Origin of the sequence: Allorhizobium paknamense, assembly GCF_030815125.1 — a bacterium.
GTDB classification, from domain to species: domain Bacteria; phylum Pseudomonadota; class Alphaproteobacteria; order Rhizobiales; family Rhizobiaceae; genus Allorhizobium; species Allorhizobium paknamense.
This window is the reverse complement of the sequence record NZ_JAUSWH010000004.1, coordinates 1-57,137: the sequence shown is the minus strand read 5'-3', so window position 1 is coordinate 57,137 and position 57,137 is coordinate 1. Positions and strand designations below refer to the sequence as shown.

At 60.7% G+C, this 57,137-nt stretch carries 51 protein-coding genes, 2 tRNA genes and 1 riboswitch (1 of these 54 running past the window's edge); of the genes, 15 read left to right on the top strand and 38 right to left on the bottom strand.

The window, feature by feature from the left end; genetic code table 11:
- From QO005_RS07935 to dapD, 3 genes are all read right to left on the bottom strand, one after another.
- On the bottom strand, nt 1–424 hold the 5' portion of the coding sequence (locus QO005_RS07935) for a hypothetical protein (RefSeq protein ID WP_307157466.1). Its footprint begins 170 nt before the window's first position; the window shows 424 of its 594 coding nt (coding positions 1–424); it begins with the start codon at nt 422–424; its stop codon lies off the left edge, out of view.
- Complete coding sequence (dapE, locus tag QO005_RS07930; RefSeq protein ID WP_307157465.1) at nt 411–1,610, bottom strand: succinyl-diaminopimelate desuccinylase; 1,200 nt, start codon at nt 1,608–1,610, stop codon at nt 411–413. Before dapE ends, QO005_RS07935 begins: the two co-directional genes overlap by 14 nt.
- 108 nt (nt 1,611–1,718) lie before the next feature.
- Entirely contained in the window at nt 1,719–2,567 is an 849-nt protein-coding gene (gene dapD, locus QO005_RS07925) for a 2,3,4,5-tetrahydropyridine-2,6-dicarboxylate N-succinyltransferase (protein ID WP_307157464.1), read from the bottom strand.
- A 177-nt stretch (nt 2,568–2,744) separates the two neighbouring features.
- On the opposite strand from dapD, the gene QO005_RS07920 reads away from it, so the two are divergent.
- The 3 genes from QO005_RS07920 (at nt 2,745) to treZ (ending at nt 7,894) form a co-directional block, all read left to right on the top strand.
- Nucleotides 2,745–3,623 (top strand): LOG family protein, encoded by an 879-nt coding sequence (locus tag QO005_RS07920; protein ID WP_307157463.1) that lies wholly within the window; start codon nt 2,745–2,747, stop codon nt 3,621–3,623.
- A gap of 186 nt (nt 3,624–3,809) precedes the next feature.
- Nucleotides 3,810–5,747, top strand: coding sequence for a HAMP domain-containing methyl-accepting chemotaxis protein (locus QO005_RS07915; RefSeq protein ID WP_307157462.1), 1,938 nt, complete (start codon nt 3,810–3,812; stop codon nt 5,745–5,747).
- A 359-nt stretch (nt 5,748–6,106) separates the two neighbouring features.
- Complete coding sequence (gene treZ, locus QO005_RS07910) at nt 6,107–7,894, top strand: malto-oligosyltrehalose trehalohydrolase (protein ID WP_307157461.1); 1,788 nt, start codon at nt 6,107–6,109, stop codon at nt 7,892–7,894.
- Here treZ and apaG read toward each other — a convergent pair.
- From apaG to QO005_RS07890, 4 genes are all read right to left on the bottom strand, one after another.
- Entirely contained in the window at nt 7,886–8,278 is a 393-nt protein-coding gene (gene apaG, locus QO005_RS07905) for a Co2+/Mg2+ efflux facilitator ApaG/CorD (protein ID WP_307157460.1), read from the bottom strand. The two genes, treZ and apaG, sit on opposite strands and share 9 nt — an antisense overlap.
- Before the next feature lie 445 nt (nt 8,279–8,723).
- On the bottom strand, nt 8,724–9,281 hold the full coding sequence (locus tag QO005_RS07900; protein WP_307157459.1) for a fasciclin domain-containing protein: 558 nt from the start codon (nt 9,279–9,281) through the stop codon (nt 8,724–8,726).
- A 131-nt stretch (nt 9,282–9,412) separates the two neighbouring features.
- Complete coding sequence (locus QO005_RS07895; protein ID WP_307157458.1) at nt 9,413–10,138, bottom strand: anti-sigma factor; 726 nt, start codon at nt 10,136–10,138, stop codon at nt 9,413–9,415.
- Complete coding sequence (locus QO005_RS07890) at nt 10,135–10,671, bottom strand: sigma-70 family RNA polymerase sigma factor (RefSeq protein ID WP_307157457.1); 537 nt, start codon at nt 10,669–10,671, stop codon at nt 10,135–10,137. Before QO005_RS07890 ends, QO005_RS07895 begins: the two co-directional genes overlap by 4 nt.
- Nucleotides 10,672–10,791: 120 nt before the next feature.
- Here QO005_RS07890 and argB point away from each other — a divergent pair, with 120 nt between their 5' ends.
- Complete coding sequence (gene argB / locus QO005_RS07885; protein ID WP_307157456.1) at nt 10,792–11,679, top strand: acetylglutamate kinase; 888 nt, start codon at nt 10,792–10,794, stop codon at nt 11,677–11,679.
- 59 nt (nt 11,680–11,738) lie between these two features.
- Here the strand turns inward: argB and QO005_RS07880 are convergent, their stop codons facing one another.
- The 3 genes from QO005_RS07880 to QO005_RS07870 form a co-directional block, all read right to left on the bottom strand.
- Nucleotides 11,739–12,173, bottom strand: coding sequence for a hypothetical protein (locus QO005_RS07880; RefSeq protein WP_307157455.1), 435 nt, complete (start codon nt 12,171–12,173; stop codon nt 11,739–11,741).
- Nucleotides 12,170–13,069, bottom strand: a complete 900-nt coding sequence (locus QO005_RS07875) for a ribokinase (protein WP_307157454.1) — start codon at nt 13,067–13,069, stop codon at nt 12,170–12,172. Before QO005_RS07875 ends, QO005_RS07880 begins: the two co-directional genes overlap by 4 nt.
- Before the next feature lie 132 nt (nt 13,070–13,201).
- Nucleotides 13,202–14,425 (bottom strand): DNA recombination protein RmuC, encoded by a 1,224-nt coding sequence (locus QO005_RS07870; protein ID WP_307157453.1) that lies wholly within the window; start codon nt 14,423–14,425, stop codon nt 13,202–13,204.
- Between the two features lie 124 nt (nt 14,426–14,549).
- Between QO005_RS07870 and lnt the strand changes: the two genes are divergently transcribed.
- The 4 genes from lnt (at nt 14,550) to trmB (ending at nt 19,141) form a co-directional block, all read left to right on the top strand.
- Nucleotides 14,550–16,142, top strand: coding sequence for an apolipoprotein N-acyltransferase (gene lnt / locus QO005_RS07865; protein ID WP_307157736.1), 1,593 nt, complete (start codon nt 14,550–14,552; stop codon nt 16,140–16,142).
- Between the two features lie 147 nt (nt 16,143–16,289).
- Nucleotides 16,290–16,712 (top strand): helix-turn-helix domain-containing protein, encoded by a 423-nt coding sequence (locus QO005_RS07860; protein ID WP_307157452.1) that lies wholly within the window; start codon nt 16,290–16,292, stop codon nt 16,710–16,712.
- Nucleotides 16,713–17,056: 344 nt separating this feature from the next.
- A complete protein-coding gene (metK, locus tag QO005_RS07855) occupies nt 17,057–18,295 on the top strand; it encodes a methionine adenosyltransferase (RefSeq protein WP_307157451.1) in 1,239 nt (412 codons plus the stop codon).
- A 144-nt stretch (nt 18,296–18,439) separates the two neighbouring features.
- Nucleotides 18,440–19,141 carry a tRNA (guanine(46)-N(7))-methyltransferase TrmB gene (gene trmB / locus QO005_RS07850; protein ID WP_307157450.1) on the top strand — a complete coding sequence of 234 codons (702 nt, stop codon included), beginning with the start codon at nt 18,440–18,442 and terminating at the stop codon, nt 19,139–19,141.
- A 141-nt stretch (nt 19,142–19,282) separates the two neighbouring features.
- Here trmB and scpC read toward each other — a convergent pair whose 3' ends face one another.
- From scpC to QO005_RS07775, 15 genes are all read right to left on the bottom strand, one after another.
- On the bottom strand, nt 19,283–20,773 hold the full coding sequence (gene scpC / locus QO005_RS07845) for a succinyl-CoA:acetate CoA-transferase ScpC (protein WP_307157449.1): 1,491 nt from the start codon (nt 20,771–20,773) through the stop codon (nt 19,283–19,285).
- Nucleotides 20,774–21,051: 278 nt separating this feature from the next.
- Nucleotides 21,052–21,447: a hypothetical protein gene (locus QO005_RS07840; protein ID WP_307157448.1), complete on the bottom strand. Its 396-nt coding sequence runs from the start codon at nt 21,445–21,447 to the stop codon at nt 21,052–21,054.
- Between the two features lie 359 nt (nt 21,448–21,806).
- Complete coding sequence (locus tag QO005_RS07835; protein WP_307157447.1) at nt 21,807–22,751, bottom strand: acetamidase/formamidase family protein; 945 nt, start codon at nt 22,749–22,751, stop codon at nt 21,807–21,809.
- Between the two features lie 74 nt (nt 22,752–22,825).
- Nucleotides 22,826–23,803: an ABC transporter ATP-binding protein gene (locus QO005_RS07830; protein WP_370878021.1), complete on the bottom strand. Its 978-nt coding sequence runs from the start codon at nt 23,801–23,803 to the stop codon at nt 22,826–22,828.
- Nucleotides 23,800–24,825: an ABC transporter ATP-binding protein gene (locus QO005_RS07825; RefSeq protein ID WP_307157446.1), complete on the bottom strand. Its 1,026-nt coding sequence runs from the start codon at nt 24,823–24,825 to the stop codon at nt 23,800–23,802. The genes QO005_RS07830 and QO005_RS07825 overlap by 4 nt, the downstream gene beginning before the upstream one ends.
- A gap of 3 nt (nt 24,826–24,828) precedes the next feature.
- Nucleotides 24,829–25,800, bottom strand: a complete 972-nt coding sequence (locus QO005_RS07820) for an ABC transporter permease (protein ID WP_307157445.1) — start codon at nt 25,798–25,800, stop codon at nt 24,829–24,831.
- A gap of 12 nt (nt 25,801–25,812) precedes the next feature.
- Nucleotides 25,813–26,850, bottom strand: a complete 1,038-nt coding sequence (locus QO005_RS07815) for an ABC transporter permease (RefSeq protein WP_307157444.1) — start codon at nt 26,848–26,850, stop codon at nt 25,813–25,815.
- Between the two features lie 83 nt (nt 26,851–26,933).
- Nucleotides 26,934–28,643 carry an ABC transporter substrate-binding protein gene (locus tag QO005_RS07810; RefSeq protein ID WP_307157443.1) on the bottom strand — a complete coding sequence of 570 codons (1,710 nt, stop codon included), beginning with the start codon at nt 28,641–28,643 and terminating at the stop codon, nt 26,934–26,936.
- Nucleotides 28,644–28,756: 113 nt separating this feature from the next.
- Nucleotides 28,757–29,695 carry a proline iminopeptidase-family hydrolase gene (locus tag QO005_RS07805; protein WP_370878020.1) on the bottom strand — a complete coding sequence of 313 codons (939 nt, stop codon included), beginning with the start codon at nt 29,693–29,695 and terminating at the stop codon, nt 28,757–28,759.
- Between the two features lie 40 nt (nt 29,696–29,735).
- Nucleotides 29,736–30,335 carry an ANTAR domain-containing response regulator gene (locus QO005_RS07800; protein WP_307157441.1) on the bottom strand — a complete coding sequence of 200 codons (600 nt, stop codon included), beginning with the start codon at nt 30,333–30,335 and terminating at the stop codon, nt 29,736–29,738.
- A complete protein-coding gene (locus QO005_RS07795; protein WP_307157440.1) occupies nt 30,332–31,486 on the bottom strand; it encodes a transporter substrate-binding protein in 1,155 nt (384 codons plus the stop codon). Before QO005_RS07795 ends, QO005_RS07800 begins: the two co-directional genes overlap by 4 nt.
- Before the next feature lie 233 nt (nt 31,487–31,719).
- On the bottom strand, nt 31,720–32,595 hold the full coding sequence (locus tag QO005_RS07790; RefSeq protein WP_307157439.1) for a DUF5677 domain-containing protein: 876 nt from the start codon (nt 32,593–32,595) through the stop codon (nt 31,720–31,722).
- A gap of 162 nt (nt 32,596–32,757) precedes the next feature.
- Nucleotides 32,758–32,834 (bottom strand) — tRNA-Arg (locus QO005_RS07785).
- 120 nt (nt 32,835–32,954) lie between these two features.
- Nucleotides 32,955–34,472 (bottom strand): ATP-binding protein, encoded by a 1,518-nt coding sequence (locus tag QO005_RS07780; protein WP_370878019.1) that lies wholly within the window; start codon nt 34,470–34,472, stop codon nt 32,955–32,957.
- 266 nt (nt 34,473–34,738) lie between these two features.
- Nucleotides 34,739–36,655 carry a methyl-accepting chemotaxis protein gene (locus tag QO005_RS07775; protein ID WP_307157438.1) on the bottom strand — a complete coding sequence of 639 codons (1,917 nt, stop codon included), beginning with the start codon at nt 36,653–36,655 and terminating at the stop codon, nt 34,739–34,741.
- A 286-nt stretch (nt 36,656–36,941) separates the two neighbouring features.
- Here QO005_RS07775 and rpmH point away from each other — a divergent pair, with 286 nt between their 5' ends.
- The 4 genes from rpmH (at nt 36,942) to yihA (ending at nt 40,034) form a co-directional block, all read left to right on the top strand.
- Complete coding sequence (gene rpmH, locus QO005_RS07770) at nt 36,942–37,076, top strand: 50S ribosomal protein L34 (protein ID WP_302074998.1); 135 nt, start codon at nt 36,942–36,944, stop codon at nt 37,074–37,076.
- A gap of 33 nt (nt 37,077–37,109) precedes the next feature.
- Complete coding sequence (gene rnpA, locus QO005_RS07765) at nt 37,110–37,499, top strand: ribonuclease P protein component (RefSeq protein ID WP_307157437.1); 390 nt, start codon at nt 37,110–37,112, stop codon at nt 37,497–37,499.
- Nucleotides 37,499–39,295, top strand: a complete 1,797-nt coding sequence (gene yidC, locus QO005_RS07760) for a membrane protein insertase YidC (RefSeq protein ID WP_370878033.1) — start codon at nt 37,499–37,501, stop codon at nt 39,293–39,295. Before rnpA ends, yidC begins: the two co-directional genes overlap by 1 nt.
- Before the next feature lie 70 nt (nt 39,296–39,365).
- A complete protein-coding gene (yihA, locus tag QO005_RS07755) occupies nt 39,366–40,034 on the top strand; it encodes a ribosome biogenesis GTP-binding protein YihA/YsxC (RefSeq protein ID WP_307157435.1) in 669 nt (222 codons plus the stop codon).
- Nucleotides 40,035–40,045: 11 nt separating this feature from the next.
- Here the strand turns inward: yihA and QO005_RS07750 are convergent, their stop codons facing one another.
- Genes QO005_RS07750 through QO005_RS07740 form a run of 3 tightly spaced genes read right to left on the bottom strand, consistent with a single transcriptional unit; the run spans nt 40,046 to nt 43,082 of the window.
- The gene (locus tag QO005_RS07750; RefSeq protein ID WP_370878018.1) at nt 40,046–40,921 is read right to left on the bottom strand and encodes a transporter substrate-binding domain-containing protein; all 876 of its coding nucleotides are present in this window, start codon (nt 40,919–40,921) and stop codon (nt 40,046–40,048) included.
- 19 nt (nt 40,922–40,940) lie between these two features.
- Entirely contained in the window at nt 40,941–41,858 is a 918-nt protein-coding gene (argF, locus tag QO005_RS07745) for an ornithine carbamoyltransferase (RefSeq protein ID WP_307157433.1), read from the bottom strand.
- A 15-nt stretch (nt 41,859–41,873) separates the two neighbouring features.
- Complete coding sequence (locus QO005_RS07740) at nt 41,874–43,082, bottom strand: aspartate aminotransferase family protein (RefSeq protein ID WP_307157432.1); 1,209 nt, start codon at nt 43,080–43,082, stop codon at nt 41,874–41,876.
- A 386-nt stretch (nt 43,083–43,468) separates the two neighbouring features.
- Between QO005_RS07740 and QO005_RS07735 the strand changes: the two genes are divergently transcribed.
- Nucleotides 43,469–44,023, top strand: a complete 555-nt coding sequence (locus QO005_RS07735) for a GcrA family cell cycle regulator (protein ID WP_307157431.1) — start codon at nt 43,469–43,471, stop codon at nt 44,021–44,023.
- A gap of 228 nt (nt 44,024–44,251) precedes the next feature.
- On the opposite strand, the gene phoB is transcribed toward QO005_RS07735, so the two are convergent.
- The 7 genes from phoB to phoR all read right to left on the bottom strand — a co-directional run bounded on the left by phoB (nt 44,252) and on the right by phoR (nt 52,124).
- Nucleotides 44,252–44,935 (bottom strand): phosphate regulon transcriptional regulator PhoB, encoded by a 684-nt coding sequence (phoB, locus tag QO005_RS07730; protein ID WP_307157430.1) that lies wholly within the window; start codon nt 44,933–44,935, stop codon nt 44,252–44,254.
- Between the two features lie 158 nt (nt 44,936–45,093).
- Complete coding sequence (phoU, locus tag QO005_RS07720; RefSeq protein ID WP_307157429.1) at nt 45,094–45,801, bottom strand: phosphate signaling complex protein PhoU; 708 nt, start codon at nt 45,799–45,801, stop codon at nt 45,094–45,096.
- 35 nt (nt 45,802–45,836) lie between these two features.
- Nucleotides 45,837–46,652 (bottom strand): phosphate ABC transporter ATP-binding protein PstB, encoded by an 816-nt coding sequence (pstB, locus tag QO005_RS07715; protein WP_307157428.1) that lies wholly within the window; start codon nt 46,650–46,652, stop codon nt 45,837–45,839.
- Nucleotides 46,653–46,668: 16 nt separating this feature from the next.
- The gene (gene pstA, locus QO005_RS07710; protein ID WP_307157427.1) at nt 46,669–47,994 is read right to left on the bottom strand and encodes a phosphate ABC transporter permease PstA; all 1,326 of its coding nucleotides are present in this window, start codon (nt 47,992–47,994) and stop codon (nt 46,669–46,671) included.
- Complete coding sequence (gene pstC / locus QO005_RS07705; protein WP_307157426.1) at nt 47,991–49,478, bottom strand: phosphate ABC transporter permease subunit PstC; 1,488 nt, start codon at nt 49,476–49,478, stop codon at nt 47,991–47,993. The genes pstA and pstC overlap by 4 nt, the downstream gene beginning before the upstream one ends.
- Nucleotides 49,479–49,647: 169 nt before the next feature.
- The gene (locus QO005_RS07700) at nt 49,648–50,676 is read right to left on the bottom strand and encodes a substrate-binding domain-containing protein (RefSeq protein WP_307157425.1); all 1,029 of its coding nucleotides are present in this window, start codon (nt 50,674–50,676) and stop codon (nt 49,648–49,650) included.
- Nucleotides 50,677–50,870: 194 nt separating this feature from the next.
- Nucleotides 50,871–52,124, bottom strand: a complete 1,254-nt coding sequence (gene phoR / locus QO005_RS07695; protein WP_307157424.1) for a phosphate regulon sensor histidine kinase PhoR — start codon at nt 52,122–52,124, stop codon at nt 50,871–50,873.
- Nucleotides 52,125–52,454: 330 nt separating this feature from the next.
- Here phoR and ppk2 point away from each other — a divergent pair, with 330 nt between their 5' ends.
- Nucleotides 52,455–53,333: a polyphosphate kinase 2 gene (gene ppk2 / locus QO005_RS07690; RefSeq protein WP_307157423.1), complete on the top strand. Its 879-nt coding sequence runs from the start codon at nt 52,455–52,457 to the stop codon at nt 53,331–53,333.
- Nucleotides 53,334–53,340: 7 nt separating this feature from the next.
- Here ppk2 and QO005_RS07685 read toward each other — a convergent pair.
- Nucleotides 53,341–53,414: transfer RNA gene (locus QO005_RS07685), tRNA-Gly, on the bottom strand.
- 67 nt (nt 53,415–53,481) lie between these two features.
- Nucleotides 53,482–54,570, bottom strand: a complete 1,089-nt coding sequence (locus tag QO005_RS07680; protein ID WP_307157422.1) for a 2'-deoxycytidine 5'-triphosphate deaminase — start codon at nt 54,568–54,570, stop codon at nt 53,482–53,484.
- An 80-nt stretch (nt 54,571–54,650) separates the two neighbouring features.
- Nucleotides 54,651–54,729, top strand: a riboswitch (SAM riboswitch).
- A gap of 47 nt (nt 54,730–54,776) precedes the next feature.
- On the opposite strand from QO005_RS07680, the gene QO005_RS07675 reads away from it, so the two are divergent.
- A complete protein-coding gene (locus tag QO005_RS07675) occupies nt 54,777–55,958 on the top strand; it encodes an O-succinylhomoserine sulfhydrylase (protein ID WP_307157421.1) in 1,182 nt (393 codons plus the stop codon).
- Nucleotides 55,959–56,019: 61 nt separating this feature from the next.
- Here the strand turns inward: QO005_RS07675 and QO005_RS07670 are convergent, their stop codons facing one another.
- Entirely contained in the window at nt 56,020–56,826 is an 807-nt protein-coding gene (locus QO005_RS07670; RefSeq protein ID WP_307157420.1) for an EF-hand domain-containing protein, read from the bottom strand.
- Nucleotides 56,827–57,137: the final 311 nt, after the last annotated feature.

Sequence of the window (57,137 nt, the reverse complement as noted above, 5' to 3'; positions counted from 1 at the left end):
GCACGATGACTGACCCCAGAGCGGGCAGAAGCGCGGTCAGCGCAATCAGCACCGCATAACCATAGGCAATCGGCAGGGACAGCCAGTTGCTGGTGACGACGATGGCGTTGAAATGCCGGGCGATGCCCAGCGGAATGCTCAGCGCCGCGACGATCAGCAGCGGCACCACCCAATTGGCCACTTCCAGCATGATCATCCGTAGGAAAAACACGCCGCCCAGAAGCTCGGCGGGCACTTCGCCCACCAGCGCCCGCCGCCACCACATCCAGGAAACCAGCATGGCCGGCAGCGACCACAGCGCCGACCAGAAGGAGCGGCTGACACCGCGCGGACTGAGATCGAGATAGCGAAATCCCTGACTTTCCCCCCTCAGCAGCAGCCACAGCCCCGTGAGATAGATGCGGACTTCCTCAAAGCCCGGCATGGCGGAACCAGTCCTCGATGAATGCCTGATAGATCTCCGTCAGCTTTTCCAGATCGGCCACCGCCACACACTCGTCCACCATATGCATGGTCTGACCGACAAGGCCGAATTCCACCACCGGGCAGTAATCTTTGATATAGCGGGCGTCCGACGTGCCGCCCGTGGTCGAAAGCTCCGGCGTTCTGCCGGTAATGCGGGTGATGGCGCCGGAGAGACTTTCGATCAGTGCTGCGCTTCTCGTCAGGAAAACATGGCTTGGGCGGTCGGACCATTGAATATCGTAGCGGATCGGCTGACGGCCGGGGCGCAGCGTTTCATCCGCCGCCGCCTTTTCCAGCCGCCGCAGGATTTCCGCCCGCAGCGTCTCTACCGTCCAGCTGTCATTGAAGCGGATGTTGAATTTCGCCGTCGCTTTGGCCGGAATGACGTTGGTGGCGGCATTGCCGACATCGATGGTGGTAACCTCGAGATTGGAAGGCTGGAAATTCTCCGTGCCGCCATCGAAGGCCGGATGCATCAGCGCTTCCGTGAGCTTGATGATGCCGCGCACCGGATTGTCGGCCAGATGCGGATAGGCCGCATGCCCCTGCACGCCATGCACCGTCAACAGGCCGGAGAGTGAACCGCGGCGGCCAATCTTGATCATATCGCCCAGCCGGTCCGGATTGGTCGGCTCTCCCACCAGGCATGCATCCCAGCGCTCGCCCTTTTCCGCCGCCCATTGCAGCAGCTTGATGGTGCCGTTGATCGCAGGGCCTTCCTCGTCGCCGGTGATGAGGAAGGACAGCGAGCCGGGAAGCGCGCCATTCTTCTCGATGACCCGGGCGACGGCGGCAACGAAGCAGGCAATGCCGCCCTTCATGTCGACAGCACCGCGGCCATAGAGCATGTTCCCGGCAATGGCGGCGGCAAAGGGCGGATGGCTCCAGGCCGCCTCATCGCCCACCGGCACCACGTCGGTGTGACCGGCAAACATCAGGTGCGGGCCGCTTGCGCCATGCCGGGCATAGAGGTTTTCGATATCCGGCGTGCCCTCTTCCTCAGCCATGACACGGGAAACCGTGAAGCCCAGCGGCTCCAGCATGGCAGCCAGAGCCGAAAGCGCCCCGCCTTCGGCAGGGGTTACGGAGGGGCAACGGATCAGCGTTTGCAGATTGGCGACGGGATCGGTGGCGAAAGCGGACATGGCATTCTTTATCGAAAAAGGGGAGGAGAGGGGGCGTCATCCTGTTCCGTCATACGGAAACGGGCTTCCCCGTTGCCGTATAGCGATGGACGACGCCCGTGTACTGGATCAATCGCGCAGCAACTCGTTGATACCGGTCTTGGAGCGGGTCTTTTCATCGACGCGCTTGACGATGACGGCGCAGTAGAGGCTGGGGCCGGGCTCGCCATTCGGTAGCGGCTTGCCCGGCATGGTGCCGGCAACGACGACGGAATAGGGCGGAACTTCGCCATACATGACCTCGCCGGTGGCGCGATCGACGATCTTGGTGGATTTACCGATATAGACGCCCATGCCCAGCACCGAGCCCTCGCGGATGATGCAGCCTTCCACCACTTCCGAGCGCGCGCCGATGAAGCAATTGTCCTCGATGATGGTGGGGCCTGCCTGCATCGGCTCCAGCACGCCGCCGATGCCGACGCCGCCCGACAGGTGCACATGCTTGCCGATCTGGGCGCAGGAACCGACGGTTGCCCAGGTGTCGACCATGGTGCCTTCCCCGACATAGGCGCCGAGATTGACGAAGGAGGGCATGAGAATGACGTTCGGCGCGATATAGGCGGAGTGGCGCACCACCGCATTGGGCACGGCGCGGAAGCCTGCGGCGCGGAACTGGTTCTCGCCCCAGCCCTCGAATTTGGAAGGCACCTTGTCCCACCAGGTGGACGTGCCCGGGCCGCCCTTGATCACTTCCATGTCATTGAGACGGAAAGACAGGAGAACGGCTTTTTTCAGCCATTGATGCACTGTCCACTGACCATCCTCGCCCTTCGTGGCAACGCGCGCCTTGCCCTGGTCCAGAAGGGCCAGCGCCTCGTTGACGGCATCGCGCACCTCGCCACGGGTGGCGGTGTTGATGCTGTCGCGATTGTCGAAGGCGGTTTCGATCACGGTCTGGAGAGAGGCGGTATCGCTCATGAGATTTCCTTAAACTTCCTTGGCTAACGTGAATATCCGTTGCCTTGGTTTGCATGGGGTCGCTGTGGCTCTGATCTACTGCATTCTTCTGAAAACCGGAACCGGCTTCGGGATGAAATATGTGATGACCGCAGCATTCTGCGGCCCAAAATGACAAAGTGATGAAAGGCCAGGGCAATGGCGAGACTGCGCAATGGAAAACGCCGCAAGAGTGACGGGGCCTGGGACCCGCTGAAGGACAGCCATACGGACCGGCAGAGCGCGGCCGTGGTGCCGAAGACCCCTCAGACAGAATCGCCTTCCTACCGTCTGGCCTATGCGGATGAGGATTTTCTTTGCCGCGAGGAATTGCGCCCCGTGCGCCTGCAACTGGAATTGCTGAAGCCGGAAATGATCCTGGCGGAAAAGGGCATCAAATCCACGGTTGTCATGTTCGGCGGCGCGCGCATTCCCGCGCCCGGCCAGGCGGCCTGGGCCGCCCGCAACGAGGTCCAGCGGCGCAATCTCGAGGCGGCGTCGGTCTTCTATGACGAGGCGCGCCGTTTTGCACAATTATGCAGCCGTCAGGCCGCCCGCTTCGATTATCATGAATATGTGGTTGTGACCGGCGGTGGTCCCGGCGTGATGGAGGCGGGCAATCGCGGGGCCGCCGATGTCGGCGCGCCGACCATCGCACTCAATATCGTGCTGCCGCACGAGCAGGCGCCGAACCCTTACGTCACGCCCGAGCTTTCTTTCAATTTCCACTATTTCGCCATCCGCAAAATGCATTTCCTGATGCGGGCCAAGGCGATCGTCATCTTCCCTGGCGGCTTCGGCACGCTGGACGAGTTTTTCGAAGCCGTCACGCTGATCCAGACCAAGCGCATGGCCCCCATTCCGCTGATCCTGTTCGGGAAGGAATTCTGGCATCGCATCATCGATTTCGATTCGCTGGCCGAATTCGGGACGATCGCGCCGGAAGACGTCAATCTTCTGAACTTCGTGGAAACGGCGGAAGAGGCCTGGACCATCATTGCCCGCTACTACGAGCATGAGATGGAAGCTGCCGTTTAAACCTGTAATTGTATTTTGAATGGAGTATTGGTGGCCGTGCCGTCGGCCACCGATCCCTCAAATTCTGCGGGAGTCCCGTATTGCAACGTCTTTGTCCCGAAAACGCATGCTTTCATTCTTAATTTATTTTTTGATGATTCAATCTCGGGTGTAGTTTCTTCAACATGGCTCTTCCGAGGCTTTTCCATGAATTTGAGAATTTCCGCCCGTTTGATGGTCATGGCCGGGGCCGCCATTGCGCTGGTTGTTGCGCTCGGCATCTTCGGCTACAGCCAGATTTCCGTGGTCTTTTCCGCAGCCTCGGATACGAGGCAGGTCTGGATGCCGCGCCAGTCGAAGCTGGACGGTGTCCAGTTTACCTTGCTGCGCTACCACACCACCACCATCCGCAAGACGATTGCCGTCGATCCCGCCGAAATCAAAGGCCTGGATGACGAATTCGTGGAGATGGATGCGGCTATCCCGAAATCCTATGCCGATTTGCGCGCCACCTTCAAAACCGACCGTGAAAAGCAGCTTTGGTCGAATTTCGAGGCGAAATGGGCCCTTTACCTGCAGGCCCGCCAGAAAATCATGGACGCCGTTGCCGCCAATGATCGTGCGAGCGCCGTGGCTGCCATCGCGCCCGCCCGTCAGCCGCTGGTCGATTGCTTTGTCGCCCTTGGCGAGGTGATCAAGCTGAGCGACGAGGGGGCTGCGCAATCGGCTGCCGCCGCCCAATCCGCCTTCGACCGCTCTTCCGCCTTTACGCTTGGCTTTATCATCGCCGGCGTGGTGCTGATGGCGGCTTTCGCAGTCTGGATCATTTCCAGCGTCTCCAAGCCTGTCACCCGCATGACCCGGGTTATGCTGAACATCGTCGACGGCAAGCTGGACGTGACGGTGCCGGATGCACATCGCAAGGATGAAATCGGTGAAATGGCAGGCGCCGTCGAAGTCATGCGCCAGTCGGCCGTGGCCAAGGTGAAGCTGGAGCAGGAAGCCGAGGTTAACCGGCAGAATGCCGAGCGTGAGCGCATCGAAGTGCAACGCCGCGCCGAAGAGGATGCCGAGCGCCGCCTGAACGAAGCCACCGGCTCGCTGGCCGCCGCCTTGAAGCGTCTTGCCGCCTGCGACCTGCTTTGCGAGATCGACCAGAACTTTGCGCCGCAATTCGAAGCGTTGCGCCATGACTTCAACACCTCCGTCAGCCAGTTGCGCTCCGTGCTGCTGGCCATGGGGCAGGTGGGTCAGGGCGTTGCCAATGGCAGCGGCGAAATTTCCCAGGCTTCCGACAATCTCGCCAAGCGCACCGAGCAGCAGGCGGCGTCTCTTGAAGAAACGGCTGCGGCGCTCGAGGAAATCACCTCCAACGTGCAGGCGACTTCCAAGCGCACCGGCGAGGCCCGCAGCCTTGTGCAGAATGCCCGCCAGCATGCCGAACACTCTGCCGTGGTCGTTAACAATGCCGTCTCCGCCATGGAACGCATTGAACATGCCTCGCGCCAGATCAGCCAGATCATCGGGGTGATCGACGAGATCGCCTTCCAGACGAACCTGCTGGCGCTGAACGCCGGTGTCGAAGCCGCGCGTGCCGGTGAAGCCGGCAAGGGCTTTGCGGTAGTTGCCCAGGAAGTGCGTGAACTCGCACAGCGCTCCGCCGGGGCCGCCAAGGAAATCAAGGCGCTGATCGGCAATTCCGAAGCCGCTGTCAGCGAAGGCGTCAAGCTCGTCAACGATACCGGCGAAGGTCTTTCCACCATCGCCAAGGTGGTCGAGGACATGAACCACCATATGGATGCGATTGCCTCGGCCGCCCAGGAGCAGGCGTCCGGCCTTGCGGAGGTGAATACCGCCGTCAACCATATGGACCACGCCACCCAGCAGAATGCCGCGATGGTGGAAGAAATGAACGCAGCCGGTGCCGGCCTTGCCCAGGAAAGCCGCCGTCTGGCGGAGTTGCTGGCCCAGTTCCGCACTGGAGCCGAAGCATCGCGACTTTCAAGCCAGACCGCCCAGGCCGCATCGGCACCCGCTGCCCGTCCGGCCCCGGCGTCCCGCCCCGCCGCTCCGGTCCGCCGTGCCAGTGCCCCCGTCAGCCACGGCAATGCCGCGGTTGCACAGGATCACTGGGAAGAGTTCTGATCTCTTTCCTTTCCGAAGAACGGTCCTGAACAAGAAAATCGGGCTGGAGTGTTACCGTGTTTCATAGAACCACGGTAACACTCCAGCTCTTTGTTTTTAAGCATTTCCAGACCGAAAACCGGTTCCCACTTTTTCTAAACCACGTTGCGGCTTATCAGCCTCATGCAACGTGCTTTACGTTCTTGGTTTAACGCATGTCGTTATCGCAAAACCGCTGCACACTTTTGCGCGACATGCTCTAGAAACACTGTAAAGCCCGGTTTTTTCTTAAGCAGGGGAACATTCGCCGCCGCGCGCTGTTCACGCTGGCACGGCAGCCCGCCATGCCTTTGTGATTGCTGCCGGTTCAAGAGGTTCCCATGACATCGCCTGCCTTCGGTCCTTCGCTCCATGACACGGGTGTGGATTTCCGCCTTTGGGCTCCCTTGAAGGAGGAGGTGCTGCTTCAGATCGAAGACCGCCAACCCCTGCCGATGCAGAGGGGAGATGACGGGTGGCATCGCTTGCGTGTTGAAGGGGTTGGAGCGGGCACGCGCTACCGCTTTCATATTGGCGATCTGGCCGTGCCGGACCCGGGCTCCCGCTTCCAGCCGGAGGATGTGCATGGACCAAGCGAGGTGATCGACACCCGCTTCAACTGGAAGACTGTCGATTGGCAGGGCAGGCCCTGGGAAGAGACGGTGATCTACGAGCTCCATCTCGGCACGTTCACCCCGGAAGGCACTTATCGCGGCGCCATGGGGCGGCTGGATCATCTGGCGTCGCTTGGCGTCACCGCCATTCAACTCATGCCTCTCAGCGATTTCAGAGGCCCGTGGAACTGGGGCTATGACGGGGTGCTGCCCTATGCTCCGGACAGCAGCTATGGCCGCCCGGAGGAACTGGCGGAACTGATCGATGCTGCCCATGCGCGCGGCATCCAGGTCTTTATCGATGTGGTCTATAATCATCTCGGTCCGGACGGAAATTACCTGCCTGTCTATGCGCCGATCTTCACCGAGAAGCACAAGAGCACCTGGGGTGAAGGCATCAATTATGATGGCGAGGGGTCGCAGGCCGTGCGGGAATGGGCCATTGGCAATGCGCTCTATTGGATCACGGATTTTCGGGCCGATGGCCTGCGCTTCGATGCCGTCCATGCCATCGAGGATGACAGCAAGGAGCATTTGCTGACGGAAATGGCGCGGCGCCTCCGGGCAGCCGCCCCGGACCGGCATGTGCACCTGATTGTCGAGAACGAGGAAAACAACCCCGCGCTTCTGGAGCGGGAGGCCGATGGCCAGCCTTCGCTTTACACGGCGCAATGGAATGACGACATTCATCATGTGCTGCATGTGGCTTCGACCGGAGAGGATTTCGGCTATTACGCCGACTTCGCCGAGGGGCTGCCGCAGATCGGCCGGGCGCTGGCGGAAGGCTTCGTCTATCAAGGTGAGGTCATGCCCTATCGCGGCTCCGAGCGCGGGGGTGCCAGCGCGCATCTGCCGCCGACGGCCTTCATTTCCTTCATCCAAAACCATGACCAGGTGGGAAATCGTGCCTGGGGTGACCGGATTTTCGAGGTGGCTTCACCGCAGGCAACGGCGGCACTGGCTGCGGTCTATCTGCTGGCGCCGCAGATTCCCATGATCTTCATGGGCGAGGAATGGCAGGCCTCAACCCCCTTTCCCTTCTTCTGCCAGTTTGACGACGAACTGAACGAAAAGGTGCGGCAAGGCCGCCGCAAGGAACTGGCGCGCCTGCCGGGTTTCGACGAGGAAAGCGCCAAATCCACGCCAGATCCGGTGGCTGATACAACCTTTTATTCCGCCAAGCTGAATTGGGAAGAGAGAAATCTGCCTGAGCAGGCAGCGGCTCTGGCGCTTTATCAGACGTTGATCGGCCTCCGGCACACGGAAATCGTCCCCCGGCTGAAGGGCATAGGCGGGCGTGCCGCACAGTTTTCCGTAGAAGGCGGTCTGCTTCGTGTCGAGTGGTGGCTGGGTGATGGCAGCCTGCTTTCGCTCTTTGCGAATCTTTCGGCAGAGGATGTGATGGTGAAGGAGCGTCCGCAAGGTGACCCGCTCTGGAGCAATGAGGGCGTCACGGAAGGCCGGATGGGCGCTTGGGCGGTTCAGTGGACCTTGACGCCCGTTGCGTCAGTTTAGCACGCGGCGCAGGTCGGGCGTGTCCAGCGAAAAGGCTGGAATGGCCACGTCGAACATCTCTCCGGCATCGGTTTCCATCTGGTAATGGCCGAACATCATGCCGGAGGGCGTATCCAGCGGGCAGCCCGAGGAATATTCATAGGTTTCGCCTGGCACCAGCCTTGGCTGTTCGCCGATCACGCCGGGGCCGCTGACCTCGTCCACCTGTCCGTTCTGGTCGGTGATATGCCAATAACGATGCATCAGCCGTACCGGCACATCGGAATGATTGGTGATCACAACGCGGTAACCCCAGACATAGCGGCTATCCTCCGGATCCGACTGGTCCGGCAGGTAATAGGGTTCAACGCTGACCTCGATGTCCCGGGTTAAGGCGCGGTACATATGCGGGGCTCTCTTCATGCTTTCATAAGCATACATCGGCAAGACCGATCACTGTCAAAATTTACGGTTTTTTTACGCTCACCGCAGCGCCGCGGCAATGATTATTCTAGGATGGAAAAGGGGTTAATTATTGGTGAAAAAACCGGACTTGACGTGAAATTCCGTTCGGCGCGAAGAGCCGCGATGACAAACGGAGCATGAAGCGAGATTGCTCGCAGGCATTACAGCGCCGTGCGCCATATATGGCGCACAAAGATTCGCTGGTGCGCTTTAAATCACCTGCATAATTTTACCCTTAAATCCATTTGGATTTAAGGGTAAAATTATGCAGGTGATCGAAAATTGCATCAAGGCGAAGATGGGATTGCGCTCTTCGCCTTGATGAGCCCGGGCCGTCAAGCGTGACGATGGTCCAGACGGCCACGTGCGCCGGGTCTGATCTGCCTTACATCTTCGGCAGCAGGACCTTGTCGATGACGTGGATCACGCCGTTGGACTGCTTGACATCGGCAATGGTGACATGGGCCACGCCGCCGTTTTCATCCGTCAGGGTGATCTTGCCACCCTTTTCCTTTGCCTTCAGAATGCAGCCGCCCACGGTCTTCACGTCGTGCTCGCCGCCGTCATCCTTGATCATCTTGGCAATGGCGCTCGACATGGCATCGGCAGCCACGACATGGCAGGTGAGAACCTTGGTCAGCTTTTCCTTGTTTTCCGGCTTCAGCAGCGTTTCCACCGTGCCCTTGGGCAGCTTCTCAAAGGCTTCGTTGGTGGGGGCAAACACGGTGAAGGGGCCCTTGCCTTCCAGCGTACCCACCAGGCCGGCTGCCTTCACGGCCGCCACCAGCGTGGTGTGATCCTTGGAGTTGGCGGCATTTTCCACGATGTTCTTGTTTTCATACATGGCGGCTCCGCCCACCATGGGGTTCTTGGCGAGAGCCGTTCCGCTCAGGGCGGCAACGAGGGAGGCGATGGCGATCAGGCGAAAACCGGTCTTCTTCATGGATGACTTCCTCTTCCTGTTTCGTTGGTCCTGTTCCGCGTGGGTGGAGCACTGGCCACCACCACCGCGCCGGAACTGACCTTAAGGACGAGCGCTTTCCAGAAAGAGTTTCACCTCGATCGAAAAAAAATTTACAAGCCGTGCAGGGTTCCCGATGCAATCACCGGCCCGGTGGCGCTGCCGGTGGGCGAGCCGCCAAAGGGTTCGACGCTGACGGCAAAGACCACCCCTTCCTTGACCTGCCGCCGCAGGCTGTCGGGCACGATCACCTCACCCTCGCCGCTTTGCGGCAGGACGCCCAGCGACCGGGCAGGCTTGCTGCCATCGATCACCCAAAGCTCCAGCGACTTCTTCTGCGGAGCGGTCGCAGCAACCGGCGTCACCTTCAGCTTGCCGCTGATACGGTCGAAACGCGCCACCAGCGAAATAGCGGCATCCTCCGCCTGCAAATCGGCCACCATCGGCGGTGCGGAGAACCGGCTTTCCCAAAGCCCGAATTCCACCCCGGCAAAACTTGCAATCCCGATCAGGCTGACAAGGGCAATGCCGCGCCAGAAGGCCAAAGAATTCCAAAGATCGGCAAACCGGAAGGCAAGGCCGGAACGGGGCGCACGAGGGGAAAGCTTTGCCTCTACCTTGGCAAACGCCTCGGGCGGCGGCAGTTCCACGCCGTAATCCTCGTTGAAGTCGGAGAGATTTTCCTCCCATCGGTGCACGATCGCGGCAAATTGCCGATCCTTGCGCAACCTGTCCTCGACCTGCCGGCGCTCCTCCGCGCCCAGCACGCCCAGCACATATTCGCCCGCCAGAACTTCGTCCCGCGAGCGATCTCCCTTGCTCTGATCCGGTGTCGTCATCTGTTCATGCACTCTCTCAACTTCAGCAGGCTGCGCCTTAGCCATGTCCGCATCGTATTCAACGGCACGCCGTAACGAACCGCCAATTCCTGATAGCTGAGCCCCTCCACATAGGCCTGCTTCACAGCCGCCGCATGCTGAGCTTCCAACGCTTCCATGCAACTGTCAATCCGCTTTCCCTCACTGCTCCAATGGGCAGCGGTTTCCGGGTCAGCCGCAGGGTCGGCCAAGGCTTCCGCCTCATCCAGCTCGGTTGCCGCCTGCTTCCGCTGGCGCAACCTGTCGATGCAATGATAGCGCGCCACAGCCGATATCCAAGCCCAGGCCGTGTGTCCTGACCCTGCAAAAGTGGCTGCGCGTTGCCAAATCCGCACATAGACTTCCTGCAGCGCATCCTCTGCCTCGCCCCTGTCCTTCATCAGACGAAGGCAAAGGCCAAAAAGTTTCGGGCTCGTCTGCCGGTAAAGCTCGCTGAAGGCGCTGCGCTCCCTCAAGGCGACGCGACCCAGCAAGGCGGCGATATCTTCGCTCATAACATCCTCTTCCCGTGATTGATCCGGCGAAGAGCAATTCGGCTGCGGGGGCCAAGTGGATTATTCCCACACGGCGAATCTTGCGATACAAGGCCCCGAAACAATCCGAAGGAAGAGCCCATGAGCGCCTCAGAAAGCGAAATGCAGGCCCGTTTGCTGGCCCAGGCGCTGCCCTTTATGCAGCGTTATGAAAACAAGACCATCGTGGTGAAATATGGCGGCCACGCCATGGGCAACCCTGAACTCGGCAAGATCTTCGCCGAGGATATCGCGCTTCTGAAGCAGTCCGGCGTCAACCCGATCGTCGTGCATGGCGGCGGGCCGCAGATCGGTGCGATGCTCGCCAAGATGGGCATCGAATCGAAATTCGAGGGTGGCCTGCGCGTGACCGACCAGAAGACGGTGGAGATCGTCGAAATGGTGCTGGCCGGCTCGATCAACAAGGAAATCGTCGCGCTTATCAATCAGACCGGCGAATGGGCCATCGGGCTTTGCGGCAAGGACGGCAACATGGTCTTTGCCGAGAAGGCCAAGAAAACGGTGGTCGACCCCGATTCCAACATCGAGCGGGTGCTGGACCTCGGTTTTGTCGGCGAAGTGGTGGAAGTGGACCGCACGCTGCTCGATCTTCTGGCCAAATCGGAAATGATCCCCGTCATCGCCCCGGTTGCGCCCGGCCGCGACGGCCATACCTATAACATCAATGCCGATACCTTTGCCGGCGCCATTGCTGGCGCACTGCGTGCCGACCGTCTGCTCTTCCTCACCGACGTGCCGGGCGTTTTGAACAAGCAGGGCGAGCTGATCAAGGAATTGTCGGTGGCGGAAGCCCGGGCGCTGATCAAGGACGGCACCATTTCCGGCGGCATGATCCCGAAGGTGGAAACCTGCATCGACGCCATCAATGCCGGTGTGCAGGGCGTGGTCATCCTGAACGGCAAGACGCCGCATTCCGTGCTGCTTGAAATCTTCACCGAGCATGGTGCAGGAACGCTTCTGGTTCCGTGATGCCGCGATCCTGCGGAGACATTCCGTGATGCGGGCCGAAGCTTATCGCTTCGGCCTTTTTATCTCTCGTTGAACAGCTTGAAAAACGCCCCGCCCGTCATGCCCGCCAGAAGAGCGGCGGCGAAGGAAAAAGGGGTATCCATGGCGGTGAAACTCTCTTGCGCCACGAGGGTGAACAGCCCGAAGGCGCAAAGCCCGCTGAGACCGCCTGCCACGAGGAAATGCCTGCGAGAAACCCATTGCCGCCTGAGCAGGATCACGATCGAGCCGAGTGCGAAAGGCAGCACGAAGGGCAAGGCAAACGGATAGACGAAAATTGCCATCAGCCAGGGATCGATGAGCAGGCGTGGGACGGTCTCCATCTCCCAGTTCTTCTGCATGGCCTCGACAAGATGGCCGATCAGCATGAAGAGATAGAGCGCGAAAAGATAGGCCGGGAGAAAGGCAAGGCTGGCGCGGCCAGCCTTGCGCAAACCGCTCCTGCTTTCGCTCACAGCCGCGTCTCGACGTCGCCCGCCAGCGGAATGGAAGGTTGGGCACCGGCCTTGAGGCAGGCCAGCGAACCGGCAACGGCAGCGCGGCGCAAGGCCTCACCGAAATCGAGCCCCTTGTCGAGGCTGGCGGCCAGATAGCCGCAGAAGGTGTCGCCCGCGCCGACCGTATCCACCGGCTCGATGGTCAGGCCTGCCGCGCGCAGCAACGCGCCATCCCGGATGGCCATGACGCCATCTGCGCCCAGTGTCACGATCAGCGTCTGCCCGGTTTCGCCGTGAATGCGCTTGAGGGCGGCTTCGCGTTCCGCCGGGCCAAGGCCGGTTTCTCCGGCGAGCCGTTCGAATTCCGTCTCATTGGCAATAACGATATCGGCCAGCCTGCCAAGCCTTGCCGCCTCTTCGGTGAGCGGGGCGATGTTGAGCAGGGTGCGAATGCCCGCGGCCTTGGCCTCATGCAGCGCGGTTTCAACGGCAGCCGCGGGAATTTCGAGCTGGAGGACCAGGCTGTCGCCGCGCGACATCGCCTTGACCGTGGCTGTGGCGTCGGCGCTGGTGACCAGGCCATTGGCCCCGGGCACGACGGCAATCATGTTTTCTCCGTCCTGCTCCACCAGGATCAGGGCCGTGCCGGTGGGCTGATCCACCGTCTTGACCGCCGAAAGATCGGTTCCGGCCTGATCGAGCAGCGCAAGGGCGGCGGGGGCAAAATCATCCTTGCCTACAGCGCCTGCCATCTTCACCTCAGCCCCGGCGCGCCGGGCCGCCAGCGCCTGATTGGCGCCCTTGCCGCCGGCGGCGGTGGCAAAGCCGGTACCGGCAACGGTCTCCCCGGGCTTCGGCAGGCGAGCCGTGGTGGCGATGAGGTCCATGTTGATGGAGCCGAAGACGGTGATCATGACGTTTCCCCGGAGCATTGGCAGGCCGAAGGCAGACAGGGCTTTTCCGTCCGGACCCGCATCAAGATTTCAAATCGGAAGGACCATAAGGCGCATTGCAGCGAAAAGTCCGCCGCTCTTGTGGCTGAAGCCTCAGTCTTCGTCAACGACCCTCAGCTTGAGAAGACCGGTGCGGCTTTCTGCTGCGGTTGTCTCGCGGCTGGGCAGTTCCGGCTGGCTGTCGAAATCCATGGCTTCGATCTTGCCGCCGCGCTTGGATATCTTTTCGGCAGAGGTGAGGATCATGTCCACATCCTTTTGGGCGGCGAGGAAATGGCTTTGCAGCTTGCGGGTGCGGTCGTCCAGCCGTCCCAGATCCTCCATCAGGTGAATGACTTCCTTCTGGATACGGTGCGCCTGTTCGCGCATGCGCTGATCCTTCAGCACCGCCTGGATGACCTGAATGGAGAGCATGAGCAGCGAGGGAGAGACGATGACGACCCGAAGCCGGTGCGCCCGCTGCACCACGCCCTCGAAATTTTCATGGATTTCGGCAAAGATCGATTCCGATGGCACGAAGAGGAAAGCAGTTTCCTGGGTTTCGCTCGCCAGCAGATATTTCTCGGAAATGTCCTTGAGATGCACTTCGAGGTCGCGGCGGAACTGCTGCGAGGCCGTCTTCTTGTGCTCGGGGCTTTCGGCATCGCGGATGGCATTCCAGGCTTCCAGCGGAAATTTCGCGTCGATCACCAGCGGCGGCTGGCCGTTCGGCATGCGGATGACGCAGTCGGGGCGCGAGCCGTTGGACAGTGTTTCCTGAAAGGCATAGGCCCCCATCGGCAATCCGTCCGCCACGATGGTTTCCATGCGCGCCTGGCCGAAAGCGCCGCGCGTCTGCTTGTTAGACAGGATCGCCTGCAGGCCGACCACATCCTTGGCCAGCGACTGGATGTTGTTCTGCGCGGCATCGATCACGGCCAGCCGTTCCTGCAAATGCCGCAGGTTTTCGTGGGTGGACTTGGTCTGCTCCGTCAGCGTCGTGCCGATGCGGTGCGTCAGGCCATCGAGCCGCTCATTGATGACGCGGCTGAACTCCGTCTGTTTGGCGCCCAGCATGTCGGTCATTGCGGCCAGGCGGCCTTGCATTTCCGCCTGGGCCCTGAGAAGGGCCGCCATCCGCTCTTCTTCCAGGGCTTGACGCGCCGCTTGCGCTTCCGCGAAAGCCTCACTCTCGCCGTCCTTGCGGCGAAAGACCAGCGCGATCAGCAGGATGAGCGCAACCAGCACCGACAGCAGCAGAAACAGTGCGCCGAAGCTGAGATGGAAATCGCCAAGGACGAAGGCGGTCGAGGTCAGCAGGGAATCGATTTTGTTCATGATATGATCTTATCTGCTGCCGGTGAAAGCGCAATGTGGATTTCGCGCAATCGGCGGTGTTGGGGACAAAGAGCGGCTTTTTTGAAAGACTGCGCGCGAATTGATTCGAAGGATGGAGTTGAGGATGGAGCGGCTGGCGGGCAGGATCATGCTTCTCGGTGGATGGGGGCGGGCCGTGCTGGCGCTGCTGGCGGGCGCGTTCGGTGCGCTGGCCATGCCGCCGGTCAGTTTTTTCGCGGCCCTGTTTTTCTCCTTCACCTTGCTGGTCTGGCTGATGGATGGGGTGGGCAGCAATCCTGAGCGCATGGGGTCGCGGGGCTTGCGATCCGCGTTTCTGATCGGCTGGCTGTTCGGGCTGGGCTATTTCGTTGCCGGTCTCTGGTGGGTGGGGGCAGCGCTTTTGCTGGAGGCTGACGAGTTTGCCTGGGCGCTGCCGCTGGCGGTTCTTGGCCTGCCCGCCGTTCTGGCGATCTTCTACGGGGTGGCCACAGCCTTCGCCCGGCTGTTCTGGTCCGACGGGCTGGGTCGTATCGCCGCGCTGGCAGCAGCCTTCGGGCTGGCGGAGTGGCTTCGCAGTTTCGTGGCCACTGGCTTTCCCTGGAACGCCATCGGCTATGGGGCGATGCCCGTGCCGGTGATGATGCAGTCGGTCCGGGTGTTCGGCCTCTTCGGGATGTCGGCGCTCTCGGTCTTCGTCTTTGCGGTGCCGGCCCTGTTTGCCACCCGCCGGGGCCTGCGGCCGGGCATTGCGCTCGCGCTTCTGCTGCTGGCGGGCCATTTTGGCTACGGTGCCTATCAACTGCATCTCTCCGAGGCCACCGGCGACGGCCAGGAGGTGACGGTGCGGCTGGTGCAGCCGGCTATCGACCAGTCGGTGAAGCTGCAGAATTCGGACCGCGTCGCAGTCTTCGAAAAACATCTGCGGCTGACGGCGCTACCGCCGGAAGCAGGCGGCCGCCAGCCGGATATCATCGTCTGGCCGGAAACCACCATTCCCTTCATTCTGACCGAAAACCCCGATGCCCTGCAACGCATTGCCGCCGTGCTGAAAGAGGGGCAGGTTCTGGTCACCGGAACCGTGCGTTCCGAAGAACAGGCGGCAGGCGAGGCGCCACTCTATTATAATTCCATCTATGTCATCGATCACAGCGGCCAGATCCTGTCCGCGACCGACAAGGTGCACCTGACGCCCTTCGGAGAATATGTGCCCTGGGAAAATCTACTGAAGCGCTTTGGCATCGAAAACCTGGTCGCACTTCCGGGCGGCTTCACGGCGGGTGCGCGCCGCAATCTCCTGACCTTGCCCAACGGCTTGAAGCTCTATCCGCTGATCTGCTACGAGGTGATTTTTCCGCAGGTTGAGGATGAGGCGCTTTCGCAATCCGACCTCATCGTCAATGTCACCAATGATGCCTGGTTCGGCAATACGCCCGGTCCCTATCAGCATTTTCTCCAGGCCCGCATGAAGGCGGTTGAAAGCGGACGCTTTCTCATTCGCGACGCGAATAATGGCATTTCTGCCACAATTGATCCGCAGGGACGGGTAGTTTCGGGTCTTGGATTAAACGCGGAGGGTGCAAAAGACATATCCTTAAGGTTGCGTAAACCCATTGAAAATGGCCTCCCAAGCCCTAATTACAATTTCTGGATGGTAACTGCTTTGTTATTATCAGGGGCTGTAATTTCTCGTTTAGGTTTTGTTTCGAAGGGCAATTGACCAAAAACCCCTAAAAATGCATAGTGGTTGTATCCGCAGTGACATTGCGGGATGGGACTTTTATCAACCATCTTACAACGTCACGTTATATAAAGTTGCAAGCACTGCGGGTTATGATGTAATTACAACCATCGTCAGGATTACGCCATGTTAGAGAACAAGAAGAAGCCGAACCCGATCGACATCCATGTCGGTAGCCGCATTCGTCTTCGCCGTACCATGCTGGGCATGAGCCAGGAAAAACTGGGCGAAAGCCTGGGCATTACTTTTCAGCAAATTCAAAAATATGAAAAAGGCACGAACCGCGTGGGTGCGAGCCGGCTTCAAAATATTTCCAGCATCTTGAATGTTCCGGTTTCCTTCTTCTTCGAAGATGCGCCGGGTGAACATGCCGCAAATGGCGCAGGTGGTTTCTCTGAAGCTGCAAGCTCCAATTATGTCGTTGATTTTCTCTCGTCTTCCGAAGGTCTGCAGCTTAACCGCTCCTTCGTGAAAATCACCGATCCAAAGGTTCGCCGCCGGGTTGTCGATCTGGTCAAGGCTTTGGCCGCCGAGGCCGACGCCGAGTAAGGCAACCGATATGGACGAAAAAAAGCGGCGTGCGGGCCGCTTTTTTTGTGCCTTTTTTCAGAGTGTTTGCAGGAAAAGTGGGAACCGGTTTTCCGTCCGCAAACACGGAAATAGCGAGTGTTTGCAGGAAAAGTGGGAACCGGTTTTCCGTCCGCAAACACGTAAGTAGGGGGTGTTTGCAGGAAAAGTGGGAACCAGTTTTCCGTCTGAAAACATGTAGAAACTCTAATCGACGGCGTTAGGGAATTGCTCACATAAAGATATATTTATGTCGTTCTGTCCCTTGTTTTTGAACCGGAGAGGCTCTAACACAGAGTCGTTTGGTTCATTGAGGGGAATCCCGCATGCGCACCGCCTATCTGTTTACGAGTGAATCCGTTTCCGAAGGTCATCCCGACAAGGTCTGTGACCGAATTTCCGACGAAATCGTCGATCTGGTCTATCGGGAGGCCGCCAAGACCGGTGTCGATCCCTGGACTGTGCGCATTGCCTGCGAAACCCTTGCCACCACCAATCGCGTCGTGATCGCCGGCGAGGTGCGCTTGCCGCCGAGCCTGATGAAGACGGACAAGAACGGCAACGAGGTGATCAATCCCGCCAAGTTCAAGTCTGCCGCCCGCAAGGCCATTCGCGATATCGGCTACGAGCAGGATGGTTTCCACTGGAAGACCGTGCGCATCGACGTGTTGCTGCATTCCCAGTCCGCCCATATCGCCCAGGGCGTGGACAAGGCTGCCGACCAGAACAACAGCGAAGGTGCCGGCGACCAGGGCATCATGTTCGGCTATGCCTGCCGTGAAACGCCGGACCTGATGCCGGCGCCGATCTATTATTCCCACAAGATCCTGCAATTGCTCTCCGCGGCCCGCAAGAAGGGCGAGGGGGAAGTGGCCAAGCTCGGCCCCGACGCCAAGAGCCAGGTGACCGTGCGCTATGTCGATGGCAAGCCGGCGGAAGTGACCTCCATCGTGCTCTCCACCCAGCATCTCGATGAAAGCTGGGATTCGGCAAAGGTCCGCGCGGTTGTCGAGCCCTTCATTCTGGAAGCGCTGGGCGATCTCAAGGTCGCTGCCGATTGCAAGTGGTATATCAACCCCACCGGCAAGTTCGTCATCGGTGGGCCGGACGGCGATGCGGGCCTTACGGGCCGCAAGATCATCGTCGATACCTATGGCGGTGCAGCTCCCCATGGCGGCGGTGCGTTCTCGGGCAAGGATACCACCAAGGTGGACCGGTCTGCGGCCTATGCCGCCCGCTACCTTGCCAAGAATGTCGTGGCAGCCGATCTTGCCGACCGTTGCACCATCCAGATCTCCTATGCCATCGGCATTGCCCAGCCGCTGTCGATCTATGTCGACCTGCACGGCACCGGCAAGGTTTCGGAAGATCAGGTGGAGGCTGCGATCCGCAAGGTGATGGATCTGTCGCCGTCGGGGATTCGCCGTCATCTCGACCTTAACAAGCCGATCTATGCCAAGACCTCCGCCTACGGCCACTTCGGCCGCAAGTCCGGCCGTGACGGTTCCTTCTCCTGGGAGAAGCTCGACCTCGTGAAGCCGCTCAAGCAGGCGATTGACGGGTAAGATTGCCGGTCATTGAAGCTGGCTGCGGATATTGCTTTTTTGATGATCTCAAGCCAATGAGGCGAATGAGATATCAGGAACGCTGTCAGGGCGTGGATGTGGTGTACATCTTCGCCTTGAATTGATAGTGGAAAGCATGAGTGCATGAGCGAAGACGCACGCCGCAGCCGGGCGACCGAGGCCTTTTTCGGTCGCCGCAAGGGAAAACCCCTGCGTGAGCAGCAGGTGGGCCGCATGGCCGATCTGTTGCCGCTGCGCAAGGTCGATCTCGATCAACCGGCACCGGCGAGGCTCGAGACGCTTTTTCCCGTGCCGGTGGAGCGGCTGAGGCTGGAAATCGGCTTTGGCGGCGGCGAACATCTCGCCCATCGCGCCCGCACCTCTCCTGAAACCGGCTTTATCGGCGTCGAGCCCTTCGTCAATTCCATGGCCAAACTGCTGGCGGTGATCGAGACCGAAGGCCTGCCGAATATCCGCGTCTATGATGACGATGCCACGCAATTGCTGGACTGGCTGCCCGATGCCTGCCTGGACCAGATCGATCTTCTCTATCCCGATCCCTGGCCGAAAAAGCGGCACTGGAAGCGCCGCTTCGTGTCTGAGGTGAACCTTCAGCGCTTTCATCGCGTGCTGAAGCCCGGAGCCCTGTTCTGCTTTGCGTCCGACATCGACACCTATGTCAACTGGACGCTGATCCATTGCCGCGATCACGGCGGCTTTGCCTGGGAAGCGCGCTCCAGCGCCGATTGGCTCACCCCCTATGAAGGCTGGCCGAGCACGCGATACGAGGCCAAGGCGCGCCGCGAGGGACGGTCTTCCGCCTATCTGACCTTTAGGAAGATATAAGACCGGCGATCCGGCTTATAGGAACGGTCATTGAAAATGACCGTTCCTATTCCCTTTTCGAATATCTCAAGCCCCTGATGCATTTGAGATATTCGAAATTCCTTCAAGGCGAGGATGCGTATGCATCTTCGAGCCTTGGTATCACGTCCGCATCGTCCCTTTTTCCCGCAGCGCCTGGTGCCAGGAGAGGGCTTCCTCGATCAGATGCGGCGTCTGGCCGCCGCGCGTCAGCGCACGGTCGAAATAATCCTGCAACTGGTCCCGATAATCCGGGTGGGCGCAGTTGTGAATGATAAGGGCGGCGCGTTCCCGGGGGGCGAGGCCGCGCAGGTCCGCCAATCCCTGTTCCGTGACGATGATGTCCGTATCGTGCTCGGTATGATCCACATGGCTGACCATCGGCACGATGGAGGAGATGGCGCCGTTTTTCGCCAGTGACTTGGTGACGAAGATCGACAGGTAGCCATTGCGGGCAAAATCGCCGGAGCCGCCTATGCCGTTCATCATGTGGGTGCCGCCGACATGGGTGGAATTGACATTGCCGTAAATATCCACCTCCAGCGCCGTGTTGATGCAGATGATCCCCAGCCTGCGGATGACCTCCGGGTGATTGCTGATTTCCTGCGGGCGCAGCAAAAGATGGTGCTTGTACTCGGCAAGCCTTGGCAGGACCTTCTGGTACATCTCAGCGGAAAGCGTGATGGAGGAGGCCGAGGCAAAGGTCAGTTTACCGGCATCCATCAGTTCGAAGGTCGAATCCTGCAGGACCTCGGAATACATTTTCAGGTCGTGGAAGGGTGAGTCGAGAAAGCCATGCAGCACGGCATTGGCAATGGTGCCGATGCCGGCCTGAAGCGGCAGCAGATCATAGCCCATGCGCCCGGCCTGCACTTCCTTGAGAAGCAACGCTTTCAAGTGGTCGGCAATGGCATTGGTCTCGTCATCCGGCGGCTGGATGGCGGCGGAACTGTCGTGCTTTTCCGAGACGACGATGGCGGCGATCTTTTCCGGCGGCACCGGAATATAAGGCAGGCCCACCCGGCTTTCGGGCGTCACCACCGGGATCGGCATGCGGGCCGGACGCCGCGAGGGAATATAGACGTCGTGCAGGCCTTCCAGCGTCACCGGCTGCGACAGATTGAGCTCGACGATGATCTTGTCGGCCAGAATGGCGAAGCTGGCGGAATTGCCGATGGACGTGGTCGGCACGATGCCGCCATGTTCGGTGATCGCCACGGCTTCCACCACGGCAATGTCCACCGGCGGGATCTGGCGGGTGCGCAATTGCTCCACCGTTTCGGAGAGATGCTGGTCGATGAACATCACCTCTCCGGCATTGATGGCCTTGCGCAGGCCCGGATCCGACTGGAACGGCATGCGCCGCGCCAGCACATGCGCCTCGGCCAGCGTCTTGTCGAGATCGTTGCCCAGCGACGCGCCGGTCAGCAGGGTGATCTTCAGCGGATGCTGGCGTGCGCGCTCGGCCAGCGCCAACGGCACGGCCTTGGCCTCGCCAGCCCGGGTAAAGCCGCTCATGCCGACCGTCATGCCATCCTGGATCAGGCTTGCAGCCTCATCCGCCGTGCAGAGCTTTTCGAGAAGCGGTTGAAAACGGATCCGGTCGCGCAGCATTGTCTCTTACATCTCCATCGGCGGCAGCTGAGCGGGAGCCCGCGCAGCAAGCCTCAAACCTCCGCCATCCCCCTCCAACATCAGAAGGAGGCAGATGGTCGCTCAGGCACCATGAAATGACAGCGCGATCATACCCTTGATATTTCGCAAAACGACCAGCATGGCTGATATGCGCCACACGCATATCGGCATCATCATCAAAGCTGTCCGGTCAGAGCGTTTCTACGCATTTCCGGAGGGAAAACCGGTTTCCACTTTTCTCGGGACAATGCTCTAGGTCAGGGCTTTGCAGAGCCGGAGGCGGAAGAAGGAGAGGCCGCAGGCTCCCCACTCGTCTTTGCCGCCGAGGCGGCGGGCTCTGCGGGAGCGGGGTCCGGCACTGCAGAGGCGGCGATTTCCTCATAGGCTTCCTTGGCCCGTTGCAGGTCGGATTCGCTTTCACTGCGGTCCCCATTCAACAGGGCGAGCAGCACAAGGGCAGGGGGATGAACGACGTTGAGGACCATCTTGTCCTCGACATTGTTGCTGCGTTCAGCGTCACGCGCCAGCCGGTAGGTTTCCCGCTCCAGAAAGCTCAGGCCTTCCATTTCGGTCTCATCCACGGTGGCGCGCGGAGGGGATGCGGGCTGAACCGCCGCGGATGTCTGAACTGAGCCAATAATCGGATCCGGCATCTGCATACCCTTTGCGCGGATCAGACGCCCTCCGTCCTTACGCCGCACATGATGAGATTCTCAACATGGCTTCCGAAAGGTCACGGTTTGCCGCTGCCCCGCGGTTGCCCCACACACTGCTGCCGTCCCACATCCCCCACATTCCAGGATCGGGACAGACAGCCACATCCCCAATGTGCGAAGTGTAGGAAAGAAATCTTCACTTTTTGCTAACAGAACACCATAAATTGCGCTGGCTGTGTCGGGGTGAGAAGCGTGCGTCCCGATTCGCAACGCAGCGTTGGCCTGGCAAGATGCGTGTGGAGGGCTTAGGCATGTCCGGGTGGAAAACCGGTTTCCGCTTTTCTCTGGACAAGGCTTTATTGCAGCACGATACGCGGGAAATAGAAGCTCACCACCCAGTTGGGCAGGTCTACGATTTCGCTGATGCGCAGGTCGCCGCAGACCGAGCAGAGCATATAGGCATCCACCGCCGTCATGCCGTGTTCGTCGGCAAGCAGGTCCACCATCCGCATCACCGCCTCGCGCGCGCCCGTCATCAGGTCCGGGCCGATGCCGGTCGTTACCTCGTAACCTGCACCGTCCAGATGGCGGGTCACCGGTTCCGTCACGGTGACGCGCGGGCTCTGCAGCGGGCGGTTCTTGATGAGGTCGAGCGTCAGTTCCACGTCCATCCGGCTTTCGATGGCGGTGCCGCAAACCTCGCCATCACCCTGGGCGGCATGGGTATCGCCGATGGAAAATAACGCGCCCTCGACCTCGACGGGGAGATAAAGGGTGACGCCCGCCGAAAGGTCGCGAATGTCCATATTCCCGCCCACCCGGCGCGGCGGCACCACGGAATGCAGGCCGGGCTCGGCAGGGGCAAGGCCGATGGTGCCGGCAAAGGGCTTCAGCGGCACCCGTCCGCCAGGGCCGTAAAGTGCTGGTGCAAGCGAGGCCGGATCATAGTGCCACAGATGCAGGGCCGGCTCCTTGAACTGGTCGGCCAGCAAGCCGAAGCCCGGGATATTGGCGGTCCAGCCGAGGCCGGAGGGATGGAATTTCCGAAGCGTCACCTTCACCACGTCGCCGGGTTCCGCGCCTTCGATGAAGACAGGGCCGGAGACCGGATTGATACGGGAAAAATCGAGCGCAGCCAGTGTGTCCAGCGAGGCGTCCGCGCCGATCTGCCCGCCGGAGGAATCCATACATTCAAACAGAATGGTCTCGCCGGGTTTTGCCACCAGGGTCGGCTCAAAATCCCGGTTCCAGCCGAAATGGTGGCTGGCGCGATGGATGGTGTGTTGGCAGGTGATGCACATCGGTGTGGTCTAACCTCCTGATTTTACGCATTTTCGAACGAAAAACCGGTTTCCGCTTTTCTCCGGACAGTGCTTTATTCCAGCGGGAAATGGCAGGCGACGCCATGGGCGCCGGGTTGGAGAGCGGGGCGAACCTGCCGACACAGCGGCTGCACATGCGGGCAGCGTGTGGAGAATTTGCAGCCGGAGGGCGGGCTGAGCGGGCTTGGAATTTCACCGCTGAGCAGGATGCGCTCCTTGCGCTGCCGCAGATGCGGCTGCGGAATGGCCGAGAGCAGGGCGCGCGTGTAGGGATGGCGCGGATGGGCATAGAGCGCGTCCGTTTCGCCGATCTCGACGATCGAGCCGAGATACATCACCGCCACGCGGGTGGAGACCTGCCGCACCACCGCCAGATCATGGGCGATGAACACATAGGTGAGGTTCAGCCGCTCCCTGAGATCGCTGAACAGATTGACGATCTGCGCCTGCACCGACACATCGAGCGCCGAGACCGGCTCGTCCGCCACGATCATCTTCGGTTCCACGGCAAGCGCCCGGGCAATGCCGATGCGCTGGCGCTGGCCGCCGGAAAATTCATGCGGATAGCGGTCGAGATATTCGCGGCGAAGACCGACCAGATCCATCAGTTCCCGCAGCCTGTCCTCCACCGCCGCGCCCTCGCGGATGCGATGCACCTTCAACACCTCGCCCAGCACGTCGCGCACCTTGCGGCGGGGGTTGAGCGAGGCAGAGGGGTCCTGGAAGATCATCTGCATCTGGCGGCGCACCCGCTTCAGGGCGGCGCCATCGGCCTTGGTAATGGTCTCGCCGTCGAAGTCCAGTTCACCGGAGGTGATCTCGTAGAGCCTTGTCAGGCAGCGGCCAAGGGTGGATTTGCCGCTGCCGGATTCGCCGACAAGGCCCAGCACTTCCGCCGGAAACACCTCGAGATCGACGGCATCCACCGCCTGCAGCAGACGGCCTGAGCCGGGGCGCATGGTCTTACCCACGGTGAAGTGGCGGGTCAGGCCACGGGCGGCGAGCAGCGGAGCCTGGTTCGTCATCGTCATGCCTCGGTCTCCAGGGTCAGTTCGTTTTCACGCAGCGCCACGCGCTCCGCCGGGTCCAGAACGCACAGCGCGGACTGGCTGCCGAGGCGGTGCAGCGGGGGATGACGGGCGCAGTCAGGCCGGGCAAAGCGGCAGCGAGGCGCAAAGCCGCAGCCGTCATCGATCCGGTCGGGTGTCGGCGGCATGCCGGGAATGGACCGGAGCCTCGCAAGGCGGGGCCCGGTCAGCGGCGGGATCGACCCCATCAGCCCCCAGGTATAGGGATGCAGCGGATTGGCGAAGACGGCTTCGGTCGGCCCGCGCTCGACGATGCGCCCGGCATACATGACGGCCACCTGATCGGCCACTTCCGACACCACGCCCATGTCATGGGTGATGAGAATGATCGCCGAGCCGAAATCCTTGCGCAGCCTGAGCAGCAGGTCCAGCACCTGCGCCTGCACGGTGACGTCCAGCGCCGTGGTGGGCTCGTCCGCCACCAGCAGAGCCGGATTGCAGGACAGCGCCATGGCGATCACCGCCCGCTGGCGCATGCCGCCGGAAAGCTGGTGCGGATAGCGGTCCACCGCCTCGCCGGGATTGGACAGGCCCACCTCGCCCAGAAGTTCGATGGCGCGCAGCCGGGCGGCCCGCGCCGAAATCGCCTCATGGGCGCGAATTTGCTCGGCGATCTGCCAGCCGATGGTATAGACCGGCGTTAGCGCCGTCATCGGGTCCTGGGAGATCAGACCGATATCCTTGCCGCGAATGCGGCGCATGCGGCTGGCCGGCAGTTCCAGGATCCGCTGGCCCCGAAAGCTGACGGTGCCATCCACCCGCGTGGTTTTGGCATCATGCAGGCCCAGCAGCGACAGCAGCGTCACCGATTTTCCGGAGCCGGATTCGCCGACAATGGAGAGGATTTCTCCTTCCCGCACGGAGAAGGAGACATCGCGCACCGCCCGCACGAAGCCGCGATCGGTGGCAAACGAGACGCTGAGACCGTTCACGTCCAGCAGCATGGGTTTTTCCGCCATGGTCATGGGTCAGTTCCCCCGCACACGTGGATCGATCAGCACATAGACGATGTCCACCAGCGCATTGGCGAGCACCACGAAGAAGGAGGCATACATCACCGTGCCGAGGATCATCGGCAGGTCGAGGTTGAGCAGCGCCTGATAGGTGAGGCGGCCAACGCCGTTCAGCCCGAAGACCACTTCCGTCAACAGCGCCGAGCCGCCGACCAGCGAGCCGAAATCCAGCCCGAACATGGTGACGAAGGGAATGAGCGAGGTGCGCAGCGCATGCCGCAGCATCACACGCGCCGGGCTCAGTCCCTTGGCACGCGCCGTGCGGATGAAATCCTCCTGATAGGCTTCCACCAGATTGGCGCGCAGCACACGGCCATAGATGCCGATGTAAAGGGCCGCCAGCGTCATCCAGGGAATGATCAGCGTGGTGAACCAGCCGACGGGATCACTGAACAGCGGCTTGTAGCCAAGTGCCGGCACCCAGGAAAACAGAAAGCTGTCGTGAAACCGGCTCTGGGAGACGAGGTTCATCACCTCGCCCAGCCAGTAGACCGGCATGGAAACGCCGATCAGCGCCAGCACCATCAGCCCGCGATCCAGCGCCGTATCGCGGGCCAGCGCCGCCACCACTCCCACCGCCACGCCGCCGATCACCCAGAGCACGGCGGCCCCCAGCACCAGCGACAGCGTGACGGGCGCGGCCTTGGCCACTTCCGGCACCACCAGCATGCCGCGATTGACGAAGGAGGCGAGGTCTTGCGTGATGAACAGGCGCTTCATCATGATGCCGTATTGCACCGGCAACGGCCGGTCGAAGCCGAACTCCTTGCGGATGGCCTCAACGGTTTCCGGCGAGGCATTGCGCCCGGCGATGCGGGCGGCAGGGTCGGCGCCCGGGGTGGCGAAGAAAATCAGGAACACCAGCGCGGAGATGCCGAAGAGCACGAACAGCATCTGGGCCAGTCTCTGGACAATGGCTGTGAGCATGGCACGGTCCTCTCAGATAATCTTGGTGCGCGGATCGAGCGCGTCGCGCACGCTGTCGCCCAGCACGTTGAGCGCCAGCACCGTCAGCACGATGGCAATGCCGGGCGCCAGCGCCACGGCGGGGCGGCTGTACAGCAGGCCCTGGCCATCCTGGATGATGGTGCCCCAGCTCGCATCCGGGGCCTGTACGCCGATGGACAGGAAGGAGAGCGCCGATTCCGTGATGATGTTCAGCGCCATCATCAGCGGGATGAAGACGATCAGCATGGTGGAGACGTTCGGCAGGATGTCCTTGAGGAGGATGCGCCATTTCGGAATGCCAAGGCCGATGGCCGCCAGCACGAATTCGCTGTTCTTCAACGACAGCACCCGCCCGCGCACGGGCCGGGCGACATAGGGCACGTAGATGATGCCGATAATGCCGATGGGCAGCAGCAGGCTGTTGGCGTTGATGACGATTGGCCCCAGCACGAGGCCTTTGGAGATCAGCACGATCGATAGCGAAATCGCCAGAAGATAGACCGGAAAGGCCCAGAGAATATCGAGAATGCGGGACAGCACCATATCGACGATGCCGCCGAAAAAGCCTGCGGAAATGCCGAGAAGGGCGGCCAGCAACAGACAGATGGCCGTGGAGGACGCTGCGATCAGCAGCGAATTGCGCCCGCCATAAAACAGCCGTGCCGCCACATCCCGGCCCTGACTGTCGGCACCGAGGAAATATTGCGCCTCAAAGGTGGGGCCGATGGGGGTGACGCCGAGGCCGAGACCCTCGGTGGAGGGCTGCATGATCTTGACACGCTGGCCATCGAGCGTGATGCGGCCGCTGAGATTGGAGCGAAAGGGATCGGTCCCGGCAATGGTCGAAGCATAAAGCGGGGCGGCCAGGCTGGAGACAATAATGACCAGCAGCACGAGGGCGGCGGCAATGGCTGCCGGGTCTCGGCTCAAAAGCCGCCATGCCCTTCGCCATGGACCCATGCCGCCTCGGCTTGCCGGGGCGTCTGCGGCAGCCGGCAGGGCTGCGGCTGGCCGGGAAACATCATTCATCTCGCTCATCCTGACAGCTGAACATAAAAGGGAGCCGCGGCGGCGGTGCGGCGCCGCCGCGGCACGGGGTCATCCAGACAGGGTCACTTGACCCAGGCCTGCGAGATGACCCAACGGTTCTGCTTGTTGAACAGGTAGTTGCCGAGGCGGGCGGAGCTGAAGTTGACGCTCTTTGGCGTAAACAGCGGCACCAGCGGCGACTGCTCCATATAGGCGTGGTCAATCTTGGCCCATTCGGTCTCGGCAGCCTCCGGCGATTTCAGCGACAGCGTCATCGCCGCCTTCATCTGGGCATCGAGATCCTTGTTGCAGTAACCGGCGATGTTGATGGAGGAATCGCTGCCGGGATGGATGCTGTCGCAGGAGAGCAGCACGTTCAGGAAGTCCGACGCGGCGGGATAATCCATGTACCACTGCGTCACGCTGATCTGCACATTGTTGTTGGTGTTCTGGATATAGGTGAACTGGATGTTGGAGGAGATCGCCTTCATCGAGGCGTCATAGCCGAGATCGGTCAGCAGGCTCTGCACATAGGTGCCGATGGCGCGGCCCACGGCATTGTCCTCGGCAATCACCGTCACCTTTTCACCGGCGGTGCCGCTTTCCTTCACCAGCGCCTTGGCCTTGTCCATGTCCGGTTCGCTCCAGCTCTCACCCGGGTTCTTGGTGTAGAGGCAGAAGGGTTTGTAGCCGGGGAAGTCCGGCGGCAGGATCTGGCAGGTGGGAGAACCCAGCACGTCGCCACCGTAAAGGCCGACCACGGCATCGCGGTCCACCGCATAATTCAGGGCCTGGCGCACCTTGATGTTGTTGAAGGGGGCCAGATTGGTGTTCATAGGCAGGTACCAGAAGGCCGCCAGCGGATCGATATGCATCTGCTTGGCGTATTTCGCGCCCAGTTCCGGCAGGCGGTCGGCGGGCGGCGGGTCGAACATCCAGTCCACCTGGTTGTTCTGGATGGCATTGATGATCGCCTCTTCCGTCATGCCGAACTTGTAGACGATCTCATCGACATAGCCTTCCGGCTGGGCATCGGCGCTCCATTCCTTGAAATGCGGATTGCGCTTCAGCACCATGCTGTCATTGGGGTTATAGCTGTCGATCATATAGGGGCCGGTGGCTGGCAGCGGCGTGGTGCCGGCATCCTTGGCGGGCGTATCCGCCGGCAGAATGCTGGCATGCGGCACGGCCATCTTGGCGAAGAATTCCGAATCCGGCTGCGTCAGGTTGATGGTGACGGTGCCTGCCGCGTCATCGGCGATCACACCGCCCTCCAGCGTGCAGTTTGCCGCATCGGCAATGCATTTGTCGGCCCCGACAATGCCGTTATAGAAGCTGCCGGTGGTCGGGCCGTTGACCTTGAAGATGCGCTGGAAGGAGGCCGCCACATCCGAGGGCTTCAACTCCTTGCCGTTGGAGAACATGATCCCCTTGCGGATCTTGAAGACATAGGTCTTGCCGTCGTTCTGGGCTTCCGGGATCGCCTCGGCAACGTCCGGCACGATCTTGAAGCCTTCCGTGCCCGCTGCCTGCTTGAACTTGACCAGCCCGTCATTGGTCATCTGGAACACCTGCCAATACTGGCCGGTGTAGTTGATAGCCGTATCCAGCGTGCCGGCTGCCGCCACGGCGGCCAGCGTCATGGTGCCGCCGCGATGCTTCGCCATCAGGTCGGCGCGCTCATCGGCGCGTGCCGGGGCGGTCAGGGCGGTTGCGGTGGCCAGTGCCAATGCGGTCAGGGATAAGGCCTTGCGGCAGGTGATCCGGTTCGATGTTTTGAAGCCCATCATCATGCTATCTTGTTCCCTCTGTTCTTGTGGGTGTGATCAGGCGGCTTGTGCTGGCATTTCCGGCACAGCGTCGGTCCGGAAATGCCTGAACTCATGTGGTCTGTCGGATCCCGCGCTCACGCGACCTCGTCCAGGAAGGCCGAGACATGCGCCATGCAGGCCTCTCGCTCCTCCACATGCGGCATGTGGCTGGAATGCTCGAAAATCCGCCAGCGCACGTCCGGAATTTCATCGGCATAGGGCTGAACGCAGGCTTCGGTCGCCTCGTCATACTTGCCGGAAATCAGCAGCACCGGCACATTGATGGTCGATAACCGGCCCTCGATGCTCCAGTCCTTCATGGTGCCGATGACGTGGAATTCGTTCGGCCCGTTCATGGTGTGGTAGACGGTGGGGTCGGCGGCAATCGCGTCAAAGGTGCGCTGCACTTCCGGCGGCATCGGCACGATGCGGCAGACATGGCGCTGGTTGAACACATCGGTCGCCTTCGCATAGGCTTCGCTGTCGGTGGTGCCGGCTTTTTCATGGGCAAGAAGCGTCGCCTGAACATCGGCCGGCAGATCGGCGCGCAGGCGGTTGGCCTCCGCCACCCAGGTCTTCAGCGAGGCGGGCGAATTGGCGATCACCAGCGCCTTCAAGCCTGCCGGCCGGTCCACCGAAAATTCCGCCCCCAGCATTCCGCCCCAGGACTGGCCCAGCAGGCAATAGCCGCCACGAAGGCCGAGGTGGTCGATCAGATTGTGCAACTCGGCCTTGAAGAAGTCGACCGTCCAGAAATCTCCGCCTTTTTCCGGCAGATGGGTGGATTTGCCATTGCCCACCTGATCGTAGTGCACGACCGCGCGACCGGTAGCGGCAATGTCCTTGAAGCTGTCCACATAGTCGTGGGTGCAGCCGGGACCACCATGGGCGACGATCAGCGGTGGCTTGCCGGATTTGAGATCTCCGGTGATGCGATACCAGGTCTGGTATTCGCCATAGGGGGCGTAGCCTTCTGTGATTAACACGCGCGTCTTACTCCTTCTTTCATGGTCACATCGAGTGTTTCCGGTCATCGGTTGCTGATGTCCGGTTCGATGCTTTCGACTTATCTGTTCAGGACGGTTTCGTGCCCTGTCGTGCCGTGGGGGCGGGGGAACAGAGAGAGGAAGCGGCGTCCTCTATGGTCATGCCGCTCTCCATCGCCAGCAGGCGCAATTGCCGCCAGGCGGCGGCCTCGTCGCGCGCGCCCTGGCGCAGCAGTTCCAGAATGGCATGCACCACCACGGGCCGCTGCCTGAGACGATTTTCCAGCGCCCGGATATCATCCGCCTGATGGCGCTCGGCCTGATGGGCATGGGAGGCGATCAGCAGGGCGCTATAGGCCCCGGTAGAGCCGATGGGCTTCAAGAGATGGGCATTGCAGCCCTGGGCCAGCGCCCATTCGATCCGGCCCGGCGCTTCGGAGCCGATCAGGGCGATCATCGGCATCGGCGCAAAGCCGGCGGGCCAGGGAAACTGTCCGTCATGGCCCATATCGGCATCGAAAAAAACCACGTCAGCCTCGGCATGGGCCGAGTCCAGCTGCGGCCAGACCACGGACACGCGAATATGCATCAGTTCCAGCTGGCGGCGCAGCGCCTCCACCGAGGGGTGGTCCCGGTGCAGGATCACGGCGTGCCATTGGGCAAGGGAAGGGCGGCGCGGGCGGTTCATTTGATCACCTTGAGCGGGGGCGGGGTGATGGTTCTGCGGGGGGCATGCAAGAGATAGGGATCGGCTTCCACCGGCGTCGGCGCGCTCTGGAACAGGTTGAAATGTCCCTTTTCATCCGAAAGGGCGAGGTGGGGGATCAGCGCGGCGTGATGCGTGCGGCTATTCACCTCAACCGGACCGATCGGCGTTAAAAACCTGCGGGCGGTGACCATGCGGCGGATGGCGTCCGGCGCATCGGTTCCCGCATCGGCAATCGACTGCGCCAGCATGGAAACCGCCACATAGGCCGAGGCAAAGGGCGTGGTGTAGCGGCGCTCCCTGCCGAAACGCTCTGCCATGCGGGCCTTGAACGCCCGGTTTTCCGCCGTCGGCAGATCGTCGAAATAGGTTGCCGTGGTGATGTGACCCGCCCGCTGCGTCGGTGTCAGCATCGCAAGATCGGTTTCGCAAAGATTGCAGGCCACCACCGGGGTCTCGCCCGCCTCGAACTGCTGATCCCGTTGCCGCAAGCCGTCATAGGCCGCGAGGAAGGCTGCTGCCGATTGCCCGACCAGATTGCTCAGGATGAAATCCGGCCTGGTTTCGCGGATTTCCGCAATCAGATGATCAACATCCGTCGCCCCCAGCGGCACGAAACGCTCGGCAATGACCGTGCCGCCGGATGCCTCGGTGAATTCCCGGGCAATGCGGCTGATCTCCCAGCCCCAGATATAGTTGGAGCTGACAATAAACGGCCTCTGCCCGAAGCGCGGCAGCACATGGTCGAAAAGCGGCACCAGATGCTGGTTGGGACAGGCGCCAAGATAGACGATGCTATCGCTTGCCTCATAGCCTTCATAGGGAAAGGCATACCACAGCAGCGCCCGATAGCGCTCCATGACCGGCAGGACCTCCTTGCGGCTCCAGGAGGTGATCGTTCCGATGATATGCTGGCAGCCCTCGTGGCGAATGGCCGTCTCCGCCAGCAGCGCATAGCGCTCGGCACTGCCAGCCGGATCGGCCAGTTTCGGCTCCAGCCGAAAGCTAAGGCCTGCATTGCCATTGACCTCGGCAATCGCGGCCATGGCACCATCCACCGCCTCGCGCCCCAGCGCGGCATAAACGCCGCTGGTCGAATAGAGGAGGGAAATCGGGATGGTCACGCGGCTCATTCTCTGCCTTCCGGTTCAGACCCTCCCCGAAAACAAAAAAAGCCCCGCCCCGTTAGCAAACGGGTGACGGGGCTTATTTGCCATCGGCGTCAAGGCCATGTTGGACCTGACGCTATTGCCAGATTACTTTCTAGTCAACAGGTTTTTATGCTTGATTTTTGGGCGCTTTGCTTCGGAAGGTGCCGCAAAAACTAGGCAGATGAGGTGGGTGCGCAACCTGGAGATGACCGTGACTAATTTTTCGGATAGAGGCCTTCATAAAAAGCTCGCTGGCTGTCGTTGAAGGCAGCTTGAATGGGTTCAGCTAGCTTTTCCGTACTTTGGAAGGCTTCATAAAACCGGTTCTTGTCATCGAACTCACCTTTAAAGTGATGGCGCAATGCCTCAGCGCAGAGCCATGTCAAACTGACCTGATCGCTTAAAATTCTTGAAATGTGACCTGCTTCAAGATGTAGTAACTCATCCTTCGAACGTAATGCGCGGTCGGTCATCAGGTCTAGAGCTGTGCTATCTGCATGAGCGAGATGGCTGCACATGCCGTAGAGGTGCAGCATACTTTTAATGCCAACGAGAGGTTTGCTATCAACAACTCTACCGTCAAGCGAAGCTATTATTTCCGAGAAAGACCACTTCTGCTCCAATCGTTTTCGTTCGGCCTTATTTCCTGTGGAGCCGAAATCGAAAACACGTTCATCATTCAATGCTTGGAATATTGCAGTAGGGACCGTATCAGTCTCTAATATTTCAGCACAGAATTCTGCTTTCCTTGCTCTTCGCTTGTTACCAATTGAGCCCAGCTTGTCCCAGAACTCTTTTAAGAGCTCGGGCTTTTCTTTGTCGTCTGCTAGGCAAATAAAAAGTATTTTTGCAGATGTTTCATAGAGGGACCGCATTATGATTTCAGCGTCCCATGAATACCCCCAGCTTACCAAAAACGATACCGCCTGATTTCGATCCGATAAGTAAACAAAGAGTCGTTTTAATGTTTGGGTTACATCAGGGGTGAGGGTGCCGTATCGCGCAAAAAGTCCCGCGATTTCATCTCTTATAACTGCATGAGCTTGCAAGCTTGCCTCTTGAAGGAGTCTTAACGGAGATTCCTCAGTCATAGTTAAAGCCTCAAAACACTAATAAGCATTCGGGGAAAACCCGCCGAAGCAATCATAAGGGTTTTAAAGGAGTGATCACATCGAAATTCGCAATTATCACGCGTTTTCGTAAGCGCTGTATAAGCGACTTTTCGACTGCGTGAACTCATAGGAAAAAGGAAATGGCGCACCCGAAGAGATTCGAACTCCTGACCCCCAGATTCGTAGTCTGGTGCTCTATCCAGCTGAGCTACGGGTGCGCTTGCCAACCTTCCGTCGGCGTGAGCGATCCTCTAAAGCGTCCTGCGTCCGAATGCAAGCCTCTTCGCGCAAAATTTTGCCGGGCAATTTCAATTTCAGCGCAAGCATTTGATTGTTAATCAAGATTGCCCATTTGCGCGACGGCGAAATTCGTCCAGCATGGCGGGCTGATCCGGGATCTCTATCCGGAACTGCGTGCCGGGTCCCGGCTTTTCGACAAGCGCAATCGTGCCGCCATGGGCCAGAACCAGTTCCCGGGCAATGACGAGGCCGAGACCTGTGCCGCCGGAGCGCGCCGAGCCGCGAAAGGCCGAGAACAGGTTTTCTCGCGCCTTTTGCGGCATGCCGGGGCCGTTGTCATCGACGGTGATGGCCACAACGCTGCCGATGCGCTGGGCCGAGAGCGTGATCCGCCCGATCCCGCCGGGCGCTTCGGTGATGAAGCCTGCCAGCGCCTGAGAGGCATTACGGCAGAGATTATGGATGACCCGCAGCAATTGCTCGCTATCGGCCTCTACCTCAAGCTCGGGGGTGATCTGGTCGACAAATTCGATATCCGGGCCCAGCGCCAGCATGTCCCGCAGATCCTGGCAGATGAGATGCAGGGCAAAACGGCGGCGTTTGGGTGCCGCTTCCGAGGCCTGGCCGTAGGTCAGGACTTCCGTGGTGTAGCTGACGGCCCGGTCGATGGTGCGCACCAGTTTCGGGGCGAAGCTTTTCACCAGCGGATCTTCGACATCGGAGAGCCGGTCGGACATCAGCTGCGCCGAGGCAAGGATGTTGCGCATGTCATGATTGATCTTGGAAACGGCAAGGCCAAGATCGGCGAGATTGCGCTGCTGCCTGAGCGTTCTCTGCAACTGCGTCTGCATCGATCCCAGATGGGCTGCGACGAAGGCCAGTTCGTCCCGCCCCGGGAAGGGCTGGATGACATTGGCCGGATTTTCCGGATCGCGGGCAAAATCTTCGATATTGCGGGTCAGGCGACGCACGGGGCGGATCAGCAGCCGGTTGACCGAAACGAACAGCAAGACGCCGGTGATGAGGGAAATCAACAGGGAGTAGATGGCGATCTTTGCGGAATATTGCAGCAGCGCCCGGCGCAATATGCTGTCTTCCATCACCACTTCCACCTGCATGGCGGTTTCGCCAATGGGGCCGCTGACGCTGATCATGCGGTGGCCGCCGAAGAGCAGCGTGTCCAGCGCGTCCTTGATGGCGGTCAGCGTGTCCACATCGGTGAGATCATACTGGCTGTCCAGTTGCTGCGGCATTTCCCCGCTGACGGCCAGAAGCCGCGAGGTGCCTTCCTTGCGCAGCACGATGGCCTTGGTGCCGGTGGCCGCCAGCGTGTCCTGCTGCACGTCCTCAGGCAGTTCCACCGATTGCAGGCCATCGATCACCACGGCGGCGGCAGCGGATTTGTTGAGATTATTGCGCAGCCAGTTGAGCCGCATCGAGGCGATGGAGGGGGCGAAGATCAGCACTTCCGCCAAAAGCACGAAAATCACCGTCAGCACCAGCAGCTTGCCGGAAAGGCCCCGCAGACGGCTCGGCATCCGCAGCGACAGGCGCGAACCGCCTTTGTCCTCGCTTTCGGCAGGCCGGGTCTTGTCCCACGTGTTCAGACCGAACATCAAGGCCTCTTCACCGTTCGGAAGCCCGGCATTTGAAGGGCCGGACCGATCCGCTCGTCTCTGGTTTCGCCGCCTTTCAAAAGACGGCCACATCGTTGGCGCTACGAAACGCCCGGCCTGAATTGAATCGTCGCAAGCGTATCATCCCGCACTATAAACGCCGATTGCACGAAAACCAATAACAAGCCGCCCGCGCCAGGACGGGAAGTGGCGCGGGCGGTCCTGTTTTTCAAGAGGCGGTGCCGTTGGCGGCCTCGACAAGACCCTTATGCAGCCAGCGATGCGCGCTGATGGTTCTGGCCCTGTTGCTGGAAGGAAGAACCTCCATCTTCCAGGACAAAACCGGAGACCAGGGTGGCGAGCGCCTGCGAATCCTGTTTCAGCCTGCGGGTCGCAGCCGAGGTTTCTTCCACCATGGCCGCATTCTTCTGGGTGACCTGATCCATATCGTTGATCGCGGTGTTGATTTCCTGCAGGCCGGTGGATTGTTCCTTGGCGGCGGACGCAATGGCCTGGACGTTGTCGTCGATCAGCACGATCTGATGTTCGATGGTGGAAAGCGCTTCGCCCGTGCGTTGCACATGCTGCACGCCGCCCTGCACTTCATCGCCGGACCGATGGATGAGCGCCTTGATGTCCTTGGCGGCATTGGCAGAGCGTTGCGCCAGTTCACGGACTTCCTGGGCAACAACGGCAAAGCCCTTGCCCGCTTCGCCCGCCCGCGCCGCCTCGACGCCCGCATTGAGCGCCAGAAGATTGGTCTGGAAGGCGATCTCGTCGATGACGTTGATGATCTGGGAAATTTCCCGGGATGCCTGTTCGATCCGCCCCATGGCGCCAATGGCCTCCCGCACGATCCGCCCGGATTGCTCGGCGCTCTCCTTGGCATCGGAGACCATGCGGCTGGCTTCCATGGCCCGGTCGCTGGAGGAGCGCACCATGACGGTGATTTCATCCAGCGCAGCCGAGGTTTCCTCAAGGGCCGCGGCCTGCTGCTCGGTGCGGCGGGCCAGATCGTCCGCAGCCCCGCTCAAATCGATAGCACTTTTGTCGATTGTGGTCGATTTTCCGCCGATTTCACCAATCGTCTGCCTCAGACGCTCCAGCGTGCCGTTCATGTTCTGCTGCAGATCGGCGAAGACGCCCTTGAAGTGACCATTCATGCTGCCGGTCAGGTCGCCCTTGGCAATGCTGCGCATCACCCGGCCCGCTTCGTTCACCGCCGTTTCCACGCTTTCCAGCAGCATGTTGACGTTGGCGGCGAAGCGATCGAGGTTTTCATCCTCGAAACGGGCATCGATACGGTGATGGAAGGTGCCGTCCGCTGCGGCAGACACCACCACGGCCAGCTTCTCCTGAAGTGCATCGCTCTTGGTGCGCAAGGCCAGATCCTGCGCATGCATCTTGTTGACGGCCAGCCCATTCTGTTTGAAGACCTCGACGGCAGCAGCCATGTCGCCGATCTCGTCCTTGCGGCCCGCGAAGGGAATGACGGTTTCAAAGCGGCCATCGGCCACCTTGCGCATGGCCTCGGTCAGCCCGAGAATCGGGCGGCTGAGTTGCGTACCGCCCAGCACGAGGCCAAGGCCGGCTCCGGCAATCACCGCCAGCACAGTCACGCCGCCAAGGGTTGCCACCATGGCGAATTTGAAGCTTTCCAGCGAATGCTGCAGGCTATCGAGGTCGGTACGGTCGGCATTGACGAGCTGGTCGATCTGGGTCTGAAACGCCTTGCGATTGTTACGGTTGCCCTCGTTATTGCCCTGCTCGTTGGCGGCGGTAACGCTAACATCATTGGCAAGGCGAACTGTTTCCGTGCGGTACTTGCGGAACTCGCCTGCCTTCTCGACCATGGCATCGAAGGTCTTTTTCTGTCTAGCAGGGACAAGCGGCGCCCAGAGGGAAAGCACCTTCTCCATTTCGTCCAGGTTCTGCAGCACGCCTTTCGCAAAGGGCTTTGCCTTGTCCTTGTCGCTTGCGGCATAAATGCCGCGTGCTTCCATGACGACAGCGGTGACCTGACGGTTCAATTTTTCGCCATAATAGACGCGCTCGGAGATATCCTTGAATTCATCCAGCTTTTCTCCGTACCGCAAGGTGACGAAGATGCCGATCGCGCCGATGATGATGGCGGCTGCACCCATCACCGCAACCAGTGCGTTTACTTTACCCTTAATTTTCATGGGTCCCCACCCTAAAAATAATATGCTTATGCAAGTATGGGGCGCAATGGCTTAAGGAAAGCTTTCTTGGTGATGCGAAGTTTGACGCTGCCTCACGGGCTTTGATGACTTTAATCGGTACATGTTTCGCCGCATTGCCTCTCATTGACTCCGGCAGGCTTCATCCGTATAAGCCGCGCGTTCGCGCAGCATACCCGCCTTGGCGGGCCTTTGGCATGCGCATCAATCCAACGCTCTTGCACAATGTGCAAAATAAAGAAGGGCCGCACACCGCGGTATTAAATAAATGAAGCGTACCTACCAGCCTTCCAAGCTTGTTCGCAAGCGTCGTCATGGCTTCCGCGCCCGCATGGCAACTGCCGGCGGCCGCAAGGTTCTGGCTGCTCGCCGCGCCCGCGGCCGCAAGCGTCTGTCGGCCTGATCAGGCCGGCGGCCCGATGAAAGAGCCGGGCGTATGACGTCAGAAACGAAAGAGTTGACTGTCGGGCGGCTGAAAAGCCGGCCGCAGTTTCTTGCCGTTCGCGAGGGTGAGAAGCGCAAGGGGCGCTATGTGCTTCTGGAGGTTCTCGACAGGGCCGATCCCGGCTCTCCACCGCGTGTCGGCTTTACCGTGACCAAGAAGCAGGGCAATGCCGTCGAGCGCAATCGCATGCGCCGCCGCTTGAAAGAGGCGGTTCGTCTGACCGCAGGCTTTGCAATGAAGCCCGGGCATGACTATGTGATCGTGGCGCGCCGCGACGTGCTGACCGCTCCTTTCGAGGACCTGACGGCACATCTCACCCGCCGCATCCGCAATGACGACCCATTCCGGCCGTCCGACAGGACCCGTTCCAGGAAAACATGATGGAAAACAACCGCAATTATTTCATAGCGATTGCACTCTCCGTGCTGGTCGTCCTGGGCTGGCAGTTCTTTTACATGAACCCTCGGATCGAGGCGCAGCGGCAGGCCGAGCTTCAGCAGAAGGCTGAACTTGCCAAGCAGCAGCCGAAGGATGCCGCCGGCAATCCGGCGCCCGGCAATACCGTCAACGGGACGTTGCCCGCCAGCCAGGCATCGGCAACCGCCAGCCGCGAAGATGCCATTGCCAAGAGCCAGCGCGTGGAAATCGACACCGAGGCGCTCTCCGGCTCGATCAATCTGACGGGTGGCCGTCTCGACGACCTGCGGCTCAAGGGCTACCACGAGACCGTGGACAAGACGAGCCCGATCATCACCCTGCTCAATCCCGCCGACACCAAGGACGGTTATTTCACCGAGCTTGGCTTTGTCGGCAGCACCAATTCCGGTTCGGTTCCCGGCCCCTCTACCGTCTGGACGGTGAAGGAGGGCGCGAAGCTTTCAGAGACCTCGCCGGTCACGCTGACCTACACGAACGATGCGGGGCTGACCTTTACCCGCAAGATTTCGGTGGACCAGCATTACATGTTCACCATCGAGGACACGGTGGCCAATAGCGGCTCCGCTGAAACAAGCGTTGCGCCCTATGGTCGCATCACCCGTTACAACAAGCCGACGACGCCATCCGCCTATGTTCTGCATGAAGGCTTTCTCGGCGTCATCGGCGCTGGCAACAGCCTGACGGAAGCGAAATACGCGTCCATTGAAAAGGAAAACGAGAGCCTGCCCAAGGCGACCGGCGGCTGGCTCGGCATTACCGACAAGTATTGGGCGGCAGCCATGGTTCCGCCGCAGGCTGTAGCCTATGACGCGCGCTTTTCGCATTTCACCGATGGCCAGCCGCGTTTCCAGGCCGATTACAAGAATGATGCCGTCACGGTTGCGCCCGGCCAGTCCGTCTCGCTGAAGACGCTGATCTTTGCGGGTGCCAAGGAAGTGCCGGTCATCGACGCCTACGAGACCAGCTATTCCATTCCCGGCTTCGACCGGATGATTGACTGGGGCTGGTTCTATTTCCTCACCAAGCCGATGTTCAAGCTGATGGACTTCTTCTTCCGTCATGTCGGCAATTTCGGTGTGGCGATCCTGCTGACGACCATTGTGGTGAAGGCGCTGTTCTTCCCGCTGGCCAGCAAGCAATATGCCTCCATGGCCAATATGAAGCGCATCCAGCCGAAGCTGGAAGAGCTGAAGGCCAAGCATGGCGACGACCGCATGGCCATGCAGCAGGCGATGATGGAGCTTTACAAGACCGAAAAGATCAATCCGGTTGCCGGTTGCTGGCCGCTGGTGTTGCAGATCCCGGTCTTCTTCTCGCTCTACAAGGTGATCTACATCACCATCGAAATGCGCCATGCACCGTTCTTCGGCTGGATCAGGGACCTGTCCGCGCCGGATCCGACCAGCATCGTCAATCTGTTCGGCCTCTTGCCCTTCGATGCCCCGACCTTCCTGCATCTCGGCATCTGGCCGATCATCATGGGCTTCACCATGTTCCTGCAGATGCGCATGAACCCGACGCCGCCGGACCCGACCCAGGCCATGCTGTTCAACTGGATGCCGCTGGTCTTCACCTTCATGCTCGGCTCTTTCCCGTCCGGTCTGGTGATCTACTGGGCCTGGAACAACACGCTGTCGGTGATCCAGCAATCGGTGATCATGAAGCGCCACGGCGTAAAGATCGAACTCTTCGACAATCTGAGGAAGGTTTTCCGACGAAAATCGGTGGAAACCAAGTAAACTGATCGGTGCCGGTCTGGTAGCAGACCGGCACTTGCTTTTGATCCCTTCTTTCAATCTGGCAGGACCCATGACCGAGACGAAGACCCCAACCGATCAGCCGCTGTTCGGCAGGCCCTGGATCTTCATCCGTGGTGTGCCGTCCATGAAATTCCTGCCGCCGGAAGGGCCGCTGGAAGTGGCGTTTGCGGGCCGGTCCAATGTCGGCAAATCCTCGCTGATCAATGCGCTGGTGGGGCAGAAGGGGCTGGCGCGCACCTCTAATACGCCGGGCCGGACGCAGGAGTTGAACTATTTCGTGCCCGAGGGCTTCAGCGGCGAAGGCACTGACCTCCCTCCCATGGCGCTGGTCGACATGCCCGGCTATGGCTATGCGCAGGCGCCGAAGGAGCAGGTGGATGCCTGGACCAAGCTGGTCTTTGACTATCTGCGCGGCCGTTCCACACTGAAGCGCGTCTATGTGCTGATCGACAGCCGCCATGGCATCAAGAAGAATGACGAGGATGTGCTGACGCTGCTCGACAAGGCCGCCGTATCCTATCAGGTGGTGCTGACCAAGCAGGACAAGATCAAGGAAGCAGGCGTGCCGCGTCTGATTTCAGAAACGCTGGAAAAGATCCGCAAGCGTCCCGCCGCCTATCCGGTGGTTTTGAGCACCTCCTCCGAGAAATCGAAAGGCCTTGATGAATTGCGGGCCGCGATTGCCGAGACGGTGGGTTTCAGTTCCTTCGGCCCTTGAGCCTGAACGCATCAGTAAAGACCAAGCGGAAAATACTGCCGCGCAAGCGCATCAAGCGTGCCGTCTCGGGAAAGCGAGGCAAGCGCGTGATCGAAGGCGGCGGCCAGGAAGCCGTCTTCCTTGCGCACCATCAGGCTCATGCCTTCGCCAAGGAAGTGTTGCGAGAGATAGGGGCCGCCCAGGAAACCGCAGCACGCACCCGAGGCCGGGCTTGCCAGCCAGAAGGACAATTGCAGCCCATCGCCGAACACTGCGCTGACCTTGCCGGTTTTCAATGCCTCCAGCAGGGCAGGGCGGTCGGGAAAGGCCTGCGGCGTCAAGTCGGGAAAGAAGGCCTTCAGCATCTGCTCATGGGCGGAACCGGCCAGGACGCCGACGGCCTTGCCCTTCAACGTCTCCGGTGAGGTGGCGGATGCCAGGGTTTTGCCCACGGCAAACCGCGCGGGCAGCAGCAGATAGGGCCGGGAAAAAGCGAAATCCTGCCGCAGTGTGCGCGTGACCGCATTGCCGGCGAGGGCGGCATCGCCATGCTTGCTCAACAGGGAAATTTCGATATCCCCGAAGGGAACGGCCTGGATCTCGCATTTGGCGGCAACGCCCAGTTCCACGCAGATGGCGCGGATCAGTTCGATGTTGAAGCCGGTCAGGTGGCCGGTCTGGTCCATGAAGCTGAAGGGCGGGAAATCATTGGTTGTCAGGAAGCGCAGCCGCAGCAGATCGGAAAGATCCGGCTTCGGCAGGCGCTCCTTGGCATCGAACAGCACGGGAAAGGCTGCCTGCCCTTCCGCCGCCCGCGATGGCGGTGCCGTGAGAAGCAAAAGAAACAAGAGAGCGAGGCCCCTTTTCAGGCCCTGGCTCCACCATGTTGACGTTCGTCTCACCCGCATGCCTGCCGCCCCTGTCGGGTCACACGGCGCCCAGACACCAGGCGAGGATGGACTTCTGCGCATGCAGGCGGTTTTCTGCCTCGTCGAAGACGACGGATTGCGGTCCGTCGATCACCTCGTCCGTCACTTCTTCGCCGCGATGGGCAGGCAGGCAGTGCAGGAAGAGCGCCTCGGGCTTTGCCTGCTGCATCAGCGCGGAATTGACCTGATAGGGCTGGAAGATGTTATGGCCGCGCGCCTTGTGCTCCATGTTCATCGAAACCCAGGTATCCGTCACCACGGCATCGGCGCCCTTCACGGCGCGCTCGGCGTCGTGACACAGCATGATGTCGCCGCCATTGTCGCGGGCCCAGTTGAGGATACGGTCATCCGGTTCCGATCCCATCGGCACGGCCATGGTCATGCGGTAGCCGAAGCGGGCGGACCCTTCCACGAAGGAATGCAGCACATTGTTGCCGTCGCCGGTCCAGGCCAGCGTCTTGCCCTTCACCGGTCCGCGATGCTCCTCGATGGTCATGATATCCGCCATGATCTGGCAGGGATGGGTCATATCCGTCAGGCCGTTGATCACCGGCACGGTGGCGTGTTCGGCCATTTCCAGCAGGCGGGTGTGATCGGTGGTGCGGATCATGATCGCATCGACATAGCGTGACAGCACGCGCGCCGTATCGCCAATGGCTTCGGCGCGGCCCAACTGCATTTCGGTGCCGGAGAGAAACAGCGTTTCCCCGCCCAACTGCCGCATGCCGACATCGAAGGAAACGCGCGTGCGGGTCGAGGGCTTTTCAAAGATCATCGCCAGCATCTTGCCAGCGAGCGGCTTGTCGGCGGTGCCGGCCTTGGTCTTTGCCTTGCGGTCCTTGGCGTCGGAGAGAATATGGTTCAGGTCCTCGGCGGTCATGGCCGAGAGGTCAATGAAATGCTTCAGGGATGTCATGATCTTACCTGTGTCTCAAGCGTGTGCGGCCTTGGCCGGGCTTTGGGCGGTCAACTGTTCGGCGGCCTGCTCGATGCGCCTCAGGCCCTCGCGGGCCTCATCGGCCGTCACCGTCAAAGGCGGCAGAAGGCGCAGCACGTTGTCGCCTGCCGGCACGGTCAGCAGATGCTCCTGACGCAGCGCCTGCAACAGCTCGCCGCTGGGCTGCACGGCCTTGATGCCGAGCATCAGGCCTTCGCCGCGAACATCGGCAATCACATCCGGGAAGCGGTCCTTCAGGGCGGCAAGACCCTGGCGGAAGATGAGGGACACATCCCGCACCTGCTCCAGGAAACCATCGGCGAGAACCACGTCCAGCACTGCGTTGCCCACCGCCATGGCCAGCGGATTGCCGCCATAGGTCGTGCCGTGAATGCCGGGCACCATGCCGGAGGCTGCCTCTTCCGTGGCAAGGCAGGCGCCGAAGGGGAAGCCGCCGCCGATACCCTTGGCAACCGCCATGATGTCGGGCGTCACGCCAGCCCATTCATGGGCAAAGAAGCGCCCCGTGCGGCCAACGCCGGACTGAACCTCGTCGAGGATCAGCAGCAGGCCCTTCTCGTCGCAGATCTTGCGCAATTCGCGCAGGAACTCGTTGGGCACGACACGGATGCCGCCTTCACCCTGGATCGGCTCGATCAGCAGGGCCGCAGTCTTGTCGGTAATGGCAGCGTTCAGGGCGTCCAGGTCGCCGAAGGGCACCTGGTCGAAACCTTCCGCCTTGGGGCCGAAGCCTTCGAGATATTTCGCCTGACCGCCAGCCGCAATGGTGGCGATGGTGCGGCCGTGAAAGGCGCCCTCGAAGGTGATGATGTGGAAGCGCTCGGGCTGGCCCTTGGAGAAATGATAGCGCCGCGCGGTCTTGATGGCGCATTCCAGCGCTTCCGCACCGGAATTGGTGAAGAAGACCTTGTCGGCAAAGGTGGCTTCGGTCAGCCGGCGGGCAAGCCGCTCCTGATCGGGGATCTCATAAAGATTGGAGAGATGCCAGACCTTTTCGGCCTGGGACTTCAGCGTCTCCACCAGATGCGGATGGGAATGGCCGCAGGAGGTCACGGCAACGCCTGCGCCGAAATCCAGATACTTGTCACCGCCTTCGGTATAGAGCCAGACGCCCTCTCCTCGCTCGAAACGCAGCGGTGCACGTGCAAACGTGTTGAACAGCGGCGTTGAGCTCTCGGCCATGGCAGTCAAGTCCTTTTCATCTCCGGAAAAATCAAAAATGCCGCCTTTCGGCGGCGCTGGCACTATTCCGGCTTAGCGCTGCAATGTCAATAAACATCGCATTTTCCCTTGCTTTTCAGTGGTTGGTGAGACAAGCGCGCAAGAGGCGGTTATTTCACGCCGGAGTCATGTTCGAGAGCAAGTTGGGGAAAAGCGGCAAATTCGATTCGCCGTGATTCTTCCGACTCTTGTCACGGAGTCAGCGTGGCACTAGGTTAATGAGCAATTACTAGACTGCATGCGGCGGAACTAGTCACCAACAGTATGAGGCAGTTCAGGCTTCGGAACCTTCCGAGGCCGCGGTGACGGATTCTGCGTAAGCGCACGCAACAGGCGGAGATTGCGGCATGAACTGGACGGACGAGCGCGTCGAGAAGCTCAAGAAATTATGGTCGGAAGGCCTGAGTGCAAGCCAGATTGCGGCGCAGCTGGGCGGCGTCAGCCGCAACGCGGTGATCGGCAAGGTGCATCGCCTCTGCCTGCCGGGCCGCGCCAAGGCGGGCGGTACGGCCGCAGCACCGGCACGCACGCCAAAGCGCCAGCCCGCGCCTGCGGCGGCGCGCCCCGCCAATTATCCGGCACGCCCCACGGCCCCCCGCGCCATTGCCCGTCCCGCCGGCAATGTGGCGCTGAGCGAAGACGTCGATCTGGACGGTCTGGAGCAGGTCGCTCCCATGCCGGTGTCCAGCGCCGTGCTGCCGATTTCCAAGCGGCTTTCGCTCACGGATCTGACCGAGCGCACCTGCAAGTGGCCTGTCGGCGATCCGATGAAGGAAGATTTCCATTTCTGCGGCTGCGACAGCACCGAAGGCTCGCCCTATTGCGCCTATCACGCCAAGCTTGCCTATCAGCCGGTCAATGACCGCCGCCGCGCAGCCGCAGCTGCCGCCGCTGCCCGCTGAAGACAAGATCGTCAAAATGAAAAAGCGCGTTCGGCCTACCGAACGCGCTTTTGTTTTTACTGCATAATTTTCGCCTTAAATCGGAATCGATTTAAGGCGAAAATTATGCAGCAGATCTAAAGTATTACAGCGTCCTTTGTACGTTTTATCAAGCGCACAAAGGACGCTGTAATAATGCAAGGCAAACCCTCGGCTTATGCGAAGAGTCATTGAAAATGACTCTTCGTATTACGCTTCCATGGAATAGCCCGCGCCGCGCACGGTGCGGATCACATCCTGCTGGTTGCTGCCGTTCAGCGCCTTGCGCAGGCGGCCCACATGCACATCCACGGTGCGCTCATCCACATAGATGTCATGGCCCCAGACGCCATCGAGAAGCTGTGAGCGGGAAAACACCCGGCCGGGGGACGACATCAGGAATTCCAGCAGCCGGAATTCCGTTGGCCCCAGCCGCACTTCACGGGTCTTGCGATGTACGCGATGGGTCTCGCGGTCCAGCTCGATATCGCCGCAGCGCAGAACGCTGGAGAGAACCTCGGGCTTGGCCCGGCGCAGCATGGCCTTCACCCGCGCCATCAGTTCCGGCGTGGAAAAGGGCTTGACCACGTAATCGTCCGCGCCGGTGGAAAGGCCGCGCACCCGCTCGCTTTCCTCGCCGCGCGCCGTCAGCATGATGATCGGCAGGCGTTCGGTGTCTGGCCGCATGCGCAGGCGGCGGCACAGTTCGATGCCGGAGACGCCGGGCAGCATCCAGTCGAGGATGAGGAGATCGGGTACGCGCTCCTGCAGGCGGATCTCGGCTTCGTCGCCGCGCAGGATGGTTTCCACCTCATAGCCTTCCGTTTCCAGATTGTAGCGAAGAAGCACGCTCAGCGCTTCTTCATCTTCCACCACGGCAATTCTCGGCAGCATCGATGTGTCGTCCTCATACGTTCAGGCAAGCCGGGCATTAGAGCGCCGATCTGATTGAATCAGATCGGCGCTCTAACATTTTATTTTTGAAGCATAATCTTGTCGATCCTCGTTTCACTCCGGTCGGATTATGCTCTATTCCCGGCTTTGCAGAGGTTTCAGCCGGCCGCACCCACGGCGGTCGTCGTATCGTCCTTGGGGCGCTCGCCTTCCGGCTGGGCGCCCGTCGTCATGTAGTAGATGGTTTCGGCAATGTTGGTGGCGTGATCGCCGATGCGCTCGATGTTCTTGGCGCAGAACAGCAGATGCGTGCAGGTGGTGATATTGCGGGGATCTTCCATCATATAGGTCAGGAGTTCGCGGAAGAGCGAGGTGTAGATCGCATCGATCTCCTCGTCGCGGTCACGGATCGACTTGGCCTTTTCCGCCGAGCGGGTGGAATAGACGTCCAGCACTTCCTTGAGCTGGGTCAGCGCCAGTTCGGAGAGATGCTCGATGCCGCGCGCCAGCTTGCGCGGCACACCAGTGCCCTGCACGGCCATCACGCGCTTGGCGTTGTTCTTGCCGAGATCGCCGACGCGCTCCAGATCGGCTGCGATGCGCAGGGCGCCGATGATTTCGCGCAGGTCGGCTGCCATCGGCTGGCGCTTGGCGATGGTGACAATGGCTTTCTCGCCGACTTCACGCTCGGCGCTGTCCATGATCGCGTCATCGGAAATGACCTTCTGGGCGAGCGCTGCGTCGGAATTGACCAGGGCGCGGACGGATTCCGCGCACATCTGTTCGGCAAGCCCGCCCATTTCGGAGATGCGGCGCATCAGGAATTTCAGTTCTTCATCGAAAGCCGTGTAGATATGCGATGCCATGGGTGTTCCTCAAAGAGTGTATAACGCGGTTTCGATCAGCCGAACCGGCCCATGATGTAATCCTGGGTGCGCTGGTCATCCGGATTGGTGAACATCTTGTCGGTATCGTTTTCCTCCACCAGCTGCCCGAGATGGAACATGGCGGTGCGCTGCGAGACACGGGCGGCCTGCTGCATGGAGTGGGTGACGATGACGATGGTGAAATTGGCACGCAATTCGTGGATCAGTTCCTCCACCTTGGCGGTGGCGATGGGGTCGAGCGCCGAGCAGGGCTCGTCCATCAGGATCACCTCGGGGCTGACGGCAATGGCGCGGGCAATGCACAGGCGCTGTTGCTGGCCACCGGAAAGGCCGGTGCCCGGCTCGTGCAGGCGGTCCTTCACCTCGTTCCACAGACCGGCGCGCTGCAGGCTCTTTTCGACGATCTGGTCCATGTCGGCCTTGCTGCGGGCCAGCCCATGAATGCGCGGGCCGTAGGCGATGTTTTCATAGATCGACTTCGGGAAGGGGTTCGGCTTCTGGAACACCATGCCGACGCGGGCGCGCAGTTCCACCACGTCGATCGAAGGATCGTAGATATCCATCTCGTCCAGCGTGATCCGGCCGGTGACGCGGCAATTGTCGATCGTGTCGTTCATGCGGTTCAGCGTGCGCAGAAAGGTGGACTTGCCGCAGCCGGAAGGGCCGATCAGCGCCGTCACCGTGTTTTCCCGCACCGTCAGGTTGACGTCGAACAAAGCGCGCTTTTCGCCGTAATAGACGGATACGTCCTTGCCGACCATCTTGTAGTTCATTTCGGTCATCTTCTGATCCAGCGCCTTTTCAACTGCTGCTTCGGACATCATGTTCATGGCTTTCTCTCCCGGATTACCAGCGGCGCTCGAAGCGGCGGCGTAGCAGAATGGCTCCCACATTCATGACGAGCAGGAAGAGGAGCAGGATGATGATCGCACCCGAGGTGCGCTCTACGAAAGCCCGTTCGGCCTCGTTGGCCCACATGTAGATCTGTACCGGCAGCGCCGTGGAGGGATCAAGCGGCGTGCCGGGATAATCGGCCACGAAAGCCACCATGCCGATCAGAAGCAGCGGCGCGGTTTCACCCAGCGCATGCGCCAGCCCGATGATCGTGCCGGTGAGAATGCCCGGCATGGCCAGCGGCAGCACGTGATGGAAGACGGTCTGCATTTTCGACGCGCCAAGGCCGAGCGCCGCGGCGCGGATGGAGGGTGGCACGGCCTTCAGCGCCGCCCGGGTGGCGATGATGATGGTGGGTAGCGTCATCAGCGTCAGCACCAGACCGCCGACCAGCGAGGCCGAGCGCGGAAAGCCCGCGAAGTTTATGAAGACCGCCAGCCCCAGCAGGCCGAAGACGATGGAGGGAACGGCGGCGAGGTTGTTGATATTGACCTCGATCAGGTCCGTCAGCCGGTTCTTCGGCGCAAATTCTTCCAGATAGATCGAGGCGGCAACCCCGATGGGAAGCGAGAGCACCAGCACGATCAGCATCATATAGGCCGAGCCGATCAGCGCCACGCCGACGCCCGCCGCTTCCGGACGGCTGGAGGCGCCGTTGAAGAAGATGCCGGTGTTGAAGGCCTTGGTCAGCACGCCGTCGGCAGCCAGCTTCTTCATCCACTCCACCTGCTGGTCGGACACCTTGCGGTTGGCCTGATCCACCGTCAGGTCGATCTGACCCTTGTTGGCGGAATCGATATTGGCGCTGGCGAGAATGGAGACCGGCACGGTCTTGCCGACGATCGACGGATCGGCCTGCACCATCTGGCGAAGCTGGACGCGCACGCTGTCGGAAATCATCTCCGTCACGGCCTTCATGGCCGGGCGGTTGTTGGTTTCCAGGCCAAGATGCTTTGCCAGCGCATTGCGCGCCAGCAGCGGATAATTGGCGGCGATCAGCACATTCGGATTGCTGGCCCGCTGGTTGGTGGGGTCGATCACCTGCGCGCTGAACTCGATGGGCAGCGTGATGGTGGTCTGCACGAAGGCGGTATAGCCCTTGGAGATCACCGAGCCCAACAGCACGAAAAGGAAGATCAGGCCGAAGCTGATGGCCGCCACGCCATAGGCGCGGAAACGGCGTTCTGCGGCATAGCGGCGCTTGAGGCCGATGTCACGGCGCGCGGGCCGGGCGGTTGCGGCAAGGCCGCTCACGCCTTGGGAAACGATCTCACTCATTCATACTGCTCCCGGTATTTGCGCACGATGTAGAGTGCATAGATGTTGAGGCAGAGCGTGATGGCAAACAGCGTGATGCCGAGCGCAAAGGCGACCAGCGTCTGCGGCGAGGTGAATTCGAGGTCGCCGGTGAGCTGGTTGACGATTTTTACCGTCACCGTGGTCATCGGCTCGAAGGGATTGAGCTGAATGCGGGCGGCAACGCCTGCGGCCAGCACGACGATCATGGTTTCGCCAATGGCGCGCGATGCCGTCATCAGCAGCGCACCGACAATACCGGGCAGGGCGGCGGGCAGGATGACGCGCTTGACCGTTTCGGAGCGGGTGGCGCCAAGGCCGAGCGAGCCGTCCCGCAGCGCGCGCGGCACGGCGGTGATGATGTCATCCGAGAGCGACGAAACATAGGGGATCAGCATGATGCCCATGACGAAACCGGCGGTCAGCACGCTCTGGGCCTGGATGAAGCTTGTATAATCGCCCGTCGCCAGGCCGCTGATTTGGGCCGAGATGTCGCGCAGGAAGGGACCGACAGTGGTGAGTGCGAAGAAGCCGTAGACGATGGTCGGAATACCGGCCAGCACTTCCAGCAGTGGCTTGACTGTCGAGCGCAGCCGGGGCGAGGCATATTCGGCCATGTAAATGGCGGAAAACAGCCCGATCGGCACGGCAAACAGCATGGCGACGAAGCCGATGTAAAGCGTGCCGACCAAAAGCGGGATCAGGCCGAACTGGCCTTCCGCGCCGCCGGAACCGGCAGCGGCAAAGCGGGGGTCCCAGACCGTGCCGAAGAAAAATTCCCAGGCCGGAACGGCGCGGAAGAAATGCACGGCCTCCGTCAGCATCGACAGAATGATGCCGATGGTGGTGAGGATGGCAATGGAAGAGGAGACGACCAGCGCCCCCAGCATGACCTGCTCCACCCGGTTGCGGGCACGAAAGCGCGGCGCGATCTGGCGCAGAGACAGAACGAGGCCCAGAACCGCCAGGGCCACCGCCAGCGCGGTGAGCAGCATCTGGCTGGTAGCCTGAACGGCGCTCAGATGGGCGGCAGCCTTGACCATGAAGGCCTGCGGGTCGGAGGCGAGCGGCATGCCGCGCGCCGCCAGCAGAGCACGGGCCGTGGCGGGGTCGGCCTCCTCGACCGCCTGGCGTTCTGCCTCGTCAAGCCCTGCCATGCCGCGGGCAATGGAGGCAATGGTCCCATAGGTCAGGTTGCGACTGGCATCGGACTGGCTCTGCACCTCGGGCGGCAATTCGGCCCGGATGCGGCTTTCGATGACGGCAGGTGCGGCGGTCAGCCAGAGCCCCGTAACAATCAGCGCCGGCAAAATGGTGGCCACAGCGACGAAGCTGCCATGATAGCCATAGCGGGAATGCAGCGAGGATGCCTTGCCGCCCGCCAGAGTGGCGGCGCGCGAGGCACCCAGCAAATAGCCGATCAGCCCAAGGGCGATCACAATCAATAAAACCGTTGAGGTACTCATCCAATTCCCCGCCAAAACCGTCAGGAGCCATTCGATATGCCGGAAATGGCTGAACGGCCGGAAACCCCTGTCTTTGCGTCGCGTGCAGACACTCAGTGTCTGTCAGCTTCCGTCCGACGCTTGCAAAACTAAAAAAACCGGCGCGGGGTGGCCCGCGCCGGATGTCGTCTTACTTGCCGGCGGCAAATTTGCTGCGGAATTCTTCACGCTCCTTGTCCGGAGCGGGAACCAGGCCGTAATTAGCCAGCGGACCATCCGGGCCGATCATCTGCTCGGAGAGGAAGAAGTCCACATATTCCTTCATGCCCGGCACGGAGCCGAGATGCGCCTTCTTGACGTAGAAGAACAGCGGGCGCGAAACCGGATACTTGCCGGTGGCCACGGTTTCGACCGAAGGCTTGACGCCGGAAATGGTGGCAACCTTCAGCTTGTCGGCGTTGTTTTCGTAGAAAGAGAGGCCGAACACGCCTAGTGCGGTCTTGTTGGCGGCGATGCGGGCGAGCGTTTCGGTGTAATCGCCGTCGATGTCCACGGCCTTGCCATCCTTGCGCACGGCGATGCACTTCTTGGCGGCGGCCTTCTCGTCGCTGACGGCGGCCTTGATGGCGTCTACCGCCTTGGTGTCCTTGCAGCCCTGCTCGAGAACCTTGGTTTCGAACACTTCGCGGGTGCCGTGCTTTTCACCCGGAATGAAGGCCATGATTTCGGTATCCGGCAGGTCCTTGTTGACCTCGGACCACTTCTTGTAGGGGTTGGCGACCAGCTTGCCATCCACTACGACTTCAGCGGCGAGCGCCTTGTAGAGATCGGACGGAACCAGGGCCAGATCCTTGTTGGAGCTATCGACGGCGAAGACGATGCCGTCATAGCCGAACTTCACTTCCTGGACATCCGTCACACCGGCGGCCTGGCAGGCTTCGGCTTCGGACTTGTTGATCGGGCGCGAGGCATTGGCGATATCGATGGTGTCGGGGCCGACGCCCTTGCAGAATTCCTTGAGGCCAGCGCCCGTGCCGCCGGATTCGACCACCGGGGTCTTGAACTGGGTATAGGTTTCGCCAAAGGTTTCAGCGACGATCTTGGCATAGGGCAGCACGGTGGAAGAACCGGCGATCTGTACCTGATCGCGGGCAGCGGCGGCGCCAGCAAAGGCGACGGAGGCGACCAGGGCCGCTACGGACAGTTTCAGCATGGACATTCATCTCTCCCGAGAATTGAGCTTGCGTGGAATTGCAGTCCCGTCCGGTCTGCAATCGCCGGGCTCCGGCGGCCTCTTCTTAGCCCCTCACAGCTTCTGCTTTTATGTCGTTTGCATGAAACATTTATGACAGTTCAAAATATTGATTATAAAAGATTTTTATTGGATTTCATGTCATTGACCAGTGTTTTGTGTCAGAAACGCACGGTAAATTCCGTGCCCTGGCCAAGGTCCGAGCGGACGATGAGCCTGGCCCGGTGGCGGGTGAGGATATGTTTGACAATGGCAAGGCCAAGGCCCGTGCCTTTCTTGGAGCGGCTATCGGCGACGCTGACGCGGTAGAAGCGTTCTGTCAGCCGTGGGACATGCTCCGGCGCGATGCCCGGACCCTTGTCGATGACGGAGACCTCCGCACCATTGTCCAGCTTGCGCAGTGCCACGTCCACCACCTTGCCCTCCTGGCCGTATTTGCAGGCGTTTTCGATCAGGTTTTCGAAGACCTGGATGAGTTCATCGCGGTCGCCCACCACCTCCACGCCGTCATCCGGCAGGTGCAGGCGCACATCCACCTCCAGTTCCGCGGCAAGCGGTGCAAGCGAGTCGCGCACATGGGTCAGCACGGGGGCGAGTTCCACCGTTTGCGCCGGGGCCAGATGCGCCTTCAACTCCAGCCGGGAGAGGGAGAGAAGGTCATCCACCAGCCGGCTCATGCGGTTTGCCTGCTCCAGCATGATCTGCAGGAAGCGCTCCTGGGCTTTGGTGTCGTTGCGGGCCGGTCCCAGCAGCGTTTCGATGAAGCCGCGCAGCGAAGCCAGCGGCGTGCGCAATTCATGGCTGGCATTGGCCACGAAATCCGAGCGCATGCGGTCGATGCGCCGAAGCTCTGAAATATCCCGGAAGGTCATGACGTAAAGCGGCTTTGCCCTTTCCGGCAAGGCCAGCGGCGCGATACGCACCATGAAGACCCGCTCCGAGGGCAGGAATTCCGAATGTTCCACCTGGTTGGGCCTGCCGCTGCGCACCGTTTCGCGCATCATGTCGAGAATGCTCGGGGAGCGCCATTTTGCCGAAACATGCAGGCCCGCCTCCAGCATACCGAAATCCCGATTGGCGGCAACATTCTGGAACAGAACCGTTCCATCCGCATCCATCATCAAGGCAGGCAGGTCCAGCGCTTCGAAAACGGCGATGGCGCTGGCTTCACTGAGGCGCGGCGCCTCCTTCTGAGGCCCGGCCTCGGCTTTGGCGGCGGCCTGCTCGGCGCGCTGCTGCGAACTGCCGCGCAGGCAGAGAAACGCCATCGCGAGAAAAAAAGCGCCCACGGCAAACAGCCAATGCGCACCGGCCTCAACCGATGCGACGGACAGAAAGCCTGCCAGAAAGGCCAGATCGCGGCGTTCGCCAAGGCGCTGGCGCAGAACGGCCCAGGAGGGAAAAAACGGCGTCAAGGCAGGCCTCTCGGTATAACGGCATCGCGCAGAAATCGTGTTACACGTTTTCAGGAAATGCTCTAGTGGAATGAATTTGACATTTGATACCCATTTGCGGTGATCTCGAGGATCAAATGTCAAATTCGAAAATTCCACTAGGATCATAAGGTTGCTAGTGGTTTTCATGATTGTGACATTTGCTCTCGAGGGTGCTGCACAGGCTAGCAAATGTCACAATCAAACCACTAGCTCTTTTGCATGACAGGAATTTACAGGCTTTGCGGCGGTCAGGGGGAGCTTTTGGAACCCTGTCGCATTTAACTGACAGGTTTAGCTCGGGAGAAGCGCATGGATAGCATGAAGGGCAGCCGCACGGTCGAGCTTGAGATCGGCGGCAAGACGCGGCTTTTCGATATCGACGATCCGGTTTTGCCGGACTGGGTGGAGGAGGAGGCGCTGAAATCCGGCGGCCACCCCTACAAGGAAAAGCTGGATGAGGAGGATTATGCCAAGGAGTTGAAGAAACTGCAGATCGAACTGGTCAAGGTGCAGTTCTGGCTGCAGGCGACGAAACGCCGCGTCATGGCGCTGTTCGAAGGCCGCGATGCGGCGGGCAAGGGCGGCAGTATCAGCGCCATTCTTTCCTATATGAACCCGCGTTCGGCCCGCAGCGTGGCTCTCGGCAAGCCCACTGAGACCGAGCGCAGCCAATGGTATTTCCAGCGCTATGCCTCGCATTTCCCAAGCGGCGGCGAGTTCGTGCTCTTTGACCGCTCCTGGTATAACCGGGCCGTGGTGGAACCAGTCATGGGCTTTTGCACCAAGGATGAATACCGGCTGTTCATGGATCAAGTGCCGCATTTCGAGAAAATGATCGATCAGGACGGCATCCATTTCTTCAAATTCTGGCTGGATATCGGCCGCGAAATGCAGATCAAGCGCTTCCACGATCGCCGTCACGATCCGCTGAAGGTCTGGAAACTTTCGCCCATGGACATCGCGGCCCTGACCAAATGGGATGACTACACCGACAAGCGCGACCGGATGCTCGACAAGACCCATGGCAAGCACGCGCCATGGATGGTGGTGAAAGCCAACGACAAACGCCGCGCCCGCCTCAACACCATCCGCCATATGCTGCATCATCTGGATTATGACGGCAAGGACAAGAAGGTGCTCGGCGAGATCGACGACCGCATCATCGGCAAGGCGCCGGATATGATGTGAGGAAAGCTGGAGCGGGTGAAGGGAATCGAACCCTCGTATTCAGCTTGGGAAGCTGCTGCTCTACCATTGAGCTACACCCGCGACCGATGCCCGCACAGTTCCTACACTTGAGCGCCAATGTCAAGCCGCAGAAGCGCGCCATGTCTCCTTACGGCAGGCGGAAATGCTTGGACAATTTCAGGCCCTGCGCCTGGTAATTCGAGCCGACGCCGCTGCCGTAGAGCGCCTGGGGGCGCTCCGTCATCCGCTCATAGACCAGCCGTCCGATGATCTGCCCGTGCTCCAGAATATAGGGCACTTCATGGCTGCGCACCTCCAGCACGGCGCGGCTGCCGCTGCCACCGGCGGCGGCGTGGCCGAAGCCGGGGTCGAAGAAGCCTGCATAATGCACGCGAAACTCTCCCACCAGCGTATCATAGGGCGTCATTTCCGCCGCATAGAGCGGCGGCACATGCACGGCCTCGCGCGAGACGAGAATGTAGAATTCGTCCGGATCGAGGATGAGTTCGTTGCGGCCACGGCTGTAGAGCGGTTCCCAGAAATCCAGAAGGTCATGGGCGGCCTTGCGATCCACATCGATGACCGAGGTGTGATGCTTGCCGCGATAGCCGACCAATCCCTCCGGCCCGGTGCCCTTGAGGTCGATGGAGAGTGCGATGCCGCTGCCGGAAATATTCGGCGTTTCGCTGGCCACCAGCGTTTCGGCCTCGTGCAGGGCCAGCATTTCGGCGTCACTCAACAGCGCCTGGCCGTCGCGGAAGCGGATCTGTGACAGGCGCGAGCCGCGCCGCACGATGATCGGAAAGGTGCGCGGGCTGATTTCCAGGTAAAGCGGCCCCTTGTAGCCCGCCGGGATCTTGTCGAATTCCTGGGCGTAATCCACCATCACCCGGGTGAAGATGTCGAGGCGGCCCGTGGAGCTCTTCGGATTGGTGGAGGCCGAAAGGCCATCCGGCAGGTCCAGGCTTTCCATCAGCGGCACGATGTAGACGCAGCCGGTTTCCAGCACGGCGCCCTGGCTGAGGTCGATTTCGTGCAGCGTCAGCCGTTCCAGCTTGTCAGCTACGCGGCTGTTTTTGCCCGGCATGAAGCTGGCGCGCACGCGAAGCGCCTTGGAGCCAAGACGCAGGTCGAGGCTTGCCGGCTGGATCTGGTCATGATCCAGCATGGCCTCGGCCTTCAGCCGTTCCTGCCCGAAAAGTTCGCCGATTGCGCGATCTGCCAGAATGCCCGTCATGGGTGTTGCCGATCCTGTTTATAATCGCCGAACAAAATCAAAACCGGACAATTGACGCAAGGGCGTGATGGGCGTATGGCAAGTTATCCCGTGGTGATTTGGCCGGTCGGCTTGCAGCCACGTTAAACAACTGGCTAAATAGACCGGGTTTTCTCAAAACCGGTCCGTTTCGCGACCGGTTTTTGTTTGAGAAGGCTTGAGACACGATGAGCAAGACCTGGCGCCCGGCCACCAAGCTTGTACATGGCGGCACGCTGCGTTCGCCCTATGGCGAAACTTCCGAAGCAATTTTCCTGACGCAAGGGTTCGTTTACGACAGTTCCGAATCCGCCGAGGCGCGCTTCAAGGGCGAGACCGACGGCTATATCTATGCCCGTTACGGCAGCCCCACCAATGACATGTTCGAAAAGCGCATGTGCCTGCTGGAAGGCGCTGAAGATGCCCGCGCCATGGCCTCCGGCATGGCGGCGGTGGCCGCAGCCGTGCTGTGCCAGGTCAAGGCGGGCGATCATATCGTTGCGGCGCGTGCGCTCTTCGGTTCCTGCCGCTGGGTGGTGGAAACGCTGGCCCCGAAATATGGCGTGGAATGCACGCTGGTCGATGGCCGCGACCTGAAGAACTGGGAAGCGGCAATCCGCCCGAACACCAAGGTGTTCTTCCTGGAAAGCCCGACCAACCCGACGCTTGAAGTGGTGGACATTGCCGGTGTTGCCGCACTCGCCAATCAGGTGGGCGCCAAGGTCGTGGTCGATAACGTCTTCGCGACGCCGCTCTTCCAGAACCCGCTGTCGCTCGGGGCGCATGTCGTTGTCTATTCCGCCACCAAGCATATCGATGGCCAGGGCCGTTGCCTGGGCGGCATCGTGCTGTCGTCGAAGGAATGGATCGACGAGAACCTGCATGACTATTTCCGCCACACCGGCCCGGCCATGTCGCCTTTCAATGCCTGGACGCTGCTGAAGGGCGTGGAAACCTTGCCGCTGCGCGTGCGCCAGCAGACGGAAAATGCCGGTCGCATCGCCGATTTTCTGGCCGAACATCCGAAGGTGGGCAAGGTCATCTATCCGGGCCGCAAGGACCATCCGCAGGCCGATATCATCGCCAAGCAGATGAAGGGCGGTTCGACGCTGGTCTGCTTCGAGCTCAAGGGCGGCAAGCCGGCGGCCTTCGCCCTGCAGAATGCGCTGGAGATCATCCGCATCTCCAACAATCTCGGCGATGCCAAGAGCCTGATTACCCATCCGGCCACGACGACCCACAAGAACCTGGCCGAAGATGCCCGCCTCGAGGCTGGCATTACCGGCGGCACGCTGCGTCTTTCCTGCGGGATAGAGGATACCGACGATCTGCTGGAGGATCTGGATCAGGCGCTGAAGTCGGTCGCGTAATTCTGACAAGGCCCGCGATCATGGGATCGCGGGCCTTTTTCACATTTTGCCGTTCTCGGGATTATTTGCCCGCCGGAATGAGCGGCGGTCCAGCCGGGAAGTCGTCGGCGGAGATGAAGCCATCCTTGTTGGTGTCCAGCCGGTCGAACAGCTTGTCGAGACCGGCATCGGCTTCCGCCTTGCTGATCTGGCCGTTTTCATCGGTATCCAGCTGGCGGATCAGCCACATCGGACCCATCATCCCCATCATGCCGTGATGGGGGCCATGATGCGGGCCGGGACGGAAGTCGGCGCGATCGCCTTCCGGGCCAGGACGCTCTCTGCCGGGACCTTCTCTACCAGGACCTTCTCTCCCGGGACCCTTATGGTCCGCTCCCATCATCGGGCCGCAACCATCCATCGGTCCCATATCGTCATCCATGGGACCCATTGCTGCATCCGGGGCTGCATCCGGTCCGCCCTTCGGCGGGGGCGGTGGAGCCTTGCCATCTTCGGGCTTCGGCGGCACGGGCGGCGGCATATCGGCCTTCATCGCCTCCATACGGGCCTCATGGAACTTGCGCAATTCACCCGGCGTCAGCACGCCATCCTTGTTCTCGTCGATGGCGGCAAACAGCTTGTCCTCGGCGGCCTTTGCCTCTTCCTTGGAAATCTTGCCGTCCTTGTTCGTGTCAAACTGCTGCAGCGCATAGATGAACAGCGCGCCAGGGCCACGCATTATCATCGGGCGGGGGCCGCATGCAGCCGGGCCCGGCGGTTCCGGCGGGCGATCTTTCCCCTTACCTTCCTGCGCCATCGCGGCACCGAGGGAGGTGCTGACCAGCAGCACGGCCGCCAGGGCGGATATCGTCGTCTTCCGGGGTGTCATGGTGTCTCCTTCTGTGTCGTTTGACACTGGCAAACGTAGACGGAGACCGCGGCGTGCACCACTTAAGGTTCGGTAAGGTGCCATTACAATTTTGTAAGATAACTATTTTGCCTAAAGCACGTTGCGGCTTATCAGCCTCATGCAATGTGCTTTACATTCTTGTTTTAACGCATGTCGTTATCGCAAAACCGCTGCACACTTTTGCGCGACATGCTTTAGGGCGTGTGGACATTCATTTTGAGTTGATGAGTGCGGCACATAGATTGATTATAGCGGCATAGGATGTGTCTGTCTTGTCGGACCTCATGGCT

Coding starts and splice junctions, on each gene's coding strand:
- QO005_RS07750 (WP_370878018.1), bottom strand. CDS start 40,921: ATGCGGGTGAGACGAACGTCAACATGGTGGAGCCAGGGCCTGAAAAGG.
- metK (WP_307157451.1), top strand. CDS start 17,057: ATGCGCACCGCCTATCTGTTTACGAGTGAATCCGTTTCCGAAGGTCAT.
- QO005_RS07870 (WP_307157453.1), bottom strand. CDS start 14,425: ATGAACAAAATCGATTCCCTGCTGACCTCGACCGCCTTCGTCCTTGGC.
- rnpA (WP_307157437.1), top strand. CDS start 37,110: ATGACGTCAGAAACGAAAGAGTTGACTGTCGGGCGGCTGAAAAGCCGG.
- scpC (WP_307157449.1), bottom strand. CDS start 20,773: ATGCTGCGCGACCGGATCCGTTTTCAACCGCTTCTCGAAAAGCTCTGC.
- trmB (WP_307157450.1), top strand. CDS start 18,440: ATGAGCGAAGACGCACGCCGCAGCCGGGCGACCGAGGCCTTTTTCGGT.
- QO005_RS07895 (WP_307157458.1), bottom strand. CDS start 10,138: ATGACGACACCGGATCAGAGCAAGGGAGATCGCTCGCGGGACGAAGTT.
- QO005_RS07670 (WP_307157420.1), bottom strand. CDS start 56,826: ATGACACCCCGGAAGACGACGATATCCGCCCTGGCGGCCGTGCTGCTG.
- pstA (WP_307157427.1), bottom strand. CDS start 47,994: ATGAGTGAGATCGTTTCCCAAGGCGTGAGCGGCCTTGCCGCAACCGCC.
- QO005_RS07815 (WP_307157444.1), bottom strand. CDS start 26,850: ATGAATGATGTTTCCCGGCCAGCCGCAGCCCTGCCGGCTGCCGCAGAC.
- QO005_RS07800 (WP_307157441.1), bottom strand. CDS start 30,335: ATGAACCGCCCGCGCCGCCCTTCCCTTGCCCAATGGCACGCCGTGATC.
- QO005_RS07780 (WP_370878019.1), bottom strand. CDS start 34,472: ATGTTCGGTCTGAACACGTGGGACAAGACCCGGCCTGCCGAAAGCGAG.
- QO005_RS07820 (WP_307157445.1), bottom strand. CDS start 25,800: ATGCTCACAGCCATTGTCCAGAGACTGGCCCAGATGCTGTTCGTGCTC.
- QO005_RS07900 (WP_307157459.1), bottom strand. CDS start 9,281: ATGAAGAAGACCGGTTTTCGCCTGATCGCCATCGCCTCCCTCGTTGCC.
- QO005_RS07860 (WP_307157452.1), top strand. CDS start 16,290: ATGTTAGAGAACAAGAAGAAGCCGAACCCGATCGACATCCATGTCGGT.
- ppk2 (WP_307157423.1), top strand. CDS start 52,455: ATGGATAGCATGAAGGGCAGCCGCACGGTCGAGCTTGAGATCGGCGGC.
- QO005_RS07890 (WP_307157457.1), bottom strand. CDS start 10,671: ATGAGCGAAGATATCGCCGCCTTGCTGGGTCGCGTCGCCTTGAGGGAG.
- QO005_RS07825 (WP_307157446.1), bottom strand. CDS start 24,825: ATGACCATGGCGGAAAAACCCATGCTGCTGGACGTGAACGGTCTCAGC.
- QO005_RS07795 (WP_307157440.1), bottom strand. CDS start 31,486: ATGAGCCGCGTGACCATCCCGATTTCCCTCCTCTATTCGACCAGCGGC.
- QO005_RS07775 (WP_307157438.1), bottom strand. CDS start 36,655: ATGAAAATTAAGGGTAAAGTAAACGCACTGGTTGCGGTGATGGGTGCA.
- rpmH (WP_302074998.1), top strand. CDS start 36,942: ATGAAGCGTACCTACCAGCCTTCCAAGCTTGTTCGCAAGCGTCGTCAT.
- argB (WP_307157456.1), top strand. CDS start 10,792: ATGAGCGCCTCAGAAAGCGAAATGCAGGCCCGTTTGCTGGCCCAGGCG.
- QO005_RS07810 (WP_307157443.1), bottom strand. CDS start 28,643: ATGATGATGGGCTTCAAAACATCGAACCGGATCACCTGCCGCAAGGCC.
- QO005_RS07675 (WP_307157421.1), top strand. CDS start 54,777: ATGAGCAAGACCTGGCGCCCGGCCACCAAGCTTGTACATGGCGGCACG.
- pstB (WP_307157428.1), bottom strand. CDS start 46,652: ATGAACATGATGTCCGAAGCAGCAGTTGAAAAGGCGCTGGATCAGAAG.
- QO005_RS07915 (WP_307157462.1), top strand. CDS start 3,810: ATGAATTTGAGAATTTCCGCCCGTTTGATGGTCATGGCCGGGGCCGCC.
- QO005_RS07735 (WP_307157431.1), top strand. CDS start 43,469: ATGAACTGGACGGACGAGCGCGTCGAGAAGCTCAAGAAATTATGGTCG.
- QO005_RS07805 (WP_370878020.1), bottom strand. CDS start 29,695: ATGACCGGAAACACTCGATGTGACCATGAAAGAAGGAGTAAGACGCGC.
- phoB (WP_307157430.1), bottom strand. CDS start 44,935: ATGCTGCCGAGAATTGCCGTGGTGGAAGATGAAGAAGCGCTGAGCGTG.
- dapD (WP_307157464.1), bottom strand. CDS start 2,567: ATGAGCGATACCGCCTCTCTCCAGACCGTGATCGAAACCGCCTTCGAC.
- QO005_RS07830 (WP_370878021.1), bottom strand. CDS start 23,803: ATGACGATGACGAACCAGGCTCCGCTGCTCGCCGCCCGTGGCCTGACC.
- lnt (WP_307157736.1), top strand. CDS start 14,550: ATGGAGCGGCTGGCGGGCAGGATCATGCTTCTCGGTGGATGGGGGCGG.
- QO005_RS07740 (WP_307157432.1), bottom strand. CDS start 43,082: ATGGCCGAGAGCTCAACGCCGCTGTTCAACACGTTTGCACGTGCACCG.
- treZ (WP_307157461.1), top strand. CDS start 6,107: ATGACATCGCCTGCCTTCGGTCCTTCGCTCCATGACACGGGTGTGGAT.
- QO005_RS07835 (WP_307157447.1), bottom strand. CDS start 22,751: ATGTGCATCACCTGCCAACACACCATCCATCGCGCCAGCCACCATTTC.
- QO005_RS07700 (WP_307157425.1), bottom strand. CDS start 50,676: ATGTCCATGCTGAAACTGTCCGTAGCGGCCCTGGTCGCCTCCGTCGCC.
- QO005_RS07840 (WP_307157448.1), bottom strand. CDS start 21,447: ATGCCGGATCCGATTATTGGCTCAGTTCAGACATCCGCGGCGGTTCAG.
- QO005_RS07680 (WP_307157422.1), bottom strand. CDS start 54,570: ATGACGGGCATTCTGGCAGATCGCGCAATCGGCGAACTTTTCGGGCAG.
- yihA (WP_307157435.1), top strand. CDS start 39,366: ATGACCGAGACGAAGACCCCAACCGATCAGCCGCTGTTCGGCAGGCCC.
- QO005_RS07920 (WP_307157463.1), top strand. CDS start 2,745: ATGGCGAGACTGCGCAATGGAAAACGCCGCAAGAGTGACGGGGCCTGG.
- apaG (WP_307157460.1), bottom strand. CDS start 8,278: ATGTACCGCGCCTTAACCCGGGACATCGAGGTCAGCGTTGAACCCTAT.
- phoU (WP_307157429.1), bottom strand. CDS start 45,801: ATGGCATCGCATATCTACACGGCTTTCGATGAAGAACTGAAATTCCTG.
- dapE (WP_307157465.1), bottom strand. CDS start 1,610: ATGTCCGCTTTCGCCACCGATCCCGTCGCCAATCTGCAAACGCTGATC.
- QO005_RS07790 (WP_307157439.1), bottom strand. CDS start 32,595: ATGACTGAGGAATCTCCGTTAAGACTCCTTCAAGAGGCAAGCTTGCAA.
- yidC (WP_370878033.1), top strand. CDS start 37,499: ATGGAAAACAACCGCAATTATTTCATAGCGATTGCACTCTCCGTGCTG.
- argF (WP_307157433.1), bottom strand. CDS start 41,858: ATGACATCCCTGAAGCATTTCATTGACCTCTCGGCCATGACCGCCGAG.
- QO005_RS07875 (WP_307157454.1), bottom strand. CDS start 13,069: ATGATCACCGTCTTCGGCTCCATCAACATGGACCTCATCGCCACCACG.
- pstC (WP_307157426.1), bottom strand. CDS start 49,478: ATGAGTACCTCAACGGTTTTATTGATTGTGATCGCCCTTGGGCTGATC.